Origin of the sequence: Oceanospirillum linum (assembly GCF_001995095.2) — a bacterium.
Taxonomy (GTDB): Bacteria; Pseudomonadota; Gammaproteobacteria; order Pseudomonadales; family Halomonadaceae; genus Oceanospirillum; species Oceanospirillum linum.
Genome location: NZ_MTSD02000001.1, coordinates 1 through 57,671 on the forward strand (window position 1 = coordinate 1; position 57,671 = coordinate 57,671).

The window sequence follows — 57,671 nt, forward strand, 5'->3', positions numbered from 1 at the left end:
AATAGCAAGCTATTCTCTGTTACCGCTCGACTTGCATGTGTTAGGCCTGCCGCCAGCGTTCAATCTGAGCCATGATCAAACTCTTCAGTTTAATAAGGTTGACTGTGTATCGAATCCGAGGATTCAATCACAATCTAAACTTTGCTCAAGACAAAACTGACAAACTTAAACGCAATGTGAACATTCCTATCAAAGCCGAAGCTTAAACACGAACACTCACTGAATTGATTCGAGTATTGTTAGCTTACCTTGATAATCTTGTGACTTTTCCAAGATCATCCCGGCAAGCGCCCACACGAATTATCTGACTGAATTTTTAAAGAGCTTGTTAAGAAAGAAGCGCCCGAAGCGAATCGACTTGCTTAACTGAGGCTGCGTATTATACAGAGGCAATCCTCAATGTCAACACTTTGTTTAAAACTTTTTGCTTTCATTCTAAACTCAACCAACCAGCTTAGCCAGAAAAAGAGCAAATAAAACAAGGAGTTAACCGTTGCTGGGAGACTTGCTCCGTGACAACGAGGGCGAATTATACGCACAAAACGGGACAGCACAACCCCCTTTTGTAAATTAATTACAAATTAATAAAACGGGCTTAAACCCAGAAACTGAAAACCCCGGTTCTGATTCCAGAACCGGGGCTTTCAGCAGCATATAAACAATGCAGCAGCACCGTCTATATAAGGCAGAGAGATATGCTGTTAAAGAATAGCCAGCAACTCTACTTCAAATACCAGCACGGAGTACGGAGGGATTGCACCCGCGCCGCGCTCACCGTAAGCCAGGTTCTGAGGAATCGTCAGACGCCACTTGGAACCAACAGGCATTAGCTGTAGCGCTTCAACCCAACCCGCGATCACACCATTAACCGGGAATTCAGCAGGCTGATCACGAACAACAGAGCTATCAAAAACCTCGCCATTGATCAGCTCACCATGGTAGTGAACACGAACTTTATCTGTCGCAGCAGGCTTCTCGCCCTCACCAACTGTGAGTACTTCATACTGCAGACCCGATTCCGTAATGGTAACGCCTTCTTTCTTAGCGTTATCAGCCAGATAGTTCTCGCCCGCCTCTACTGTTTCTTTATGGGCTTCTTTCTGCTTTTCTGCCAAACGCTGCTGAATAACGTCAAAAGCTTCATGCAGCTCCATATCACTTAACTGACTTTCTTTACCTTCGTAGGCCTCGCGCAAACCCAGAACGACCTGATCCAGCCCTAAACCCTCAATACCACTGCTTGCCAGCTGCTCGCCCATCTGACGACCAATGCCGTAACCTACTTTTGCTTCAACTGTATTCAGTTCGCTCATTTTAAGGCTTACCCTTTGATTTTATTAAAATTCTATTCTACCACCCCTTTCAGCCAGATTCATCCGCCTCTCTGGAGCAGCTCCGGGTTACATTCTCTGTAAACAGACGATTTTTCTGTTTTTATCTTTTCACGCAGCTTAATAAACCAATGAAGTTTACTTTTACGTAAACGTCTCTTATATTCCGATACACATGACATGGCATCACTGATTATAAAAAGCCTGTGTATTGGCTATATTAAAATCAGCAAGCCTGTTTCGTGTGCCTTATCGGGTACCGCACAATCGGGTCACAGGCAACGGCTATTTGCCAGATAAGCCGTTACCGACATAATCGGTGCTGCCTGTACTTCTGACACAATCAGATGACTAATGACAAAAACAATAAAGGAAAGCTTATGGCTAATTTAAAACAGTCCGCCAAGCAGTCCGAGGCTCCGGTGGTTCACAATCCTGTCTTTATCGATGGCAGCGATTTAACAACCCCTACTCTCAAAATCCTTCGTCAGGATGGCTCTGTCTACGAGGGCGCTGAACTGCCAGATATCAACAAAGAGCTGGCACTGAAGATTTACGACACCTTTCAGTTTATCCGGGCTCTTGATGAGCGTATGGTCGCGGCACAGCGCCAAGGCCGCATCAGCTTCTACATGACCGAAATTGGTGAAGAGGCGGCGGATATCGGCAGCACCGCTGCTCTGGCCGATGACGACATGATCATGGCTCAATACCGTGAGCAGGGTGCACTGGCATTCCGCGGCTTCCCCCTCGACCAGTTTATGAACCAGATGTTCAGTAATGAAAAAGATCTTGGCAAAGGCCGCCAGATGCCGATCCACTATGGCTCAAAAGACCTTCATTACATGACCATCTCATCCCCTTTGGGCACCCAGCTGCCCCAAGCCGTTGGTTACGCATACGGTTATAAGCTGGAAGAAAAAGATAACTGTGTTATCTGCTACTTTGGTGAAGGCGCAGCCTCAGAAGGTGACTTCCATGCCGCGATTAATATGGCAGGGGTATTCAAGGTACCTGCGATCTTTTTCTGCCGGAATAACGGCTATGCGATTTCCACACCGTCCAGTGAACAGTTTGCCGGTGATGGTATTGCACCCCGTGCCGTAGCTTATGGTCTTAAAGCGATCCGCGTTGATGGCAATGATGTTCTGGCTGTTTTGAAGGCCACCCAGGAAGCCCGCAAGCTAGCGATTGAGCACAATCAGCCTGTTTTGATTGAAGCGATGACTTATCGCTTAGGCGCCCACTCTACCTCAGATGATCCATCCGGTTACCGCAGCAAAAAAGAGGAAGAAAAGTGGCGTGAGAAGGACCCGGTTCTGCGCTTCAAACACTGGCTGATTCAACAGGGCTGGTGGAGCGAAGAGCAGGATGCCGATATTGCCGATGCCAAACGCAAAGCGGTTATGGCGGCAATGAAGGAAGCGGAAAAAGTAGCCGCCCCTCATCTTGATGATCTGATTACGGATGTCTATGACACCCCACCCAAACATCTTCAGGAACAGCTGGCTGAGCTAAAAGCTCACATCCGACAATACCCAGATGCCTACCCGAAGACTGCAGGGAGAATCGACCATGAGTAATATGAATCTGCTCCAGGCGGTCAATAACGCACTGGATATCGCCATGGAAAAAGAGCCTAAAACCGTCTGCTTTGGCGAAGATGTGGGACACTTTGGTGGTGTTTTCCGTGCTACCAGTCACCTTCAGGAAAAATACGGTAAAAGTCGCTGCTTTAATACGCCGCTGACAGAGCAAGGCATTATTGGTTTTGCTAATGGCTTAGCCGCTGGCGGGCATAAGGCGATCGCTGAGATTCAGTTTGCCGATTATATCTTTCCCGCTTTCGATCAGATCGTGAATGAAGCCGCCAAGTTCCGTTACCGTTCCGGTAATGAGTTTAATGTTGGAGGCCTGACCATTCGCTCCCCTTATGGCGGCGGTATTCACGGAGGTCTGTATCACTCTCAGTCACCGGAAGCCTATTTTACCGGTACGCCGGGGCTGAAAGTGGTTATGCCACGCAACCCCTACCAGGCAAAAGGCCTGTTGCTGGCTTCGATCCGTGATGACAACCCGGTTATATTCTTTGAACCCAAGCGCCTCTATCGCGCCTCTACCGGCGAAGTGCCGGAAGAAGATTATGAGCTGCCCCTGGGCAAAGCCGACATCATGCAGGAGGGTCGCGATATCACAGTTCTGGGCTGGGGAGCTCAGATGGAGGTACTTGAGAAAGCGGTTGCCATGGCGGCAGAGGATGGTATCTCCTGCGAACTGATCGACCTGCGTACGCTGATGCCCTGGGATGTGGAAACCGTCACCCAGTCGGTACAGAAAACCGGCCGTTTACTGATCAGCCACGAAGCCCCTCTGTCCGGTGGCTTTGCCGGTGAGATCGCAGCAACGATTCAGGATACCTGCTTCCTCTCTCTGGAATCTCCAATCGCCCGGGTTACCGGTCTGGATACCCCCTTCCCGCTGGCTCACGATAAAGAGTATATGCCGGATCATCTGAAAAACTACGAAGCGATTAAACGCAGCGTCTCATTCTGATAACCGCAGGAGATCAACATGATTCAGGAATTTATTCTGCCGGATATTGGTGAAGGCATCGTAGAGTGTGAGCTGGTCGAATGGCTGGTAAAAGAAGGTGATATTATCTCGGAAGATCAGCCCGTGGCGGATGTGATGACTGATAAAGCCTTGGTTCAGATTCCGGCTATGCATCACGGCAAAGTGGTGAAGCTGCACTATAAGCAAGGCGAGATCGCCAAAGTACATGCACCTCTGTTTGCGGTGGAGGTTGAAGCTGAAACAGAAGCAACAGGCACCTCAACCGAAGCCGCTAAAACCCAAGGTACGGCGACACCGGATACAGCAACCACAGGCAAGCGCAGTAAAGACTTTATTCTGCCGGATATTGGTGAGGGTATCGTTGAGTGTGAGCTGGTGGAGTGGTTGGTTAAAGAAGGCGACTGGGTAGAGGAAGACCAGCCCGTTGCCGATGTAATGACCGATAAAGCGCTGGTGCAGATCCCCTGCATGGATCAGGGCCGCATCAGCAAGCTCTATTATAAGCAGGGTGAAATCGCCAGAGTACACGCCCCACTGTTTGAGATCGAAATTGAAGATGACGCTCAGCCAGCTGCACCGGCAGCCGTAGCCGCAAACACCGCTGCCGAGACGATTCAGCCAGCACAGGCTACAGGTGCGTCGCCGGTTGCTCAGGGCAAAGCGCTGGCCAGCCCTGCGGTTCGCCGTATCGCGCGGGAGCATAATGTCGATATCAGTCTGGTAAAAGGTTCCGGCAAAGATGGCCGTGTGCTGAAGTCCGATATGCAGGCCTATGTCGATGCCGGTCATCAGAACCCGACAGCAGCTGAACAGACTACAAACTCTGCGCCTCAGACAGCAAACAGCCAAAGCGCTGGCAAGGAAGATCGCGTTGAGCCGATCCGCGGGATTAAAGCTGCCATGGCGAAACAGATGGTCAACTCGGTATCCACCATTCCGCACTTTACCTATGCAGAAGATATGGATATTACCGACCTGATCGCCCTGCGTAAGAAGCTGAAACCGGGTATGGAAGCCAAGGGTGTCAAACTAACCCTGATGCCGTTCTTTATGAAAGCGATGGCCTTAGCGATACAGGAATATCCTGTGCTGAACAGTCGGATTAATGACGACTGTACCGAGCTGACCTATTTGAGCAGCGTGAACATCGGTATGGCGGTGGATACCCCCATTGGTCTTTTGGTACCCAACGTGAAGAATGTTCAGGATCTGAGCATCAAAGAGATCGCACAGGAAGTTTCCCGTCTGACGGAAGCCGCCCGTGCCGGTCGTGTCGGCCAGGACGACCTGAAAGGTGGCACCATCAGCATCTCCAATATCGGAGCCTTGGGTGGCACAGTGGCCACACCGATCATCAATAAGCCGGAAGCGGCCATCGTGGCACTGGGGCGTACTCAGTCTCTGCCACGGTTTGATGCCTCAGGTGCAGTGACTGCAAGGGATATTATGCAGGTCAGCTGGTCCGGAGATCACCGGATTATCGACGGTGGCACCATTGCCCGCTTCTGTAACCTCTGGAAAGCGTACCTGGAAGATCCCACCGCGATGCTGGTCGACCTTCACTGATCGCGTCGCCTGACTAAAGTGCAGATCAGCACATAGGACGCGGAGCAAACAGGCACCTGAAGTAAATTCCGGTGCCTGTTTTGCTTTTATCGTCAGGCACATAAAGAAACACTAAGCCGCTATCATAGAAGAGAAACATTAAGCCACCACTTCAACCAGTAGCAGGGTTGCTTATGCCAGAGAATACCGCAGCAAAGACAAACAACAAGACTGAATACGACTCCCAGCTACAACACTTCTATATCAATGAAGAGCAGTCGATCTACCTGATGAGCCATCAGGATGCCCAGAAAATTAAAGATTGGGTAGACCTCTGTGAAAGCCAGCTGCGCCAACATGGCTTCAGCCAGATCGAGTTTATCGGCAAGGGTGCTTATGGCTTTGTCTTCGGTGGCCTGTCACCGGCAGGTAATCACTACGTCTTTAAATTCTCCCGAATCAATCTGCCCCAGCATATTCAGGATAGACTCGAAGAAGAAGCCTGGATGCAACAACAGCTGGATCATGACAATATTCCGGCGGTTATTGAATACACCCGAATCAAGAAGCAATCCATACTGATTATGGAACGGGCAAAAGGGATGGATCTGGAGCAGTTCAGCCTGAAACATGGCCCCTTACCGCCACGGCTAGTGGTGAGCATTGCCGCTCAACTACGGGATATTCTCTGGGCAATGCGTACCTTTCAGGAACAAAGCCCGGATGGGCAAGGCGATATTAAACCTATCGTTCATGGCGACATCAAACCCTCTAATGTCGTCATCGACCCGGAGACCGAAACTGTAAAACTCATCGACTGGGGCTCCAGCGTCTTTGCACAACTGGATAGCCAAGGACAACCGGTGGGAGATACCGGTATCAACATGATGAGCGCCGACCATCAGCACACCAACGCCAAGCTGGGGGACGTCTACTTTATTGGTGAAGAGCAGCTGAACGGCACCCTCTCCTCTCCCCGATTTGATGAACAGGGCACCGCAGGGACACTGTACGCCATCGCCTCCGGCCAATCCTGCCGCTACGGCCATAAAGCCATACCGGCAACCGCCCTGGGGCTTCCCATCGAGTTCGCCCGCACCCTGCAAACCCTGCTGGATGATGACCCACGAAAGCGCCAGCAGGCCGGAGATTACTTTATCCGCGAGATGCCCAGGATGCGGCATCTGGTTTTTGGCGAAGATCAGTGGCCCAGCCACAAGCCCCTGGTGCCGGTGTGGAGTCACCAGAAGACCGTCGCCATTGACACCGTGGTCTACAACTCCCGCAAAACCTTTCTGCGGGAAGAGCAACAGGATCATTACCTGGCGGATGTGAACGATGTCGAGCTGGAGAAATACTATAAGAACTTTATGCACGGCATGGGCAAAACTGAGCGGGCCTTCCTTGCCAGTATCAGCCGCTTAGGTAAGTACCCACTTGTTGGCGGGCTGGGGATTCACTGGGATGAGAAAGGCGTGCATATCGATTCCAGCCTTAACCTCTATGAACCTGAGCTGCAACCGGCGTTTACCGCAGCGGTAAACAACATGGTACATCTCGCCCGCTCAATTCATCGGGTAGGGATCTTCAAATGCTGTATGTTTAACGCCCGTGTCACCCTGCATATGGAGCAGGACAACCCGGACAAGCCGTTTAAAGCCCCGGACAATGCGGAAATACCCTTTGAGGTCACACCCGCACCACCGGTGGAGGAACCCAGCCGCCTGCACTCCTATTTTGAAGATGGTGAAGACCCGGAAGAACTCCTGGTACTGCCCGACCCGATCCGAAAACAGGTGGAGCGCCTGAACCAGATCCGCCATACCGGCTGTATTATTTTTGAGAGCCTGCCCAGACACCTCAAACTGCACAGTTATTATGTGCTGCTGGATGAGAGCAAAGAGGAAGAGTTTCGGGATGCACTGCGGATTATTCTGGAGAATATTCCCCTGATTGACGGTCAGGGGATTTCAGGGTTTATGAAACTGCCCTATAAAAATACGCGCAGCTTTAGCCATCTGGAATGCCAGCCGGATCATTTCTACCCGAGGAATCCGAAAGAGCAGTTGTGATCAGTGTCTGATAGGAAAAAACCTCTCCGAGCTGGAGAGGTTGCTTTTTTGGGAGCATAACCTACCCAAAACATTGGCTTAGTAAGCAGCCTTTTTTTAAGAAAAACGGCAGCTTTACTAAGCCCACATGTTTTAACTTTTTATATTAAAATACTCTCAGTTAACTTTTATTGTAGCTATTAAATCTTTAGCCACCTGGCGAGCTAACTGAGACCTAACCTCTCTTGAGTTAGTCCATTTTTTCTCACAGCGCCCCGAGCTGATAGATGGCTTTAATAAATCCACACTATATTCAAAGCTAGGGAAATCAACTGACTTTCCAAACCTGTTTTGTCGAGCAATAGAAGTGTTATTATCCGACACGAACCTCCTGATATCCCCCAGATTGGAGACATATTCTCTACTACCCATCTCAACAGATAAATCATGAACACCTGAGCTAAATTCATTAAGCTCGTGCTCACCAATCCAAGTAATCGCCCCAGTTTTCACATAAATCAATTTCGCATTCAGCTGGGATGAAATTACAGCACAGCGAACAATTGAATTCTCATTACTTTCAAAATCACTTTTGATTCCCGGGTTCTTTCTGACAAATTCCCTGACACTACTGATATGACGAAGGTCTTTATATATACTTGTCTTTTTCTCAGTATCAAACAAATTAATTTGAAGTATATAATCCGCCTTAATATCCCCAGATTCTGCAGCCCTAATAACTTCTGATATATCCGTTAATTCTTTATCACCTTCTTGTCTTGTCTTACCCGCTGATGCTGACTGCAGCTTATCTTTAAATAACTTTATCTCATCTGCATATTCTATCGAATTTATTTCCTTATCATCATACTTCCTTTTTAATTCCTCCAGAACAGGCTGAATTTCAGGGGCAACTTGAGAATGAAGGCATCTGAATTCATTCAAATTACAACGTGATTCATCACGAAGGGTTCTAAGCTTAGCTTCAAATTTTGACCTACTCAGAACATCAAAACCTTTCCTTATTAACTCTTTTTCAATTTGCTGCTCTGCTAAATTGAAAAAATCTTTTGTTTTAAAATCTTGATTAATTGCATTACTCTCAGCCTGTTCTTCGAACAATTTCGAAGGGACATTAATTACAATAGAGCTGCCTGAATCAATATTACGGGAAAAGTTCTGTACCACGTTATCGTAAATATCAATTTTATCGTCAAATTTTACATCCACATCAATTAGATCAACCTTATCTTCAGGTATCACTGGCATTGATAATAGAGGCGCATACTTTGGAGCACTGGTACAACCTGCAAGCAGGGCCAACAAAGAAATCATTATTATTTTATATTTTTTCATGTAGTTCTCTCAGATTTATTTTAATATAAAGCCGCTAAGAGCGACCGAGAAATCGCGCAACGAGCTTGAGACCCTGTGATCAAAACCAGATAATTTACCACAATCAAAAGAGATTTTGTGGGGTATCAGAGATACTGATCTGCTCATTCTGTGTACGAGTCATAGTGTGATCCTCTGCAATGTCACCAGTATTTTTAAGTCTAGATCAAATATTTTAGGGACACCCATAATTTAATTCAGCCATGTTAACACGCTAAACCTGTTTTCTGCTTACCTGAAAAGAACCTGTAGCTGCTGACCGGATGAGATCCATGCCAGTCCTCTATCCAGGGCAAACTGCTGCAGCTTTCTGATCAGACGCTGCCGCCAGCCTTCAATGATCTCAGTGGCTTTTTTCCGCTCGGCATTGCTGGAGCATTCATCCTTTTGATAACGCTCAATCAGAACCAGCGCTTTAAACAGCAGCAACCAACGACGGATTACCTCATCCTCAGACCAGGGCTCCGCCTCAGCCTGATTGATGTAAAGCACCAGATGATAGTGGTTGGACATAATGGCGTAAGCGCACACATCTACGGCGAACATCTGATCTAGCGCGGTTAAACGATCCAGAGCCCATTGACGGGCGTGTTCATAGGACTGGCCAGAAAAGGTATCTTCACCACATAAGAACGCCCGCCGAACACAGCGGGCGATGCAGTGGTAATAAGGGGGTCAGCAGTGCTGATCTGCCCATGGCGGGCACGGGGCATGGTGTGATCCTCCGTAATTTCACCAGTGATTTAAGCGTAGATCACGCGGCTGATTTTGGCAGGATCAAATGATGGGTGTCCCGGTTTTTTCCGTTTGCGGTTTTTTTGTTTGAACAAATACCGCTAAGCGAATTACATGTGATAAGTCGCGCTTAGACCCATCGTGCGAGTTTGGCCAACTGATGCACGTACTGAACTTCCTCCATTGATTTGGTAGATTATGTTTTCGTCTGTTAGATTTTTTACATAACCATCGATAGTTAAACTGCCATTAACATACTGTATGCGAGCATCGGCGCGGACGTAATCGCCTGCTTTGTAGTCTTCAGTGTTATCTAGGTCAGAATAGTATTCGCCGACGTATGTTGTATCAGCTCCAAAAGACCAGTATTCACCAATATATTGGGTAAAGCCTAGGCTTAAGTTGATTTCAGGCGCGCTAGGAAGTTCATTCCCTTTAGACGTTTCATCGTTATTAATTTCGCTACGCAGTAAACCGATAGAGCCACGTAATTGAAGGTCATCGGTTGCCCAAGTTGCAGCTTCTACTTCTAAGCCGTAGGTGTGTGCCGAATCAATGTTATTAATACGATCGTTATACATGGCTTGATAATTAGAGTAATCGTTATAGAACAGGGCGGTGTTCAATGTGGTGCCATTCTCGAATTGACTCTTGCTGCTCACTTCGTAAGCAATAATTTCCTCACTGTCATAAATATAAAACTCGCGTGTTGAGTCCCATTGATAAGCTGAGCCGCCTGGGCTGTAGCCTTTGCGAACATTGGCGCCTAATGTGGTGGTGTTGGATATAGCATGTGTTATACCAATTTTTGGTAGGAAATTTGTTTCGCTATCGTCATGATCAACATCGGTGCGGCCATCATTGACAATCAAACGGTCCGCTTCTTCTCTTTCAAGTCGAGCACCACCAATTAGGTTTGTTTTCTCAGTAAGAGCGTAGCTTCCTTCTCCGTAGAGTGCTAGTGTGGTGGTTGACGTATCATTGGCAGTGAACCAATCTCGACCACGATAGGTTATGTCTGTATCTGCGTCTTTTTTCGATGCAAATAAACCAATGACACCCATTAACGCTTTATTTGGTTGATTAAAGATAATGCGGTTTTCTATCGTTGTAGTGTCTTTGGTTATGTCGAGCAGTGTTATTCCAGGGTATTCATCAAAGCTCACTTTGCTTTTGTTGTAAGCAACATACAGGACATTATTGATGCCATTGCCTAAATTGTAATCGATATCTACCGCAACAGAGTCGGTTTTAGAATCTTGTAGGCGTATATTATTACCACTACCCAGAGTCATCAATGATCCAGAAAAATTGTCACCTTCATCATTTGCCCAACTTAGGTACTCACCTTCATACTTGTGGTGTTCGACTGTTAACTTAGCGGTTAAGTTTGGATTGCCTGCAGGCTCCCAAAGTAGCTTTCCGCGCATATTGTAGTTTTCGGCATCATCGACGTCTGGACCTGTGTCGAGTTCATTGCTAGTTTGAGCGTAGTTCATCCAGCCTTCGCCCTTAGTTCCATCGAGTGCAATACGATAGGCTAGCTCATCATCAATCAAAGCGCCTGATGACATGACTCCTAAATTGTATTTTAAATTGCCATTTTCATAGCTTTCCAGTCCAGCACGTATAGAAGATTCATCTGTAAAGGTTGGATCGTTGGTTTTAATTACTAGTGCGCCAGCTATTGAGCTAGTGCCTTGGGTCGTAGATTGTGGGCCACGTAGAACTTCCACTTGCTTGGCATCCCAGACACCGCTTGGCGTGAAGTTATAGCCAGACCAATCTTGGGTGCCACCATCAATTACAGTTGAGACACGTGAGCGTGCGCCAGTGATCAAGGCATAACCACCGGAAGCCGCCCCGTTCCCACTCATGCCTCGAATTGCCACATTACCAAATGAGGAAATGACAACGTTTGGTGCTTGTGTTGCGAGTTCTTTTACACCCTTAGTTTCGCCACTGGTAAGGTCCTCGCCATGAATAATGGTAACTGCCGTCGTCGTCTCCTTAATGTTCTTATCAATTTTCTCCCCTGTCACCACTAATGTTTCTAGTTGAGTCGAGTTTTCAGCAAATGTATTGACTGAAATTAAAGCCGCATTAATGCTGATGACAGCGATGGTCACAGTAGATAAATGACTTGGAGTGCGAGTGGATGAGTTCTTAGAGAGATACATGATATTCCTTGTTTTGCATCAGTTAAGTAAATACCCTGTTAATGCTATTGATAATGATAAAGGTTCGCAATAGCATTTTTTGGAAATATTTAACAATCTCATTTTAATTGCATCAAGGAAGAAGAGTTGTTCGAAAAAAACAGAGCACCATAGATTGCTGAACAGTGCTGGAATGGATCTCCATCAGATCGGTTATCGAGCAGTCTTGTAGTTTTTGTCTGGCAAGATCCCGAGGGAAATGAGCAAGCATCAACTACCGCTAGTGTATTATTCGATGTGGATTCCCTAACGGATCATCATAGTTGGTATCCAAAATGTCTTCAGCCCGAGGTTTCCGGTGCAACAACGGCACAAGGGATCGCATGCACGTTATAGCCGTTAATATCGTACATCTCTTGCCAGAGCTTACGGCCATTGCCGTGATAAACCCAGGCCATATACTCCCCGGCTTCCGGGCCGAAAGGCACAGAGGAAAATACCGATGCCGCCGGAATTTTCCCCACCCAGTAGCCTGGCGAGCCAAAACCGGCACTGACTTTACCGGCAGAAACCGCATCCAAAATTTCAAAAGGGGCGATTAGCTTACCGGGTTCATATTTTTTCACTCTAATGCTGCCACCGGATGTGGTGTTCAGCGTTTCTTCGATATAAGTTGCTGTTGTACCCACGCTGGGCAGCTTAGAATTAAACGCAATTGGCATCTTCAGCATGATTCTCTGCTCTGCCCCATGGGCAGGCAACGCAACAGAGGAGGCAAGACAAACGGCCAACGAAAGGGTTTTAATCGGATGTTTCATTAGGATTAGCTCCGGTTTTTCTTTATATTTATTGGCTAAGCTCTTTATTCTGAGCAAATCAACGAAGTCTAATCGGGCTAAGCCGCATCTGAAAAATGATTAGATTGAATACCGTCATTAGCTTTTTTGATGCCAGGCAGTATCAATACCTGCAAAGGCATCCTCACTCAGTACAGGAAATATGAACAAGGACGCCACCATGACAGAACCGACCACAAGTACGGCATCAGCAATCAGCCAGATGCTTAACAGCAAAACAGTACCGGTCCATTTTTCCGGTAAAAAAATGGAATACCTTAAGCTCTGGCTGATTAACCTGCTACTCAGCATCATAACGCTGGGCATCTACAGTGCCTGGGCTAAAGTCAGGAACACCCAATACCTCTATGGCCATACTCAAATTGATGGTCATCGCTTCTCATTTCTGGCTAAGCCACTGCAAATTCTTATCGGGCGAATTCTGGCCGTCGTCATTTTTGCTGTTTATGCGGTAATCTCGGGCCTGAACCCGTTATTAAGTCTGCTTTGCACCCTACTATTGCTTGCGGCCACCCCCTGGCTGATCAATGCAAGTTTGCGTTTCAGCATGCGAAATACGTCTTACCGGAATGTACGTTTCTCTTTTAAAGGCAGCTACGGCGGAGCTTTTGTGACGTTTCTGCTCTTACCCATTCTGGGAGCCATTACCGCCTGGCTGGCGATGCCCTGGGTTCTGAAAAAAATGCACCAGTATCTCTACCGGAATATCCGTTACGGTGGCCGTCCTGTGCAGCTTTCCACTTCAACCAGCTACTATTACAAGGCATCAATTATCGCTCTGATCATTGCTGCAGTAATCCTTGGCGCAGGCTACCTGTTTATTGAAGCATCGAATCTTATCTATCAGCTCCAGAATGGCCGCTGGTCACTGCCGGCGTTAATGCCAATGTTTCTGGCGTTCTATCTGATCACATTCAACCTGGTTGCCGGGCTTTTTTATGCCCTCATGTTCAATCACCTGACCAATGCCATGAAAATTGATCAGATCGCTTCCCTGAGAGCCAGACTGAGTATTCCGGCGTATTGCTGGCTCAATCTGAGTAACAGCCTTCTGTTGATTTTTACCATCGGGTTGGCCTTTCCTATTACCCAGATACGTAAAAATGCACTACTGGCCAATGCAACGGAGGTAACACTTCAGCCCGGCATCGAACAGCTGATTAATACTGAGCAAGATGATGGCAAAGCCTTTGGTGAAGAGGCTGCGGGCGTATTTGATATTGACCTGTCGCTGACCTGATGAATAAACGAAACACAGCAGGTGGATTATGACGCTGCCCACGGAGTCAAACCCATTGGTCGATGCCTCATGCCCGGCGACAGAAAGTATTCAGGGAATCCTGCAGGAAGCTGGCCGTGCCTCAGCACAGCCGGCTTTTATCCATGCAAGCGTCAGTGGCGATGTGAAGATCTTCAATATGGCCCAACAGAAGATCGCTGAGTATGGTGCCGGTGAACTCAGTTACAGCCCCATCATACCCGGCCTGCCTGTTGAGTTGCACCTGCCCAATGGAGCACGTTTTATTCCTGATGATGCCAGCTACCGTTGGTCAGGACTAAAATCTGAAGCCCATATTCTCAACTGGCTGGAAACCCGCTGGATTGTGGCTCTTGTCGCTGTGATCGCACTTCCGCTGTTTATATGGTTAGTTACCTTCAGATTAATTCCGGCGGCTGCTGGTATCGGGGTCGCTTTCCTGCCACCAAGTGTTGCCGAAGAGTCTGGTCAGCAAACACTGGCGATTCTTGACCGCATCTATATGAAGCCCAGTCAGATTCCTGAAGCGCAACAAGCCGCAATCCGCGAGCAGTGGCATAACACACTGGAAGCCCTCAGCATTCCAAAAGCGAATTACCAGCTGCATTTTCGCAGCGGGCCAATGGGCCCCAACGCCATGGCACTGCCTAACGGCGATGTGATTCTGACGGATGATATTGTTGAACTGATGGGCAACAGCCCCAGGCAGCTAACGGCTGTGATGCTGCACGAAATAGGTCATGTCGAGCACCAACATGGCTTGAAGATGATGGCCCAAACAGCGGCAACCTCTATGCTGTTTGCCCTGATATTAGGTGATATTGAAGGTGCTGGTGAGATGGTCATTGGCGCCGGAGCCAGCCTGACCCATAATGCTTTTTCAAGGGATATGGAGCGTGAAGCGGATCTCTTTGCTTACAAAAAGCTGCATCAACTGGGACATTCACCAAAAGATTTTGCCGAGGCGATGAATCGCTTAATGCAGAGTCAAACAGCGTCAGCCTCTGCAGATGACAACAGTGCTCTCAATAAGTATCTGAGTTCTCATCCCGCTATCAAAGAAAGAATCGAGGCGGCCAGAAACTGGTCACCGGCGCACTAGCCCCTCAGGTCACATAAGCTTATATTTCAAATTCTCCGCTATTTGTTTAACATGTTAACAAATAAATTACGGAGTTATCCATGAGCATCAAACTGTCTGTTGTTGACCAAAGCCCCGTTCACGGCTCCCATTCCAGGAAGGAGGCTCCTTCTCTTTCCGTTGAACTGGCGCAGTTATGTGATCAGCTCGGTTACCACAGGTACTGGGTTGCCGAGCACCATGACAGCCTGCATTTTGCCAACCCTTGCCCGGAAATCCTGGTCGCCCATATTGCCAGCATCACCAAAAACATCAAAGTTGGCAGCGGTGGCGTTATGCTTTCTCACTACAGTCCGTTAAAAGTGGCTGAAACCTTCTCTATGATGGCTAATCTTTTCCCTGGCCGCATCGATCTTGGTATTGGCCGTGCTCCGGGCGGAACAGGCCTGACCTCCAGCGCACTGGCTTTTCCCAACGCCCCTCTCCAGGGTGAGTATTATGCGGACCAGGCGGCTCTGCTGGCGGGGTTTATCAATCAGTCACTGGATCACGAGCACCCGTATCGTAATATCCATATTCTGCCCGACAGCAGTGAAAAACCAGAACTCTGGATGCTGGGTTCCAGCGGAGGCAGTGCAGCACTGGCCGGTGAACTGGGTTACAACATCGCATTGGCGCGCTTTATTGACCCGGACAATTGCCGTCCGGAAATTTTTGCCGCCCACCAGAACGCCTGGCAAAAATCCGGTCATCAGCACCCGCCAAGCCGCATGCTGGCCATCGCCTGTATCTGTGCCGAAACAGAAGAACAAGCCTATTTAAGAGCAGGTACTGCCGTCTATCGTAAGCATTCAGCTCAAATAGGACAGCGTGAAGACTTTCTGAAACCGGAAGAGGTAAAAGACCGCTACCGCCATATGTCAGCGTCCCACAAAGCCATGTTTGATCAAATCGCGGCGGGGTATACCATAGGTACGCCGGAGCAGTGCTGGGATGAAATCAGACAACTGTCGGATCAGTTCGGCACAGAAGAGATTGCCACGGTAACGGTCACTTATGGCCAGGACGAACGCATTGACAGCTATACAAGATTAGCGCAGTTTTTGTAGGGCAGTTTAAACAGCCGAAAGCGTGGCGGAGCCTGGTCAGGTCATGGCGAAGAAGGTGCCGTGCCACACAGATAGTCACAAACTAACTGATCAAGCTTGCCTTCTGCTTCCAGATTCGCGAGCGCCCGATTGAAGGGATCAAGTAAAGGTTTCAGCTCTCTGTGCAACCGAAAAGACACTGAGTTACTGGCATAAGGCAGTGAAATCCTGTAACTCAGTTTCTCACTGGTCTGGTAATAGAGCGCGACCGCCTCCGTCATCAGACCAATGTCATTCCAGCCACGGTGTACCCGCTGAGCTATTTGCCATTGATTGGAAAAATCTTCCCGAATCAAACCATTGGGTACCGGGCTTCCCCTCACCGTAGCCACTCGACGCCCCTTCAGATCCGGTAGAATAAAGAGCGGAAAAGAGAGTTCCGGCTGGTAAATAATCACATTATTCACCACACCGTAAGGTCGGGTAAAAAGAGACAGTTCTGCCAGCCGGATACTGGGGTCTGCCCCCGGGTCAGGCTGAACAGGCACAACGCCGGCTTCCACATTAATATCTCCGGCTTCAAACTGCCGCAACAGCCGGGCCTGGGACAGTGGGATAAATTCAAGTTTAACCGACCGCTCCAGATCCAATGCTATACGCGATGCGACCAAACGCAGGGTATCCGCATAAATACCGCGAAAGTCCCCTTGCCGGTCCTGCCAAAAAAAAGGCACAACCCCCGGCTGAGGCATCCCTACCTTTAAGATGATCGCTTCCGGCGTTTCAGTGGCCGTTGAGACATTAGCATCAACCGCCCCCGGGTCTGAATCCGAAGCAGAAAGCGGCCCGGCAAGGCAGACAAATAGCATGAAAGCCAAAAAAGCCATGGGATTTATGGCACGGAAGGAATAATCAATCAAAGCTCTGTGATACCCTTAAAGCGAAACAACATTCAAAATCAACCAGCGCATTATCACTCATTTTATGCCAACTGCCACAGCTTCCAGTAAACTTCTTGAGCCAATTCTGCAACTGGCAAGGCACTATACTGCCCTGCCCGAATCCGGTATGCCAGACACCGACATACCCACACAGACACAAACCGGCATACCCACGCAGACACAAAATGCCTCCCCCTCCCCTGGCTCACTCCGGCAACAGCTTATGGATGACGTTGGTTTAAACCAGGACGATTTTACCCGACCGGATACCCGCTTTCCTGCCAATAAATTTTCCCGGGTTCTTTCCCGGTTGGCCAAAGCCAGTAGCAACCCTTATATCAGCCTGAGACTGGCCGAAGCGACCCAGCCCAGAATGCTGGGCTCAACGGGCTTTCTTATTTCAACGGCAGATACACTGGGGGACGCTCTGGAAGTGCTGGAAGAGTATCTGCCCATTTTATTTGAGAGCGCCACATTAAAGCTTACGCAGGACAAGCAGTTTACCCGTTTGACACTCGTCATCGAAGACGAAACCCGCAACGTAGCTGAGTTTTTTCTTGCCTGCCTGCTGAACTGGCCTCGCTGGCTAACGGGCCAGCAGATTCCGGTACAACAGGTCGATCTGGCTTACCCTGAGCCTCCAAGCGGCCATCGCTACCACCAGCTATTCGCCGCTGAGGTGAACTTTGGGGCCAGGAATAACAGCATACTTCTGGCCAATCAGTACCTTTCTCTCCCCTGCACCGACGCCAACCGCGAGATGCACCAGCTGCACAGAGAGTTTGCGGATGCCTTATTAGGTGCCAGCCATAAAAAACTGGCACTGACCGCACAGATTCGTCATCTGATCCGGGAGCAGATACTGTCACAGGGGGATGTTATCCGACGGGAAGAGGTTGCCCGGCAACTGGGACTGAGCTTGCGTACGCTACAGCGCAAGCTGGGGGAGTTAAACACGAACTTCCAGACCCTTTACGACCAGACGCGAAAAGAGCTTTGTCTGCAGATGATCCGAAAGGGTGAACTCAGCTTTGGGGAGATCGCTTTCCAGCTGGGCTTCTCTAATCAGTCTGCATTTCAGAAGGCCTTCAAACGTTGGACAGGAATGCCACCCAGCCGCTACCGCCAGCAGCTTAATGATCAACGGCACAGCACAGCGACTTTACCCGAAGAGCGGTCCGTTGAGCCTACCGCCGCGTTGGTGCCTTCTCTGCCTTTTTCACCGGCTTCCCTTGAAGCATCCTTATTGCCGGGTGAGGATACGGCCCAGCTGCACGCAAACGTTACGGCCAGTAATATAAGCAATCTGTTGCCGGAAAAACTGCAAAAACTGAATCCTTTTGGCCTCAAGCACCTGAGGCGTGCAGCGATCTTCGGTGAGACGTTTAGCCTGAACCATCTGGCGGCCATTAGCTCCGACCCGGAAGCCCGGTTAATCATCCACTTATGGCCTGCGCAGCAGGAAGGTCTTATCGAGCCGGTCTCAGAGCAGGAAGAAGCACTGGAGTTCCGTTTCAGCCAACCGGCTATACGTGAGCAGCTGTTGCAAAATATTTCGGTGGCAGAGCAACAGGAGCTACACCGGAAATTTGGCCTGTCGTTAGCTAAAGCGCTGGTTAAAAGCCTGCCTATCCCGGAAACAAACCGCCAGGAAGATATCAATGAGGATATTGGGCTCACCCCAGACGCTCAGCAACAGCTGACAGAAACGCTTTATCATCTGAACAGAATCCGGCACCCCCGGGAAACCGAAGCACCAGAACTCGACCCGCTGTTTATTGCCCGGCTAAACCAGCTTGCGGCCAGAAACATTCTGCAGCAGGCGGATACGCACCAAGCCCTCGACTATATCACTCAGGCCGGGCAGCATCTGAGTCAGTGCCTGCCAAAACCGGATGGTGCAGCACTGTCTCCGACACAGAAGCTGACCTCCCCCCGGGCAAACCCGCTACTAGCGGAGCTATTAGCACAACAGGCGCGACTCTGCTTAAAAATAAACCACCTGAAAACAGCGCTTTCAGCCGCAGATCAGGCCATACTCCTGCACGATACTAAAGCAGGAGTCCCAGGAGGACAGAGCTATGACCTCTTTCTGCTTAAGGCGCAAATTCTGCAACGACTGGGACAGCCCCAGGAGGCTCTGGGTCTTCTGCTTGCGCATCTGCAACCGGAGATTCCACAGGGAGACCAGGACCGATTGCTTTATTTGCTGCAAACACTGGAAAGGATTCAGGCTTTGCGAAAAGCGCCGCCGAAGAAAAAAGCGCCAGCAGAGAAAACGGAGCACTCTGTTGCAGATACCATCAGCAAGCTCTCGCTTCTGGAGCCGGTCAGTCAATTGGCCCGCCAGCAGTCTGAACCACTATTGGCCGCCTGTGCGCTCAGTTCGATGACAGAGCACTGCCTGAGGTTTCCGCAGTTCGTCAGCATCACACAGGAGTCCTCCGATAACCGTCGCAACCCTGATATTGATACACTCCGGGCCCTGGCCCGCTATGCATTTGTTGGCTATGCATGGGTCGCCAGCTGGTTCTGTGGTGACTACAAACTCTGTTCTGAGATTCTGCATCAGGGTTTAAGCCTAGAAGCTGCGCACAAGCCGCTGACCCCACACTCACCGACCAGTATCACCGCCCATCAGACCCGCTATAGGGCTACATCAGAGGCCACCGAACTCTGGTATTGCAGCCAGATTCAGCACTGGCTGGAGCCGGTCAGTCAGGTTATGCATACGCTGCGTAAACTGGGGGATAGTGTCCGCCGGAAAAGCGACCCGCTGCTTAGTTATGAGCAACGCCTTACCTGGTACCAGTTAAATACTCTTAATGGCGAATCCTCGCTTAACCGAATTCGCCAGCGCTGCCAGCAGGACATACAGTCACTGCCATCATCGAACCCGATCTTTAGCCAAACACTGCGCACAGCGGGCACCCTGCTGGCGGACTATCTTCAGGACAAAGCCCTGCTTCCGGCAGTGCCTGAGTACCATCATCCGCTACAGGCCGCAAATCTCATTCGCGCGGCGCTACTGCTGAATAAGCAACAGATCTGGCCTCAATTGTATCACTGGCAGGCACAACTTGAGAAAGATCTTCCGGGGCACCTGATGATAAGTGAAACCCTGTTTTGCCTCGGCCTGATGCGCCTGATGCAATCCCAACAGGAGCAGCAACTCAGCCCAAGACGACTTAGAATCATCGAGCAGACCGAACCCCGTTTTGAGCTATGGAGCAGCCATTGTCCGGAAAACTTTTCCGGGCAGTATTTACTGCTTCAGGCAGAAAAAAACCGACTGACCCGGAAAAGCTCCGGTGCCTGTGCGCCTTTGTATGAGCAGGCCATTCAAGCTTTTAGCGACAGTAAAATGCAATGCCACCGGGCCATTGCCTTTGAACGCTATGCTGATCTGTTATCAGAGACAGGCCAGAGAGTGCTGGCAGAATTTTGCCTGAATAAAGCGCGTCAGCTTTTCCAGCGCTGGGGAGCAAGCTCCAAGGTTAAGCAGATTGAGCAGCAGAAAGTTAAAATAAATTCAGACGGATCGTTATCCCTCGGTTGATACGTAAAACTACAGCTAAAATAGTCATTTACTGGCACAATATGCCACCTTTTCACACAGATATGATACCGGCCTATGATTCCCTGGAAAATACTGATTGTTGATGATGAAGAAGGCATTCACGGCATCACCCGGATGATTTTTCGTGATTACGAGTTTGAACAGCGACCGATAGAGCTGATCAGTGCCATGAGTAGTCTCGAAGCCAAAACTCAGCTGGCACAACACCCTGATATCGCTCTGATTTTGCTCGATGTTGTGATGGAAACAGAAAGCGCCGGACTGCAACTGGTAAAACACATTCGCGAAACACTGAACAAACCTGATGTCCGTATTATTCTGCGCACCGGCCATCCGGGTTATGCACCGGAAGCACAGGTCATCATTGATTACGATATCAACGATTACCTCAGTAAAGCGGAGCTGTCGGCATCCCGATTGCTCACATCGGTTATTGTCGCGTTGCGCTCCTACCGGGATATAAAATTTGCCAGAGAGCAGATCCCCTCCACAAATGACGGCATTAGAGTGCATGACGTGGCCTCCCCTCAACCCGAAGCAAACCCATCCTCAGAAGCCTTACCAGAAATCGCAGGTACACTGCTGCAACATGTTGCACCGGCGCTGAAGCAAAGTAAGCGTCTGAGCAAGCTGGAGCTGAATCCTGTTGCCAATGAGCTTGCCCGGGATCTGTATGCCCACCAGCAAAGGCTCCACTATGCCCTTTCGCTCTGCCTGAATGATGAACGACCAGGCACAGAACTTCAGGCCGCCTCCATTGCAGAGACGATAAACGCCACACTGCTGAACTATCTGCCTCAAAGCCGTCAGGATGGCTGGGTTCTGGACTATCATCTGGCCCCTGAATTACCCGAGGTGGTGACATGGGATACGGCACGATTTCAGCTTATGCTCACTGCGGCCATTGAGCTGGCGTTGCTTCAGGCACAGGGCCATGACCTGAAAATCCGGATTCAGAAGGGTGAGAAAGCTCAGGAGTTACTCTTAAAGGTGGAACAGAGCGAAGGACAACCCGTGTTTAATCATTCTCACTGGGCTGAACAGCTGCGCCGGAGCCTGCAGCAAATTTGTCAGCAACTGCAGGGAAGGTTTACTGAAATAGATGAAGATGGCCAGCTCTGCTGCCGCATCGCTGTTCAGGGGATGTAAATTTTAGCGCCAGAGGCCTTATAGCAAAAAAACCTGTAACCAGTAAAACGGCGTAACACACATCAGCCCGATGTAAGCGCGCCACTTGGCATCTTTCATCGGGCTGACGTATGTTAAATCTGTACTTAATGCCGGGTTAGGGCATACCAGGTTTAGTTGCGTATCAGCATCACAGAACAGTGAGAACGCTCTGCCACACGGGCGGAAACTGAACCCAGCAAAAACTCATCCAGACGGGATCTGTGGTGAGCCGCCAGTAGCACCAGATCAATATCATGATGCTTGATATGGGAAAGAATATGTTCAGCCGGTGAGCCTTCATAGACTTTCATCACCGGATGTAAATTCTCCGGCAGTTTGTCATGGGCAAACTGCTGCAGCTGTTCAGCAATACGATGAACCGCTTTGTCATGCTCATCTTCGCTAAAATATCCGGCAACAATCGGGTTACTATACCCGGGAACAACGGTAATCAGGTGCAATTCAGCCTGGTTATCCCGTATTTCCCGTAAAGCCAGATCAACAGCTTTTTGGCAAAAATCCGGTTCTCCCAGATCCACTGGCACCAATACTTTCTTAAACATTCGCTTCTTCTCCTGACAACCTTTTATAGCGCCCTGAGCTAGAAGACAAAGGGCGCTTGAATATGGAGCCGTAACCAGCCACTCTGACGGTAACTTAATAATTAAGACTAACTAATATTAAAAGTTAAGCCACAGTGACTGCAATCCCTGTTATCGATATTAAGAGCAGATATTAAGCAGCCTGCTGTTGCAGTGCCGGATGCCGCCGACGCTGCAGCCAGATAATCAGGAACAAAAGCCCCAACGTTGGAATATAGATCAACTCACGGGGTGGCTGTGCCACAGGAAGCTGAACCCCTGTAACCTGTTGATCAAAAGCCAAACCTGCTTTCTCAGCAACACTGTCAAACCCAACGTAGTCGACAATCAGGCGATCACCATCCTGCAGCAACTCAAGTCCGGTATCCGCCAAGCGATCAAAACCTGTGTCACCATGACCCAGAGGCATTATCGTCACAAAGGAGCGGGGATTACCAACCGCATCAAAGCCATCGATCCAGAAGCGTAACTCCGTACCCGGGTCAACCTCAGCCATCGTGGCAACGACGGCGTCAGGCTGCACCATCGCATACGGTTCCACGATCCGATCCATCCAGAATCCAGGACGGAACAGGGAAAATGCAATGACCAGAAGGAGTGCCGACTCATACCAGCGGCTTCGGCTAAAGAAATAACCCTGTGTCGCAGCGGTGAACACCAGCATCGCAATCGTCGAAACGATAAAGATCTGAACCCCTTCAACCCAGGTCACATCAATCAGCAGCAGATCCGTATTAAAAATAAACAGGAAAGGAAGCGCTGCAGTACGCAAGCTATAGGCGAAAGCAACAAAGCCGGTACGAATCGGATCGCCACCGGATACAGCCGCTGCTGCGAAGGAAGCCAAACCAACAGGCGGTGTTACATCGGCCATAATACCGAAGTAGAACACAAACAGATGCACCGCAATCAGAGGTACAATCAGCCCCGCTTCCTGCCCCAGAGTAATCACCACAGGCGCAAGCAGAGAGGAAACGACAATATAGTTTGCGGTCGTTGGCAGACCCATACCCAAAATCAGGCTCAATACAGCAATCAGCAGCAGCATCAGTAAAAGATTACCCATAGAGAGCACTTCCACCAGATCTGCCAATACCGAACCGACACCTGTCTGGGATACGGCACCAACAATAATACCTGCAGTGGCGGTCGCAATACCGATACCAATCATATTGCGGGCACCGGTAATAAGACCGTCAATCAGTTCATCAAACCCCTGACGAATCTTAACATTAAGACCTGTCTCACCTCGGAAGAAGGCGATCAACGGACGCTGAGTCAATAAAATGGCAATCATCAGAACCGTTGCCCAGAACGCTGACAAGCCGGGGGACAGACGCTCAACCATCAGGCACCAGACCAGAACCACCACCGGTAATAAAAAGTGCAGACCGGATTTAACCGTCGGTGCAACTTCCGGTAACTGAACCATAGGTTCGTTAGGGTCATCCAGTTTAAGATCCGGTACTTTCGCAGCAATACGAACCAAAGTGACGTAGACACCAATCAACAGAACGGCAATAACCGGAGAAGCAAAATCCCCCAGAGCAGGTTTCATCCAGCCGATACCGTAATACACAATGGCCGCTGTACCACATGTCAACAGGAAGCCTGTCAACATCCCGATCAGGCGCAGGTGCCAGGCTTTAATTTCTGCCCGGCGGGGTAATCCCTGCATATTCTGTTTCAGTGCTTCGAGATGCACGATATAGATCAGCGCGATATAGGAGATCAGGGCTGGCAGGAAAGCATGGGTGATCACCTGAACATAGGAGATACCCACATACTCAACCATCAGAAAAGCCGCAGCCCCCATGACGGGAGGCATAATCTGACCATTAACAGAGGAAGCTACCTCAACAGCACCGGCTTTTTCAGAGGTAAAACCTACCCGCTTCATCATCGGGATGGTTTGGAATGGGTGTTTCCGCCGCAAAGGTACCTGTTGTTACCACATTGGCAATGGACGAACCTGAGATCAGGCCGGTCAGGCCGGAAGAAACCACTGCCGCCTTTGCGGGGCCCCCTCGCATATGACCCAGCAGAGAGAAGGCAACCTGAATAAAATAGTTACCGGCTCCCGCCTTATCCAGCAAAGCGCCAAAAAGCACAAACAGGAAAACAAAGCTGGAAGAAACCCCCAGAGCAATACCAAATACACCTTCTGTCGTCAGCCATTGGTGATTAATCAGAGGTTCAAGATCAATCCCTTTATGGGCGATGATATCCGGCATATAAGCCCCGGCCAGCGAGTATGCCAGAAAGACCATAGCCACGATCATCAGTGGCGGCCCCAAAGTACGACGTGTCGCTTCCAGCAGCAGAACCAAACCCGCTACTGCCACGGCAACATCCTGTGTATTTGGTAACCCGGGCCGACTGAGCAGCTGGTCGTAAAACACAAAAATATAGGAGGCTGCGAATGCAGCTAAGAGCGACAACACCATATCCCCAACCGGAATCCTATGACGGGAGGATCGGGCGAATGCCGGATAGGCCGTAAAAGCCAGGAAAGTAGCAAATGCCAGGTGAATGGCGCGGACTTCCGTGTCATTAAAAATGCCGAAACTGCCGATAACCGGCCAGTCATAAAACGGCAATGGCGAAGCTATCCATAGCTGAAACAGAGACCAAAGCAGCGCGACACCTAATAGAACGCTTCCTTGCCAGCCATGGGGAATACGCGCCCCGGTATCATTGGCTGACACCATCTCCTGCAGCTCCTGCTCACTTGCGGCTTGGCTGTCAGGCAGAGGAAGATCATTCGGTCTGTTGTCATGATTTGACATATCAGCTCCTTAAAAAAGATCAGGCTCAGGACAGAAAAAGCCCTCTCCCGTCAGACATGGCACGCAGTAGTCTGACGGCAGAGGGTTTAAAAAAGGTGAACCTTTAAAAACAGTGCTCAACGGCCTGCCACTCAGGCAGGCCGTTGAGTTGCGCAAGTGAACGGATTACATCCAGCCACGCTCTTTGTAGTAACGGATCGCACCTTCATGAAGAGGCGCAGACAGACCGTCGGAGATCATAGTCTTAGGATCAAGGTTTGCAAATGCAGGGTGCAGACGCTTGAAGCGCTCAAAGTTGTCAAAAACAGCTTTTACAACCTGATAAACAGAGTCTGCATCAACGTCAGCAGACGCTACCATTGTTGCCGTATTACCAAAGGTTTTTACATCGTTATCCGTACCTTTGTACATACCACCCTTGATGCTGGCCTCAGCATAGAAAGAGTTGTTGTTGATCAGCTTATCGATCACAGGACCGGTTACCGGGATCACTTTAGCATCACAGGATGTGGTCGCTTCTTTGATAGCGCCGGATGGGTGACCCACGTTGTACAACATCACATCAATTTTGTTGTCGCACAGCGCCTGAGCCTGCTCAGATGCTTTTAACTCAGCAGCCAGTTTGAAGGTATCTTTTGTCCAGCCTTTCTCGTCCATGATCAGTTCCATCGTACCTCGGGTACCGGAACCTGGGTTCTGCAGGTTAACGCGCTTGCCTACCAGATCATCAAAATGTTTAACACCGGAATCAGCACGAGCTACAACGGTGAATGGCTCGCCGTGAATAGAGAAGAGTGCACGCAGTTTTTTGTATGAACCCTGCTTAATGAAAGATTCATGTTTCTCACCTTTCATAGCGTAGTATTGCCAGTCAGACTGAGCAACACCCATATCCTGCTGACCCTGACGAATCGCATTGATGTTAACCACGGAGCCACCAGTAGATGGAGCCGTACATTTAACACCATGATCACTGGTGCCACGGTTTACCAAACGGCAGATCGACTGACCTACAACGTAATAAACACCTGTTTGACCACCGGTACCAATATTAACGAATGTCTGTGCACTCGCCGTTACCGGAGTCAGAGATGCTGCCATACCTACTGCTGAGAACAGCGCAGTAGCAGCCAGTTTAGTTTTGAGAGACTTCAATTTCAGTGACATAGCAACCCTTCTTATCATTATCAACCAGCCGTAGCCGGGAATCGGTTTCATTCGCTATCGAACAATGTAGCCAAGTTACCCTCACGAAGCTTGGTTACATCATTCCTCTTGTTCAGACCCGACATACAAAGTCGGCTATAACAGGAGGCCATCCAAAGGTACTTTAAAGTCAGGCACGCCATGACCGTATTTCACGCCAACTAAACCTCCTTGTGTGCCAAGCGATGCATAAATATTCCACTTTAAGAAAAAAAAACCGACAATAGGGCAAGCAATCCATCAAGCAAACAAGTATCCGGTGGCAATATACAGCGCAAACCTATGGCTCAATCCAGCGTCAGCCCATGGCCAAAACAGCGCCGGTCACAGCACTATGCTTTTACAACGCAAAACGTCTCCTTATTCCGCCCTGAAAGGTTATCCGGATGCAGCGAATAAAAACCTTTTATCATCACAACCCTCTGGGTGTGCGCCTGCTGGCAGCCATTCTGATTTACAGCTCTTTAATCACTCTTTTTGCCACAGGTTTTCAGCTCTGGAGTGACTACCGCTACGAACGCTCCGATATTGATAAGCGCCTGTATCAGATAGAAACCAGCTCCATCCGTAGCCTCTCTAACAGCCTGTGGGAGATTAATCCTGCTCAGGTTCAAATTCAGCTGGACGGTCTGCTACAGCTACCGGATGTCCGTTACCTGGAGATTACGACGCCCTATGGCGAAGCTTTTTTCGCCGGAAGTAAGCCGGAAAGCGGTCAGCTACTACAGCATAATTACACGCTGACCCATCAGGATCACAATGATAAAAGCCATACCGTTGGAAAGCTGACCCTGATTGTCAGCCTTGAAGATATCTATCAGCGCCTTGCCGATAAGGTGCTGCTTATTTTAGCGACACAAGGCGTTAAAACCTTCCTGGTTTCTGTATTTATTCTGACCCTGTTCCACCACCTGATCACCCGACACCTCAGCACCATGGCGCTATTTGCACGGCGTTTAAAGCTCGATCACCTGGATCAGACTCTGGAACTGAAGCGCGGGCCACACAACGATGAACTGAACGATGTTGTCTCCGCTTTCAACAGTATGCGTCGCACCATGCTGGATGATATAAAAAAGCGCCAACAGGCTGAGCGCGCACTGGAAAGTGCCAACGAAGCACTGGCCGATCTGAACAAACAACTGGAACAGCGGGTTGCAAAACGCACTGAACAACTTGAAGACCGAAACCGGGAACTGCAGCAAACCCTGAACCAGCTACAAAACACACAAAAGCAGCTGGTAGAGTCAGAAAAGATGGCCGCACTGGGTGAACTGGTTGCCGGTGTCGCCCATGAAATCAACACCCCCATCGGCATCGGCTTCACAGCAGCAACGTTTCTGGCGGATGAAGCGAAACGAATTGAAGCACGATCTGACGCTGAAAAGAGTGATCCTGACTCAAAAAAACTTCTTGCGTTAACACTGGAAAGCAGCGATCTGATCTGCAGAAATCTGGAGCGGGCTGCCCAGCTTATCCGTGCCTTTAAGCAAGTATCAGTGGATCAGTCCAGTGAGCAAAGACGCCGCTTTGACCTGATCAGCTATCTGCATGAGATACTAGTGTCCCTTCAGCCAAGGCTTAAAAATTGCCGACCGAAAATCCAGATTACAGGGCCGAATCAACTGATCATCGACAGCTACCCCGGCAGCTATTATCAGATTTTTAATAACCTGATAATAAACTCCGTGATCCACGGCTTTGAGCAGCAACCCGGAGGGGAAATAAATATTAGTATTATCCTGCTCACAGAAACGAAGCAAAGGGTTGAAGCGGTGCAGCAAGCTGATTTCATACAGATCGACTATACCGACAATGGCGTCGGTGTGCAGGAAGGTTGGCACCAGAAGTTATTTGAACCTTTTGTCACCAGCAAACGTCACCAGGACTGTAGCGGTCTAGGCATGCACATCAGCTACAATATTGTTCATCAATTGCTGCGGGGACAGATTAAGAGCCTGCCGGTTCAACGTGATAACCCCGGTGCCCACTTCAGGCTCACCCTGCCGGTTAAGCTGCAACCGGATAAGAGCTGAACCTTCAGTTCAGCCAACCTTTCTCGCGGAAATAGCGCTCAGCGCCGGGGTGCATCGGCGCAGCCAGGGGAATCTGCACCATAGCTTCAGCATTTAATGGTTTAAAAGCAGGGTGTAGCTGCCTGAAGTGATCAAACTGCTCAAACAGGGACTGTACAATAGCGTAGGCAGCGGTATCGGAGAGGTCGCTCCGGGTAAACAGAGTCGCATTGACCCCCGCCGTCCGTACATCTGGCTGAGAAGGCGAGTAGAGGGAGCCAGGCAGGGTCAGTGCCTGATAATGAGGACTATAAGCAACCAGAGCTTCAATATCTCTTTTTTCAAGACCAATTAAAAGACTGTCACAGTCACGTATCGCCTCTTTAATGGCTCCGTTAGGATGCCCCACGACATATAACGTCGCATCAATCCGGTTATCACACAGTGCTTTAGCCTGCTCCACGGGGGCCAGCTCTTCAAGCACAGAAAAGTCTTCACGTTGCCATCCTCTGGCTTGCAGAAGAATATCCAGAGTAACCCGTTGACTGCTGCCCTTTTTGCCCAGGTTAAAACGCTTACCTTTCAGGTCTGCAAAGCGTTTAATACCGGAGTCTCGGCGAACCAGAATGGAAATATGCTCAGGATAAAGCCCCACCAGAGTTCTCAGATCCGATCCGGCTGAACCAAAATCCCCACTGGTGCGATAACTGTTTTCAAGCTGCCCTGCTTCAGAGACGCCCAGATCGAGGTGACCTGCAATGACCTGCTGAAGATTCTCCACCGATCCCAGGGTGCTGCGTAGCGCACAACGAATACCATGTTGCTGCCGGCTCAGATTCACCAATCGACAGATCGCACCACCGGCAGGGTAATACAGCCCGGTCACGCCACCAGTACCCAGCGTCAGAACCCGGTTATCCGCATAGCCCAGAGAAGCAAAAAGAAAAGCCAGCCCGCCCACCAGTCCACCCAGGAGCCCCCCTCCTTTTCCCGCCAGTGCAGATCTCATCAAATATGCCGCCTTTTTCATCAGGATAATATCAATGTTCCAGGTGAATACGCCGGAATTATAACCGCTTAACCAAAGCTTTCACTGCAGTATATCAGCCTCTTCATACGGGGACAGTGTCTGTTCAATGAAGGGCTTATGCGTGTGGTCGGAAGATATCAGCTTAAATGGCTTCCCGGCTCTAATACGAACAAGAAAAATTCGCATCAACCCTTGCAAATGATAAACACTATCACTAATATTCTTCGTATAGACGTAAGACTGGGGTATAGATCATGTATGTATGCGTTTGCGCCGGAGTGACCGATGTGCAGATTCGTGAAGCCATCGCTGCCGGAGATCATTCATTAAAGGCACTGCGTGATAGCTTAGGCATCGCTCATAACTGCGGTATGTGTGTTAAAGACACACGGCAAATTATGGATGAAACTCTTCGCATAAATGCGGCTGCCTATCTGGCGACAGAGCTGGTTGCGACCCACGCCGCCCCTCAGCAACAAGCCGCCTAGTTGCACATCAGGTAAGCGGTATAGCGGCTCGCCAAACAACAGCATAACGGTGCACTAAAACTAAACCGGCACTCAGTCTCAATAGGGTGTAATACGTCAATACTCCCATAAAAAAACCGGAGCAATCTGAATCTCAGATCGGCTCCGGTTATATATTCTAAAGATCAGAACGACCTCAAAGAGCTGCGTAGGCTACCATCTCCACCAGCATCTCATCACGAGCAAGACCAGCGACCACCAGGGCGGCACGATTCGGGTAAGGCTCTTGCATATACTCAGCATAAACTTTGTTTACTACTGGCAGATAACTTTTATCTGTCACGTAGATCAGCACCTGGGTCAGGTTCTGCATACCAGCGCCAGCTTTTTCCAGGGTATGTTTCAGGTTATCCAGCGTCTGGCGAGCCTGAGCCTCAACCCCACCTTCAACCACCCGCCCCTTATCATCAATAGGGATCTGAGCGGTAAACAGAATGCCATTCCCAATGGTTGCCCACTCCAGAGGAGACGATGAAGCGTAGAGGTCTGTTTGTACAGTGTGGATCATGATTAATTTCCTGTGTAAATATTAAATAAGTCAAGACTTAAATTATCAGTTTCTCTGTGTGGAGCCGGCCAGTATGTGTCAAATCTCAGCTCCGGCCAGATTCCTTTCCACGGAGCTGACTGCCAGAAAACCCAGCTTTCGGAAGGGTTCAGGCGGCATCCACCCTGCTTTACCAAATAAGGCAGAGATGTCGGCAACAGGCCGCCCACAGATCAGATCTGCCAGCGCCTGCCCCAAAAACCATCCCTTCACAATGCCAACACCGTTACAACCAACAGAGGCAAACAACCCCGGCTGCAATTCACCCCAAACCGGCGCTCCATTACTGGTCAGAGATGTTGCGCCACCCCACCAGTGCTCTAGGGTCTGGGCTCCGGATAAACTGGGGTAACGCTTGCTGAGACTAGCCTGCAGCACCTCCGCAACCTCATTTCCTCCCTCCTGCTCGTAGCTATACATACCCCGGACCAAAAGACGGCCATCCTCAGTAGTACGGAAGGTTGATCCCAAGCGATGAGCTGGCAACAGCCCCCACGGTCCAGAACCCATCACCTGCCGGCGTTCCTGATCCGCCAGTGGAGAGGTCACTCCGGCATAGGTATAAATCGTGACACTACGGGACGCCGCCAGTCCAAGCCCCTTAATAAAAGCGTTATTGGCCAGCACCACTTTGGCCGCCGAAACAGAACCCTCCGCCGTCTGCAGCTGCCATCCAGAAGCACAGCGCTCAAGAGCGGTCACAGGGCTGTGTTCAAACAGCGCGATATTATCCGGCAGCTGCTTTACCAGCGCCCGGACCAACTGTCGCGGATTAACCAGTGTATTACCGGACAGCTGCAAGCCCGCCCGGTAGTAACCGCTGCCAGTCACCTGTTCCAGGCGGGCCGCATCCAACCACTGCTCCGGCTGCCCGTTGCGTTGCAGAAAGCGCTGCATCATCCGCAGCGCCTTTTCGCCACGGGTACTGGCCGCTGCTTTGAAAATACAGGCCCGGGGCTCATCGCTGGCAAAACCGGCTTCTGCCGCCAGCAGCTCCAGCTGACACTGCGCCTTACGGTAGTATGCAGCCAACAGGCCGACCGCCTGATCACTGACCGCCTTCAGCGGTGTCTGCAAAACAAATCCAGAGTTCCGGCCGGGAGAGCCCCCCCAACCTGGTCGGCCTCCAACAACAGGATGCTGTCCTGCGGGCGCAGCTGTGCCAGCTGACGGGCAGCACTAATACCGGTATAACCGGCACCCACCACCACCACATCACACTGGTGATGACCGGTTAACCGCGGCCGGGAAGCCGGACTTTCTGCCGGCTCACCCCAGCCGCACAGCCGCTGATAATGCGGAAAAGAAACGTATGTCATGCAAGCATCCTCACACAGGGTACCCGGAACCTTTATTCCTCCGGATCACCATAAAGCCTTTGCTGGATCCGCGCAGTCTGATGCCACAACCCGTCACACAAGGCTCGGTAATGACTGTCGTTCATCTTGCTGCGCCTGAGACTGCAACTGATAGCTGCCACCGACTGACCGGAAGGGTCAAGCACCGGACTGGCAACCCCCGTAAACTCCGGAGGTGCGCGACCCTCCACACCTCCGGTAATACCCAGACGACGGCACATCGCCACCGCCTGTTCAATTTCCGGCCAACTGATACCCTGATTGCGTTGCAGAGCAGTCAGATTGCGGCTCAGAATCTGCTCATACTCACCCGGGGGCAGATGACTGAGAATCGCCAACGAAGCCTGCCCGACCCCGTGGCGTATGCGACTGCCGATACCGGTGGCATAACTGCGGCAAGGATCACTGCCATCCTGAATATCCAGACAGAGCACCTGATAACCATCGGGGACAAACAGAAAAAAACTGTCATCAAAACACTCAACCAGCTCACGCAATGCTTCTCTGGCCGCTCGTTTGATGTAATGCCCCTGAGCTGCGGCATTCCCCCAGACAATCAGCTGATGCCCCAGCAGAAATGGCCCCCGGTTACGTACCTGACGTAACAGCCCCAGAGTTCTCAGCGCCTGAGTCATGCGGTAAACCGCAGCAATAGAAAAACCACTACTGGCTTCTAGTTCAGCTGCCGTCATGCCGTTTTCACCGGCAGAGGCCACCAGTTCAACCAGCAGCATGCTGCGGTCCAGAGTCTGAATACCGCTGCTGGGCAGCTCCCCACCACAACGCACCGGGCGGGCGTAATCAGCAGCAGTCATCACAACTCCTCCCAGAAAGTGCATACACTATAAAAGAAGCCCTGTGACACTGGCTTACCGGACAGTGATAACTTTGGCCAATATCGATCAATATATTCATATTTAAAAATCTATTTCACTAGTAAAATAAAAAAGACAAAACAGGGTTTTTTTAGCGCAATTTTTATGTTTATATGACATCAAGTTTAAATTTTCGAGTTAAATTATGAAAAAACAGCCATCACTTAACGACTGGCAAGGACGGAACGATCAGGATGACCCCGCTCACGCACAACGCTGGCACAACCGGGTTGTGACCGATACCGGCTCTGAAGACGCCATGGGTATTCTGGGTTTCAGCTGTGATATCGGCGTACGCCGCAACCATGGCCGTCCCGGTGCTGCTGAAGGTCCGGCAGCATTGCGTAAACAACTGGCTAACCTGCCCTGGCATGCCGGGGACGGTGCTGCGGATCAGGGCCAGTGCACCCGACTGCTGGATCTGGGTGACGTGGTGGCTGAAGGTGATGATCTGGAAAGCGCTCAGGCAGAGCTGGCGGACAGTATCTGTCAGGGGCTGAAACAGGTGAAACGCCTGCTTGTGATCGGTGGCGGCCATGAAACTGCTTACGGCAGCTTTTGCGGACTGTATAAAGCACTGGGTGCAAAGGCCAAAATCGGCATTATCAATCTGGATGCCCATTTTGACCTGCGTAAACCGGAAAGTGCAGGCCCGTCATCCGGCACCCCCTTTTATCAGATCCGGGAACTGACTGGCTCGGATAACTTCCACTACTGCTGCCTAGGCGTGGCACAGGAGTCCAATACCGACACTCTGTTCAACCGGGCTCAACAGTGGGGCGTGCAGTTTCGCACCGATAAACAGATGACAACAGCTGATCTGCCGGAGATTGCTCTGCAACTGGAAGAGTTTTCCCGTCCAATGGATGCCTTATACCTGACAATAGATATTGATGTCCTGCCTCATTATCAGGCACCGGGGGTCAGCGCCCCTGCAGCCAGAGGCGTTAACCTTGAGGTTATCGAAGCGGTGACCGAGTTGGTAATACTGAATGCCCGGCGCTGCAAATTTGGCTTGCCACTAGCAGACCTGACCGAACTGAACCCATCCTGTGACAGTCAGGGTGTTACTGCACGAACAGCGGCTTTTATTGCCAATGCTTTGCTAAGTGACACCTGAACTATAGCAGGAGGCTACTGCAGGCCATCTGAACCGGCGCTGCAGCTTTATAACTCAGTACAACATAAGACCTGTAACATACTAGACTTCAAACAGAGGATATAAAAATGAAAAAATCGTTGAAGAGACTACTGGTATCAGCCGCTCTCACCACCGGCCTGGCTGCAAGCGCAGCTCAGGCACAGGAACGGGTGTTTTTTGGTATCGCCACCGGAGGTACAGGAGGAACGTATTATCCTCTTGGCGGAATGTTGGCCCAAGTCATTTCCAATAACAGCCAACTGGCAGATAAAAAACTGTCGGCTACCGCTGAAACCGGTAATGCTTCAGTAGCCAATGCAGGTCTGCTGGGGCGCGGCTCTATTGAATCAGCATTTGTTGCAGCAGATGTACTTGATGCCGCCTACAAAGGCAAAAATCAGTTCAAGAACAAACCCATTACCAACTTGCGGGCTTTGGGTGCCCTGTACCCTGAAACTGTTCAGCTGGTAGCTCAGCCAGATATTGGTAAGTTTGAAGACCTGAAAGGTTTATCCGTAAGTTCAGGCTCTCCAGGTTCTGGTCAGTGGCAGCTGTTGGGCGGTCTGCTGTCCTCCTATGGCATGACCCGAGATGATATCAGTGAAGATTATTCATCTTTCTCTCAATCAGCGGACAAAATTAAGGATGGTAACCTGGATGCGTCTCTGATTACTGCCGGTTCTCCGACTGCGTCCCTTGTGGAACTGTCCAACGGGCACGATATCAGCATTGTGCCTCTGAACGGCCCTGCTGTAGACAAACTGCTGAAAAAACAACCGTACTACGCCAAAACCGTACTGCCAGCAGGTACATACAAAGGCATGGATAAAGACGTGGAAACCATCGCCGTACGTGCGATCTGGGCAACCCACGCAGACCTGTCTGACGATGTGGCTTACGCGGTAACCAAAGCGCTGTATGAAAACACGGATACTCTGGCCAAGGTGCACGTCAAAGGTAAAGAGATCAGCCTGGAAACAGCGCTGGAGTCCGTATCTATCCCACTTCACCCGGGTGCAGAGCGTTACTACCGTGAAAAAGGTCTTATCAAATAAGACAGGTATCGTTCTGCTGGCAGCCGCTGTACTGCAGCTGGCTGCCTGTTCAGCCCTGGGTTCTGCAACCGGAACCCCGGCTGAACTGCCGGAGCCATCCCTGCATATCAGAGATGCCCGCAACGGACAGCATTTTGCCTGCGTCCCGGTGACCGAAAGAAGGTTTGAACTGAGTTTTATCCATTCGGTTTCCCTGACACCGGTACGGGATCTTTATCAGATCGAAAACTCCACTGCAGACGCCGGATCTGAAAACAGAGCTCGGGCATTGGTTATCCTGCAGACCGCCGAGCACTTTATCGCTCATGGTCAGGGGCTGCCTTCCATGGCAGGCGAACCGGATGCCACTGCATTTGAACATAAAAACGGCGAATTTATTCTGCAGCTGCAGCGTCCGATTCCTGATCTGATCGTGCGCACGGATCACAGATTCAAAAACCGGCTTCATACCGGATACACAACGGTTAATCTGAACCAGTGGCCCAATACCGGCCTGCGTATTGAACCGGTTCACCACTGTGAATAAGAACTGAGAAAAACACCATGAATACAGAGCGACTAACCGGTGCTAAGCCACCGACCGGCCAGGTGAATGAGATGCACCAGGCGGACCTGGACAATCTGATCAAGGAATACGATAACGAAAGCAACTTCCGTGATCTGCGCGGCGGTCTGAAACACTTTGTCACCCTGGTGTGTGTGACACTGAGTCTGTTTCATATCTATACCGCAGGTTTTGGCCTGCTGAACGAAGTGACACACCGTACCGTGCACATGACCTTTATTATGGGCCTGCTGTTTCTGGTATTCCCGCGCAAGGCTGCCAAAAAACAGTCCACAGGTATTGTGCTGGGACTGATGTATGGTGCCTTTTATCTGCTGATTGCCCATCAGCTGGTCAGTGCCTTGAGCCAGGACCTGCCTCCGATGATGGCAGCCGGAGTTTATTTTTTTGCCGGCATGATGGCTCTGTCTGCTCTGCCTCTGTCCGCCCTGGGTGGCCGGGGTAACAAGCCAGGCTGGCTGGACTGGCCACTGGCGATTCTGGGTACTGGGTTTTCACTCTATCTGGTCTATTTCTTTGATGAGATTTTTATCATCAATGTTGGCTTCCCCCAGACACTGGACTACCTGATGGGTGGTGTTGCCATTCTGCTGGTGATTGAAGGTGCACGCCGAACCATGGGCGAATCCTTGTCGATCATAGGTGTACTGGCGCTGCTGTATGCGATGTTCGGCCCTTATCTGCCAGGTGTTCTCGCACATCGGGGTTATGACATTATCCGCTTGGTAGAGCATCTCTATTTAGGCACGGAAGGTATCTACGGCATAGCCATCGGCGTAGTAGCCACTTACGTTTTTCATTTTGTACTCTTTGGTGTGCTGGCGCAGGCCTCCGGTCTGGGGCAACTATTTATTGAGTTAGCAACCCTGTTAGCAGGCCGTTATTCCGGTGGTCCGGCGAAAGTATCCGTGGTTTCTTCCGGTTTCTTTGGCATGATTTCAGGCTCTCCGGTAGCCAACACAGTAACCACAGGTGCTTTCACCATCCCTATGATGCAACGTTACGGTTTCAGCGGTCGTTTTGCCGCCGCCACAGAAGCTGCAGCGTCCTGTGGCGGACAAATCACCCCTCCTATCATGGGAGCATCGGCCTTTGTTATGGCTGAAATGCTGGGCATCCCCTATAATGAGCTGATTCTGGTGGCAGTCATTCCCGCAGCCTTCCACTATCTAGCCACACTGTGTATGGTACACTTTGAGGCCCGTCGCCTAGGGTTAGAAGGCGTTCCTGCTGAAGATATCCCCCGTTTCCGTGATGTCATGGCACGTCACTGGCACCAGACCATTCCGCTGATTGTAATGGTGACCTTGCTGCTGATGCAGTTCACACCGTTCCTGGCAGCATTCTGGGGCATTATCCTGACGGTTGTCTGCTCTTATCTGCCATTGTTGCTGAAGCCATTAGGTTTCGACAAACTGGATCACGAAAGTGTGCTGACCCCATCTCGTCTGGTGTTCAGTCTGGAAGAGGGTGCCAAGCAGTCCATCGCCATTACCGCCGCCTGTGCCTGTGTCGGCTTCCTGCTGGGCGTCACTACGTTGACCGGACTCGGATTTAAGTTCTCCGGCGCCATTGTAGGTCTGGCTACCGATTTCGGCACTTGGCTAAGCATGATTGTGCCTTTTGATCTGCTGACGCCAGATTCCACTGTACTATTTGTGGCTCTGCTGCTGGTGGCTGTGGCCTGCATCCTGATGGGCGCCGGCATCCCGACCACACCGACTTACATCATCCTCGCATCAATTGTGGCTCCGGCACTGGATGAGTTTGGTATCGCGCTTTTGGCATCGCATTTCTTTATTTTCTACTACGGTGTTCTAGCTGATGTAACGCCTCCGGTTGCTCTGGCGGCGTATGCCGGTGCCGGTATTTCTGGCTCAGATCCAATGCGTACCGGGACCACCGCCTTCCGGCTATCAATGGGTAAAGCTCTGGTGCCCTTTATGTTTGTTTTTGCGCCGAGCCTGCTGTTTTTGAACTTCAACTGGAGTGAATTCATTCTGGCGATGATCAGCGGTATTCTGTGTATTTTCGCCCTGTCCACGGCATATATCGGTTATTTCCGTACCACGCTGCATAAACCGGAAAAAATAATGCTCAGCATTGCCGGTCTGGCCTTGGTAGGTTCCCAGCTGTGGCTGGTGGCGATTGCGGGCTCTGTGGTGGTGGCCATTCTGCTACGCAATCACCTACAGAGCAAAGAGCGGCCCGGTGCCCATCCGGCGTAAAACCCTCCCTGTCAGCCTTATGCAGATACGCCGCATCTGCGCAGGATGAAGGTACAAAGAAGCACCGCCAGGCGGTGCTTCTTTGTATTGGTCTGCAGCAGGTGTACAGTCTTATTCCCACGTATAACAGGCGACAGCTCAAGCCAGTACCAGTAAAATCAATAGCTTAAACTACTGCTAGAATGGAATATCTGCCGATGTCGACAAGTGAAAATAACTACATAGTTCCTGCGCTGCAGAAAGGCCTTCAGATTCTGGAATTGTTTGACAGCCATCATCGCCTACTCAGCCAGACAGAGATGGCCGAGGCTCTAGGTGTCTCTAACAGCTCTATCTACCGGATAGTCCAGACTCTTATTGCTATGGGTTACCTAAACAAAGCCGGTGGTGGCAACTACTCCCTAGGTTCTCAGGTAGTCTCCCGAGGTTTCAGTTATCTGGCAAGCCGGGAGATTGTTGAGATCGCGGCACCTTTTATTACTCAGCTGCGGGATAGCACATCACTGTCGAGCCATTTAGCTATTCGGGAGGGCAGCGAAACACTCTATCTGTTTCGGGCTTTGGCCCTACAGCGAGTATCTGTCAATGTTATGGTCGGCACCAGATTTCCCTGTCATATCACTGCAATGGGCAGAGCCCTGCTTCAGGGTTTAGCACCAGATCAACTGGAGAGTCTATATCAAGGGCAGCGTATTGACGGCTACCCTGAGCCTGCACCACAGACATTACCGGATCTAATCGCAATGTGTGAAAAAGAACGAGCACAGGGCTGGAGTATGCATTATTCCGATTATTCAACAGCAATTGCCGTACCAATACGAAATTTCACAGGCGAAGTTGTTGCTGCAATCAACGCATCTGGGCCTGATGTTGTAATGCAAAAAGAAGGCGTTACTGAGCGCCTTGTGCACGCCCTGAAAAAAACAGCCGATGGAATTATGAAAGAGCTCGGAGGTATTACAACAAGACGCTAAAAAACCAGACTAACCTGACTTAGCAACATCAGGCCATTCTGGTTTTATACTTTCTGGCCAGCAAGTCTTTCAACACGAGCCTGGCACTATAATTACATTGAATGGATCAGGCCATCTGTTTCTGGATATAGTTCTCAACACCAACCATATCAATCAGTCTCAGCTGCTGCTCAAGCCAATGGGCGTGATCCCTTTCGGTATCATCCAATAATTGAAGCAACATTTTACGTGTAATGTAATCCTGAGCCTGCTCACAAACAGCAATCGCCTCTTTCAGGGCACGGGCCACATCATATTCTACCTGCAGGTCGTTGCGGAACATGCTGGCAACATCATGCCCCACATTCGCTTGCTCCTGACCGTTCATATCCGGTTCAGCTTCCAGAAACAGCATACGCTCCATAATCGCTTCAGCGTGTTCTGTTTCTTCTTCCATCTCATGATGCAGTCGCTCGTGGAGCTTATCCAGCCCCCAGTCTTTAAACTGGTTAGCATGGGCCATATACTGATCACGGGCCATCAGTTCATTATTAAGCAGACGTTGAAGATGCTCGAGAACCGTAGGATTGCCTTGCATAGTACTTCTCCTTAATCTTCCATCTGCGCAGCCAGATAATTCTGGATACCCGCGTTCTCAATCTGCCACTGCTGAGTTTCGATCCAGTCGATCTGCTCTTCCGTCTCTTCCAGGATTTCGGTCAGCAGGTCACGGGATACGTAATCCTGTGCTTTTTCCATCACGTCAATCGCAGTCAGCAGCTGATCACGAACCTCCGTATGCACCTTCACATCACCGGAGAGCATTTCCGGAATATTTTCACCAATATGGAGGCGATTCAATGCCTGCATACCCGGTAAAGCTTCCAGAAATAAAATACGCTCAATCAGGTCATCGGCCAGCTTCATTGATTTAATAGAAGCCTTGTACTCATGGCTGTTGAGCTCTTCCAGTCCCCAGTTTTTCGCCATACGGGCGTGAAGAAATGTCTGGTTAATCACGGTGAGCTGCCCTTTCAAAGCAGAGTTTAGCTCCGAGACAACACCTGCATCAGCTTTCATCGATCTACCCTCGTCTATTGTCGAGTACTTTAACTATTGTGTGCTTTAGCTATTAAGCACTTTATACATCGGCCACAGCCTGTGTGGCCAAATGCCAGTCTTGCACTACTTATAGTCAATACCATGACAAATTACGAGTATATTTCAGCTGATATTTCAAATTTATCCTAATTAAATCAATCACTTTGGATGAACAAGAAGTGTTTCCATTCTTAAACATAAACCCTTATCAGAAGAGTGTTATTCTCTTTTGAGAAAGAACTTTATTTCGCTTAGAGCCACATCAACACTCAACCTCAAACCGGCAGCTGTAAACCGGTTTTGACCTCTCTCAGGGCAAGGCTGGAGCGGATCGCTGTAATTCCCGGCAAAACACGTAACCGGTTACGGACAAAATCGCCATAATCCTCCAGGTCACTCGCCACGATTTGCAGAATATAGTCGCAGTCTCCTGAGACATTATGACAACTCAGGATCTCCGGCATCTGCGCCATTTTCTGCTCAAACTCCAGCGGTGCCTGACCGGAGTGATCACCAAAGGTCACCTGAGCAAAACCCACCACCCCCAGACCCAATTTTTGGCGATTTAATCTGGCCTGATAACCTTCGATATAACCTTCGGCTTCCAGCCGCTTCAATCTGCGCCAGCAGGGGGTTTCACTCAGATTTAACCGTTCAGCCAGCTTGGCATTACTTAACCGGCCATCTTTTTGCAACAGAGCAAGAATACGCCGATCCGTATCATCCAGCCCCGATGTTTTAGAATCACGGGGTCTGGAACTATCAGACCCCACCACACCCTTAGAAAGACTCATTTCAAAATACACCCATAAAAGAAATATTCTTTCACCATAACAGCAAATAAAGGCAGAGATAACAATTCTATTTCCCCTCAGTTAGGGATAATAACGTCTCCAGAACAGAGATACCGGAGCAACCCAGATGTTAAGTCTTACTGAACTCTCAGTTTATGTTTTTACCTTAGGAGCAGCCTATCTTTTGCCGGGCCCGGATATGGCTCTGGTAATGACATCGGTATCAGATAAGGGGATAAAACAGGCATTGATGACATCACTGGGATTATCCGCCGCCAGAGGGTTGCACGTGCTGCTCGCCGCCCTGGGCCTGGCAGCACTGCTGGCGGCTCATCCGGGGCTGCTTCGGGTTGTCCAGTGGATAGGGGCCGCTTATCTGCTCTTTCTCGCCTGGAAGATTCTGTCTGCACGCACCCTCACGCAAAAAAAGGCCCCAGCTGGAAACCCGCAACGCCTGCAGGCGATCCGCCGAGGATTTCTGACCAGCCTGTTAAACCCGAAAGCACTGATGTTCTGCTCTCTTCTGCTGCCGCAGTTTATCAGTCAGCAAAGCCATAGCGCTTCAGTATTGACTCAATACCTCTACCTTGGGGTCGTTCTGGTGGTAACAGGTATTCTCTTTGACCTGCTGATCGCCGCCAGCATCTGCACCGTCAACCGCAGAATGAAGATCACTGAGACCGGACAGAACATTCAGAAATGGCTCTTTTCCAGTGTTTTTATCGCCGGAGCGATTCGGTTAAGTGTGAGTGAGTTATAAAACGGCACCCTGCAATTTTGTTCAATACTCAGATTCCAGTAACCATCAGACTACCTCCATCTAATCAATCCACCACGTTATCGGAGGCTCCATGTCTGACATCTCTTTCTTTCATGCATTAACCGGTACAGGCTCCATCGAGCTATCTGTACTCTCATCCATGACCATTTTTGCTTTGGTGGCCTCGATCACACCGGGGCCGGTAAACCTGGTAGGACTGAGTAGCGGCGCTCGCTATAAGCTACCGGTAGGCCTGATTTTTACCACAGGGGCGACAAGAGTATAAAGACTGCCAAGCACGGCAGACTAATCTCAGGCAAAAACTGAATTTTCAAGAAAATTCAGCCGTAAAAATACACCTTTTATAAAGCTATAACCCTATCATCAACTCCGGTAGACTAATGCACTTTCGATGACTGACCGTCATAAGTAAGCAACACGATCATCAATAGCCATTACAACGAGTTATGTAGGATTATGTGTTTTAAACGCGCTAACCGCTCCAGCACGCCTCACCTGATATTATCGTTACTCTCCGTCTTTACTCTCGCGGGCTGCGCCCTGGATTCTGACAAGCCAATGTTACAGGCGATACAGTCACTGGACGCACGCCTTGAACAACGCATCAATAATCTTGAAGAGCAAAACCAGACACAAAGCACCCAACTGGATCAGCTGCAACAGCAGCTCAAACAGGGCGACCAGGCTATATCTCAACTCAAAGCCAACCAAACAAAACTATTGGCATTGGTTGAAGAGAAGAACAAAGATCTGCCTCGTCAGCCTGAAACCCCTGATACGGATACCGATCAGAGTAGCAACAGTCCGGACAAAGTTGTACTGGGAAGCAAAGAGTGGGTTTGGCTGGATGCCGCACAGGCTAATTTTAAAGCCCGTATAGATTCTGGTGCGACAACATCATCTATACACGCCGCTGATCCTGTGTTTTTTGAACGCAACGGCGAGGAATGGGTACGGTTCAATCTATTGGCGGATGAGTCCAAAGAGAGTCTGCCGGTGGATCAGTCAACAGAGAGCCCACCGGTGGATGAGCCAACAGAGAGCCTGCCGGAAGATAAAGCAAAAGAGAGTAAAGGCAAACAGATTGAAGCACCTGTCGTCCGCTGGGTTCGCATTATCCAGGCTTCAGCCAAAACCCCGGAACGTCGCCCGGTCATTCAGGCCTGGGTACAGGTGGGTGGATTAAGGGAACGAGCCGAGTTTACCCTTGCCGATCGTAGCAAAATGACATTCCAGATTCTTTTAGGTCGCGAATTTTTTAAGGATATTGCTTTAATTGATGTCGGTAAATCTTATATTCACCCGAAGCAAAAACCCTGATCTGAATCGGTCAACTTTCTCTGATACACCCACGCGGATGTTACACAGCCATGATCAATCGCCTGCCTTTTTATCTGCTGATTACTGCCCTGGTTCTGATCGGTACAGCCTTCAGCCTCTATCGCCATGCGGTCTATGGTGTACCCTGGCTTCCTGGCGAACAACGTCAGCAGTGGGAGGTAGAAGCCCGTATCGAGTTTATTGCTAATGGTGATCCGGCAAAGGTCACCATGGCAATACCCGGAGATCAAAGCAACTTTATCCTGACCGATGAAAGCAGCTCCTCACAAGGCTATGGTGTTGCCTTGCTCGATGACGGCCATCAGCGCCGCGCAGAGTGGTCAACACGCAGTGCAAAGGATCAGCAGCTGATCTATTACAAAGCACGGTTTCTGGTTGATGCCAGTGCCCAACATAAGGTTCTTGCTCCTACAGAGCCTACACCACAGTTTTTTGAAGATGTCAGACAAACTGCCGCGCTTTCTATTCTGGAAGATGCACTGGAACGCTCAGCCGATAACCCGACACTCGCCCGGGAGCTGGTGCGCCAGCTGAATGATCCTCAGAACCAGAATGCCGCACTACTGCTGAACAGTATGAACCGCGAAGAAGCTCTGGTCAGCTTGCTTTCCATGGAGAAAATACCAGCCCGTACCGTTGCAACGCTGACACTGGAGGATGGCCGTCGCCGCCAGAGCGTTCAACCCTGGGTACAGGTGTGGGATGATCATAAAGAGCGCTGGCAGCTATTTAATCCGCAAACAGGCACAGAAGGTAAACCTGACAATCTCCTGATCTGGAGTTATGAATATCAAAGCCTGCTGGATGTGATTGGCGGCCGACAGTCCGATGTCAGTTTTTCTATGATTGCTCAGGATATTTCACCGGAAACAGCAACCCGGGAGAAAATCACGGCAGAGGACCTGCTTAATTTCTCTATTCACAGCCTGCCGGTTGAGGAGCAGGCGATGTTTAAAACCATTATGCTGATTCCGGTTGGTGCACTGCTGGTGGTCTTCCTGCGTATTATTGTCGGCCTTAAAACCTCAGGTACTTTTATGCCTGTACTTATTGCCGTCGCCTTTGTGCAGACAGAACTGGCCCCCGGTATTATCGGCTTTCTGCTGATTGTTGGCACCGGGCTAATGATCCGCAGCTATCTGTCCCATCTGAACCTGTTACTGGTGGCACGTATCTCCGCCGTCATTATCGCCGTGATTATGATCATCTCAGTATTCACTGTTATCGCTTATCGCGTGGGACTTCTGGAGGGTCTGAGTATCACCTTTTTCCCGATGATCATCCTCTCCTGGACCATTGAACGTATGTCCATTCTCTGGGAAGAAGAAGGTGCAAAAGAGGTCTTCGTACAGGGGGGAGGCTCTCTCTTTACCGCTGTGCTTGTCTACCTGGCGATGACCTCCGAATTGATCCGCCACCTGACCTTTAACTTTGTCGGGCTGCAGCTGATCATTCTGGCCCTGATTCTGCTACTGGGTAACTACACAGGTTACCGCCTGAGCGAGCTGCGCCGCTTCCGCCATCTGGCTAAGCCGTCACAGGACTGATCCATGAGAATACGCCAACACATCAGCCAGACGCTATCTTGCGTAACAGACTGGCTGCAACTGCCTAAACAGTTGCGCCAGCAGGGCATTCTTGGCATGAATCAGCGTAACCATAGCTTTATCAGTCGCTATAACGACCGGGCAAAATATCCCTTAGTGGATGACAAGCTGAAAACCAAGCTGATCGCTGAGCAAGCCGGGGCAACGGTGCCTGAGCTGATTGGCGTTATCGAAAGCCAGGTCCATGTTCGCAAGATTCATCAGATGGTCGAAAACTGGCCGGGATTTGTTATCAAACCTGCTCAAGGCTCCGGTGGCAAAGGCATTCTGGTGGTCACATCCCATAAAGAAGGCTGTTACACCAAACCTTCCGGTGCGGTAGTCAGTCGCCAGGATGTCGAGCGGCATATTACCAACACTCTGGCCGGGCTCTTCTCACTGGGGGGCAAGAATGATGTCGCCGTCGTGGAAAACCTGATTGAGTTTGACGAAAGCTATGCTGACTTCAGTTACGAAGGCGTTCCGGACATTCGCGTTATCGTATTTCACGGTTATCCGGTGATGGCGATGATGCGCTGCTCCACTGCAAGCTCTGATGGTAAGGCCAACCTGCACCAGGGGGCCGTGGGTGTCGGACTGGATATTGCAACCGGAAGGGCTGTTCGGGCCGTACAGTTTGATCACCCCATCACCCAACACCCGGACACTCTGTGCCCTCTCGATCAATTGGAGATCCCGGACTGGGAACAACTGTTAGTTCTGGCAGCCAGCGCCTGGGAGATGACAGGCCTGGGCTATATCGGCACCGATATGGTCATCGACAAAAGCCGTGGCCCCATGGTGCTGGAACTCAACGCCCGTCCCGGACTTGCGATTCAGACCGCCAATGGCGCTGGCCTGCTTCCTCGACTGCAAACGATAGAAGCTCTCAGGCAACAAGGTGCCATTCATCACTCGCCGGAAGAGCGGGTTGCACTATGCCGGGAGCTTTTTGCCAACTAAGGGTGATCCGGCAGGCAAGACTCCGCAGATTAATCCGCTTTCTGAAACTTATGAGAACCTGCTACATGCGTCATCAGGTATTCCGGCTCACCAGTATGAGGGTCTGTTTGCCGACGCTCAATTTCAAAACCCTGAGCAACATAGAAGTCGATGGCACGCTGATTAGCTTTATAAACGGTCAACGACAAACGCGTCCGGTTGAAAGCTATCGCATGATGTAACAACGCCTTACCCTGCCCTCTGCCCTGAAAATCAGGATGGACAAAAAGCGCCGCCAGCGAATTATCATACAAAGCAGAAAATCCGGTAATCTGCCCGGTGTCATCATCAGTACAGACAAAAACCTTAGATGCCGGCAGATAGACCTCAGCCATTTCCGGCAACTGATCCTGCCAGAAAGCTTCAGAGATAAAGCTATGTGCTTTAACCGATGCGGTCAACCAGATATCCAGTACCGCCTGCATATCATCCGGCCGACCTGCGCGAATCGTATTCATATAATCTGTTGCGCCCATTAAACGCCCCATAAAAAAGACTTCATAATGACCATATCAGCACCACACTGACACGACTTTATCTGAAACAAACAGGCCACCGGGACAGCAGTGTTCCATCCGCACCTGAACAAGAGCGCGCAAGTTTATACGCCAAGAAACTCTGAAACAAATCTTTCACGGTTCTCACCCACATAATCCAAAAATGCCTGCATCGCGGGTGTCGGGTGCTTCGCCTGAGGGTGTACCACGCAAAAGTCACGCCTCAATGGGAACCCCTCAAGAGCCACCTCTTGCAACCGCCCTAATTCAAGCTCTGCCGGAATACTCAGTCTTGGCAACACCCCAACCCCCAGACCCGCAATTACACCGTGTTTAACCGAGTCATTTGACCCCAGTTCCATACCCGGCTTAAACCTCAAGCGCTTCTGCTGACAATGCTGCTCCAAAGCCAGACGGCTACCTGAGCCGGGCTCCCGGACCAGAAGATGACTATCCAGAAATCGCTGGGGGGAAACCCGATCCAGTGACAACAGGGGATGCCCTTCAGGTACAACAGGAACCAGCTCATTATCAAGAAATGGCAACGACACCAGAGCCCGGTCAACAGGCACCATACCCATAATGATCAGATCATCAGTATTCTCATGTAGTCGCTGCAGTGCTGTTGCCCGGTTCACCACCTTTACACTGACATTGATCTTGGGGTGAAGATTCAGAAACCCCTTCAGCAGATAGGGCACCATATATTGCGCCGTACTCACCGCCACCAGCCGCAGCTCCCCGGCAACATTTCCTTTTAACGCCCCCAGATCAGTCTGAAGATTGGAAAGCTCAATAAAAATATGATTAATGCTGTCGGCTAAACGCTCCGCCGCAGCCGTACTGAAAAGCCTGCGGCCCACATATTCAAACAGAGGCTGATCCACCGCTTGTTCCAGCTGACGCACCTGACTGCTCACCGCAGGCTGCGTCAGGCCAAGCAACTCTCCCGCCTTACTGTAACTGCGCTGCTCATAAACAGCTTTAAAGACCTGCAACTGACGGAATATCAGCCTTCCCGTCAGCTTGTGTACCGATAACGGCATGCTTCACCCTTAAACGACCATATGTAAACAACCAAGTATAAACAAAAGCTTATAGGTAAACGAAAAAATATCAATTTTACCTTATCTGTAAAGCACTCTAATCTTGCACCACTTCTGGAGACAGATCATGCCCTTGTCTGACGGCACGGATCGGTTTTCAGTAATAGCACAATCGGCCAGAGTTTAAGGCACGTTTCGGAGCAGGGTTTAGCGACTTTCTGAAATAAGCCTTTTACTCAGGCCTTTTTTTTATCGAGACCCTGCCCATGTTTTTTTCAGTCATCGGCAAGCACTCCGCTGCTGATATTTACGATTCAGACAACTCAGAGCCGACTCCGCTTGCATGCTATCCCATTTGGGGCCTGCTCACGTATTAGCGCCGTTGATGTTTAAGGGAGGGGGATTGAAGGGCTACAGAGTTTTAAGCCGTAGCCAAAGAGTTTTTCTTTACAAGAAATGAAGCGATAAGCCAGTTATTGGCCGATACGTGACCGGCGCACACCTCGGGTGTACTTTTCTTTTTCGAGAATAGAACCCGCATCAACGGTACCCAGCGGCGTGTTTTCATCACGCTCTAACTGACCATCCGCAATCAGTGATAGGTAGCGAGAACAACAAACACGTAAAAACGATGTAAAGTTGCCAATATCATGCTCAGCATCCAGAGATTCCAGGTACAGCTTGCTGATCATTTGTCCCACCGTCATGCTATCGCGATGTACCACCTCCTCAAGTATTTCCCAGAAAAACTCTTCCAAACGAATGGAAGTCACCACGCCATCAATACGTAATGATTTAGTTCGACTGGACCACAGATGACTATCTGCATTAATGAAGAGCTGGCACATACGCAACACCTTTTAGTTAAAACAAAGCAACAAACTGCCTTAGCATAGCAGGATGTGCCGGCCATGCCGGTGCTGTGACAAGCTTACCATCCGTGACAGCACCATCCATCGGCAGCTCAACATAGGTTGCTCCGGCCATGTTAACTTCTGGCTCACAGGCAGGATAAGCAGAGACCTGCTTACCTTCGATCACATTGGCCGCCGTTAATAACTGTGCACCATGGCAGATCGCAGCAACCGGCTTATCTGCCTCAAAAAACTGCCGGATCAGCCGGATAACAGCTGGATTGAGTCTTAGGTACTCAGGGGCTCGTCCGCCAGGTAAGTATAAGGCATCGTAATCACTCATTTTAACGCTTTCAAAATCAGCATTTAAAACAAAGTTATGCCCGCGCTTCTCGGTATAAGTCTGATCGCCTTCAAAGTCATGGATAGAGGTTGAAATTGTATCGCCAGCTTTCTTGTCCGGGCAGACCGCGCTGACATCATGCCCCATTGCAATTAAGGCCTGGAAGGGCACCATGTTTTCATAATCTTCAACAAAGTCACCGGTAATCATCAGTACTTTAGCCATGTTTATTCTCCTTATTAAAATAGATTATGGCGGCTCTAGTGAATCATAATCAGCCCTACAAGGTGTAATAAGGGAATACTACGCCGTAATCTTCACCTGCCCACAACCCAACCGTACTGATATAAACTCAGCTCTGCATATGGTCATCCTTCACAAACCAAGGTGACCTGACAGGCGGCAGGCTCAAAACAAAACCCGATTGAGAGAACCGGAAGACTCCTTCAAATCTATCTGCTCACGGCCCGGCTGTTTAATATAGTCGAGAAAGGCACTGGCCACTGGAGATAGCGGTTTATCCTTCAACCAGGCCAGATACCAGTGGGTTACGATCGGCAGCTGCTCCACATTAAGCACCGCCAACCCCTGCTGCTCACCAAATGCCAGGGTATGCTCTGACAGCACAGAAACCCCCAGACCTGACATCACGGAGTGTTTGATCGCTTCATTACTCTCAATGGTCATACGTATATTAGGTGCCATACCTAAGCGGCTCAGGTGAACCTCAATGGCATGGCGGGTTCCCGAGCCTTCCTCACGCATCAAAAATGGGGCCCGACAAAAAGCCTCCAACGAAACCAGCTGCTCAGGCGCACCAGCTGCCAGAGGATGATCCAGGGGTGAAATCGCCTGCAACCTGTTAGGCAGAAGAGCCATCATATCCAGCTTGTCACTATCCGGTGGATGACTGAACACATAGAAGTCATCTTCCCCGGAGCGGAGCCGTTGAATAATCTGTTGCCGATTCCCCACATGGAAACGGCCATCAATCTGAGGAAATTTTCGGCTAAAATCACCGATCAGATGGGGAATAAAGTATTTTGCCGTGGTCACAATAGCCAGGCTCAAAGTACCTGCCATCAGCCCTTTCAGGCCTGCCAGCTGCATATCAAGGCGTTCAAAACAGCCCAGCACCTCAATGGCCGTTTTAACCGCTGCCTCCCCTGCCTCTGTCAGATTCAGCTTTCGCCCAACCTGATAATAGAGCGGCATCGACATTCCCTCTGACAGCTTCCTGAGCTGCATAGAAACCGTTGGCTGCGTCAGGTGCAGTTTTTTAGCTGCACCACTAATACTGCCTGAATGATAAACCGCCAATAAAATCTCTAACTGGCGCAAAGTCCCTACCCTGGCCTGAGTTCTGGACTCTTTCACAACCCTCTCCTCTAACAGATCCAGGCAACAACAGCTGCTTCCGGACGATAAAAACGCTCAAACCACATGTTAGATAAATATCTATACAATAACTAGATAATATCTATTTTTATCTATCCTCTGCCTAATAGACAATGTCACCACAAATTACAGATTGCACTTTTCCGCTTCAGTCAATGCGGTAAAGACTAAGCTAAATGAAGAAACGGCACCTGAGCGACAGGCCGGTGCTGCCCTCGAATAAGATAATAACAACCCCTGGAGATGGCTCAGCGTGGATAAAATTGTTAAGGGCGTGCTAAATTTCCGCCAAAATGTGTACCCCGAGCATAAAGATCTGTTTGGTACTTTGGCTTCCGGCCAAAGCCCGGACGTTCTTTTTATTACCTGCTCTGATTCCCGTATCGACCCAAACCTGATGACGGGAACGGTCCCCGGCGACCTTTTTATCTGTCGTAACGCCGGCAATATTATCCCGCCGCACAGCAATGAGACGGGGGGCATGACCGCTTCTGTAGAATACGCCGTTGCTGTTTTAGGGGTTCGCCACATCATCATCTGTGGCCATACCGACTGCGGTGCCATCAAAGGTGCTCTGAATATGAACGCCCTGGACGGCCTGCCCCATGTTAAAGAGTGGCTTGGCCACTGCCGGTCTGCCATGGAGATTGTGCGCGAACGCCACGATATCGGCCACAGCGAATGTATCGGACACGAGCACCTGGACGAAGCCATTGAGCAAAACGTGCTGCAGCAAGTTCAGCATATCCGTACTCACCCGGCTGTCGCCGCCAAGCTGGCGACAGGCAAGATTGATATCCATGGCTGGATCTACAATATCAAAACCGGTGGCGTACGCTGCTGCAACCATAACGATGCTGAATTCCACGAGTTCGAACAACAGTACGCCACTGTGATTGAGCGGATTCAGGACTGACCTGATATCGCTGAACCCCATCGGGAACAGGACAGCGCCTGTTCCCGCTTTAACCTGCAAACAGAATAATTTTTATCTCTTCCCGAATTAAGGCATAATAGTGCGCCTCTTTTTCGCTGAACCAGCCACACTGTCAGGGTATCTTAAAACCTGCCAGACGACAGGCCGCCCACTAGGGCCGGTTGGTTATGACAAACAGCTTTATTTTCAGCCCGTACTTTATGTCAGCGACCTTATCCAAGATGGATCAGGTCTTGCTGCTATTGTTTTTAAAGTTTCTTAACTCTTAAAAAAAGAGTTCTGAATAAAGAGACTTAAGAACGGGTTGCTGGTCGGGCTGCACTATAAAAACGGAGAGCTACCGTAATGAAATTTGCTAAAGTCACCATCGTAATGGGTTCTCAGTCCGACTGGGCCACCATGCAGGAAGCCATCAAACCGCTTGAAGCACTGGGTGTTGAATATGTTGCAGGTGTTGTTTCTGCCCACCGAACCCCACAGCGACTGGTTGAGTTTGCAACCCGTGCCCACGAAGAAGGTACCGAAGTTATTATCGCCGGTGCCGGTGGTGCAGCTCACCTGCCGGGCATGATCGCCGCTGAAACTCACTTGCCGGTTGTGGCCGTGCCTGTTGCCAGCCGACATCTTAAAGGTATGGATAGCCTCCTCTCTATCGTACAGATGCCACGGGGTGTTGCCGTGTGCACTCAGGCGATTGGTGAAGCGGGTGCTTATAATGCAGGCCTGATGGCTGCTCAGATGCTGGCGATGAAAGACGAGGCTCTGCGTGAGCGCCTGATCGCCTTCCGTAAAAAGCAGACAGACGGCGTGGCCTTTGAACTGGTCACCGATTGATTTTCTGCAGCGGGCGCCCCGGCACCCGCCTGTGGCTAAGGTCTGATAAAACAGGCCCCTGGCCACCATGATTAAGGTTTTAGAATGCAAAGCATGAGTCATCATGCAAGTTTGAGGATTAACGTATGAAAGTTGCCGTTGTCGGTAGCGGCCAATTGGCCCGCATGATGGCGTTGTCAGCCTGGCCTATGGGCATCCGGTTCAGCTATCTGGTGCAGCAGGGGGATTCTCTTGATCCGATTACAAGCCTTGGCGATGTGATCTACGATGAAGCCTTCCCGGAAGCAGAAGCCCTGTATAAAGCACTGGGTGAGCCAGACGTGATCACCGTTGAGAAAGAAGCGGTTGATACGGATCGTCTGAAAGCACTGCAGGCGTTCTGCCCGGTTTATCCTGATCCGAAAATGCTGGAAACCTGCCGTCACCGCGGTCTGGAAAAGAGCTGGGTAAATGAGCAGGGCGTTGATGTTGCGCCATACCGTCGCACCGGCAACCGTCAGGAGATTCTGGCGGCACTGGACGCCATCGGCTATCCAGCCATTCTGAAAACCTGCACCGGCGGCTACGATGGTTATGGTCAGTGGCGCATCAAAAGTGCAGAAGACGCTGTTGCCCTGGAAGAAGAGGTGTGTAATCTGGACTGCGTACTGGAAGGTTTTGTTAACTTCAAGCGTGAAGTGTCCATGATCGCCGTCCGCAACGCAGAAGGTGAAAGCCGCTTCTACCCATTGACAGAAAACCTGCACCGCGACGGCACCTTGCTGACTTCAAAAGCACCGGCTCCGAACCTGACTGCTGAACTACAGCAACAGGCTGAAGAGATCGCCAACAAACTGCTGGCGGCATCAAACTACGTGGGTATTCTGGCCATTGAGTTCTTCGTGACCGAAACCGCGGATGGCGGAGAACATCTGGTTGTTAACGAGATGGCACCGCGTGTACACAACTCCGGCCACTGGACACAGCTGGGTTGTATCAGCAGCCAGTTCAACAACCACATTCGCGCCATCACCGGACTGCCCCTGGGCAACACTCAGGCGATGAAGATCACCGGCATGGTGAACCTGCTGGGTGTCGAGATGGACAACAGCGTTCTGGTCAACAGCGACCAGCAGCTGCACGGCTACGGAAAGAGCCTGCGTCCGGGCCGTAAGATGGGCCATATCAATCTGGTCGCCGACAGCTACGAAGAGCTGGACGCCCAGATTAACGCCACTCTGGCAAAGGTTTATCCTGAAGGTTAAGTCTTACGTGCCAAAGCGTTAAACAAAAAAAACCGAACTCAATGAGTTCGGTTTTTTTATGGTTAACCAGATTAATCATTGCTGAAGTTGAAAAAACTGATTTTCAACTTCCAACAAGATATATGTAATTGCTACTTGAAATAAAATATAACCTATTAACTCTTCATGACTAAAATCAGGCAAGTCTGACCAATCATCTTCTATATGTTGCTCAAAAACTCCAAAGCCACAATTTAAAACCAGACTAACACACCGAGCCAGGCGTTCCATATTGGCACTAAGATCCACATTATCGTCAAGCTTTACATAACTGAATTTAAGTTTATTTTTTTGCTCAGTTAAACTACGAGCTATGCTCTCAAATCCAATTTGACACTTGATAAATTCGTCATAATAGAGTCTCAGAAAGCCATACCGACTCCAACCATCCGAAATAAACTTACGAAGATCATCTGTTGAAGTTCGATATTTTAGCTGATAGATACTGAACCGGAATGCCTCAGATAACTCAATACTTTCATCACGCTTTGGTTCCCCAAAAATAGACTCATAGCCTAGGTAGCAACCATCTGCACGCTCTAAAAGACTGTAGTATTCTTTTAGGTTCAGATCTCCAAAGTCTCCATTTAGGACATCAATCAAGTAATCAAAATAGTAAGAGTCGCTTCGACCTCGTGCCATTGAATGCTTAGCCAACATTTCTGCAGCATTTGATAACACATGTCTTAGCGGGCGTGGATCTTCGCCCGCATGTTCAGAGTTTTTATCATCGAATAAATCAAACTTTCTAGTCCAGTACTCTCTAATATCCCGCCCCAAATTGAACAACCTTGAGGTCATCAGTTCAAAGTCAGAGAACGACTCAAAGAAAACATCCTTTGCCTCTTCATGCTCACTGGCAATTAATGATTTTTCCGCAATATTCTTTGATTCTTTTGCCACTTGGTACGCTTTAAAAGTAGCAAAAGCTGCAAAGCAGGTTGCTAATGCAGAGAATCCCGCCGGGATTAAGTTAATAATATCTGTTGAATCCAACGCTAAGTCCCTTTAAGTGAATGGGGTTATTCTGTATTTTCAGCCTGATCTACTTCCGTCTCAGCCTCCAGCCCCGGCAAATAAAAGTCAAAATCGTAGAAGTGCTGATCACCAGCTTCAATACGGATCTTCATGCAACCCTTTAAGCCTTCCAGCTGACCAGTGGCGGAATCCGGCACCACTTCCAGAATCAGTTTATCGTAACCGCGATCCATCAACCCGAAATGCTGCAGAACAAAGCTGCCGGTTTTCCCCTGCAACGTACCAGTCACCTGCTCAATCGCCACATAACCCGCAGAGCCACGGGTTGGTGTCAATGCACTCAACATTTCGCCTTTACTGACGGCATTCAGCTCACCAAAAAACTGTTTATCAACGGACATACGCCCCAGCGCCATACCGTCCGCACTTTCTGACGTAATATCCAGAGGGTTGAGGGCAACATTAAATTTTCCAGTGATCTGCATAACACTATCCTTAATCATTTAGCCTGACGCTCAGGGCGGATCAATAGCGGTGATAAAATGAGACAACAGAATTATCCAAAGCACATATAAGTGCAAGAAAACTCCTCACTAAAGCTGAGCCTTATGGCCAGATTTCACCTCATGCCGAGTATTTCACGCCCCGCCCACTGATAGACTGACGACTCGATTCATGTCATGCACAATAATCAAAAAATTCTCCCTGTTAAGTTACATGTAGATAAAAGTCAGATTTTGTTTGATTTCACCACCAACAAACTCTTGCGTTAGTAAAGTCCATCAGAGTACATTCTGTGTAAAGTTTTATTAAGTTAGGCAATATTTAATGACATAGCTGCAAAATCCGGGAGCGCTAGGAGCTGTATATGAAAATCAATGGACGGGAAATCGCTCCGGAGCATCCACCCTATCTCATCGCAGAAATGTCAAACAACCATACTTTGGATCTGGAAAAAGCGTTTGAGATGATTCGGCAGGCAAAGCACTGTGGTGCTGATGCCGTAAAGATTCAGACCTATACCGCAGACGCCCTAACCATTGACTGTCACAAGCCGGACTTTCTGATCCCTGATCCTCTATGGCAAGGCAAAAGCTACTACGATCTCTACAGCGAGATCACAATGCCACCATCCTGGAATAAACTGCTGTTTGAAAAAGCAGAAGAGATCGGTATCACTCTGTTCAGCTCTCCTTTTGACGAAGCCTCTGTCAATCTTCTGGAAGACCTTAACTGCCCAGCCTACAAGATTGCTTCTTTTGAAGCGAAAGACCACTATTTTTTGAAGCAGGTCGCAGCAACCGGCAAACCCATTATTATCTCAACCGGTATCTCCAGCCTTCAGGATGTTGAAGAGTCTCTGACCATACTCCGTGATGCCGGGGCCCGGGATATTGCCGTACTGCACTGTATCAGCAGCTACCCCAGTCAAGCGGAAGATATGAATGTTTCGGTTATTGGTGAGCTGGCAAAACTGGGTGTACCCGTTGGATTATCTGATCACTCTCTGGAGCAGATCGCCCCGGTACTGTCTGTTGCCTATGGCGCATCGGTTATTGAAAAACACTTTACATTGCGACGCTCTGACGGCGGCCCCGATGCTGCTTTCTCCATTGAGCCCGATGAACTGAAAGCGCTGCGCCGACAAACAGAACTGGCCTGGAAAGCGGTCGGCAACCCCAAAGCTCTGAACGAAAAACGCCCCGGAAGCCACCATGGCCGCTCTGTTTATGTGGTACAGGATATCCGTAAGGGGGAAATACTCTCCCCTGATAATGTCCGGGTTATCCGCCCAGCCTTCGGACTGGAGCCCCGGCACTATGAAGAGGTACTGGGCGCAACCGCGAACAAAGACCTTGAACGTGGTACACCTTTAACATTAGAGGACCTGATGTGACCCCTCTTAAAGCTTTATTCCTTTACCTTTTCAGATCCGTCACCGGGTTCAGAAAAAACAAGTTTCATCCACTGGTCTGGATAAGTGGCGAACCTGAATTTGGCAGCAATGTTTACATCTCAGGTTTCTCTGAGGTTTACGCCAAAGGAGCCCGTGTCTCCATCGGAGATAACTGTGATATTGCCTCTTTTGTAGTGATCAATTGCGCGGATTCCCACCGAAAAGCCATTGGCCTTTCAGATACTATATCCCGCAAAGATATCACGATAGAACATAGTGTTTTTATCGGCTCCCATGTGATGGTTAAAGGCGGAGCCCATATCAGCCACCACAGTGTCATTGCGGCCGGAACCATGGTTGATGCGGGGTATATTCCCCCTTACTCACTGGTTTGTGGCAACCCTATGGTTGTTAAAGCAGGCTACTATGCTTCAGATTGCGCATAATCGCCCAACACTGGGCGAAGCAGAGGCGGAGGCAGCCGGTAAGGTTATCGCGTCTGGCTGGGTCGCCCAGGGCCGGCAAACAGCAGAGTTTGAACGCCAGCTGGCGGCATATCACGGCCTGCCTGCGGAACACGTCGTCGCGGTATCTTCAGGCAGCGCAGCTCTATTTGGCGCGCTGACCGTTCTGCAGGCCGAAGGGCGCAGAGTTGCTTTGCCGGCATACGCCTGCAGCAGCCTGGAAAACGCTGTGCAGCTTGCCGGTGCGACCCCGGTTTATCTGGATGTTCACCCGGGAACGACCGAGCTTAACTTTGACAATGCAGAAGCATTTGACCTGCTGATCCACCCCCGTCTTTTTGGTCTGCCAACCCGGATACCGGATCGGTACAAAGATATCACAATTGAAGACTGCGCCCAGGCCCTGGGAGCAACCTTGGATGACCGCCCTGTAGGCCGACAGACTCCGGTATCTATATTCTCATTTTATGCCACAAAGCTGATCACCAGCGGTGGCCAGGGTGGCGCAATCATGTTTGCCGACCGCTTGATGGCAGACAAGCTGAGGGACTTTATCGATTTCGACACCAGGTCGGATGCACAGCTGCGTTTTAACTTTCAGATGACCGACCTGCAGGCCGTGGTTGGACGGGTGCAGCTGAAACGCTTTTTCAGCGAATTTATCGGTCAGCGGGAACATATTTTCACCCACTACAAACAGTTGGGGCTGCCGCTTCTGGAGCCAAGGGAGGCCTGCTTAAAGGCCGTTCGGTTCCGCGCCATTATCACCCCGGATACCCCTGAAACTGTCACAGCACTGCAACGCCACCTTCATCGGCATAACGTAGCCTCGATTATTCCGATAGAAACCCGGGAAGTGCTTGGCAGACACACGAAGAAAGCATTCCCGGGCGCTGACTACAACACCAAACACATGCTGTCCATTCCTTGTTATCCATCAATGAGTGCAGCTGAACTCGATGCTGTCTGCCGCGCGCTAAAGGTCTTTGAACAATGATCGTCTCGATTAATCAGCCGGCATATTTACCCTGGTTGGGTTACTTTGAAAGAATCCTGCTATCCGATATGCATATTATTCTGGATGATGTGCAGTTTGAAAAAAACAGCATGACAAACCGCAATAAGGTATTAATGAACGGACAGGTGGTCACTCTGACCATACCGGTAAAAACCAGCGGTCGTTTCGGTAACCTGCCAATTAAAGATGTGGAAATAGACTACAGTCGCAACTGGGTTAAAAAGCACCGCAACACCATCAGCCAGGCTTATGCGAAGACTCCTTTTTATGCTGAGTTTATGCCGATTCTGGATAGTTTTTTCAGCACAGCCGATCAGTTTAAGTTTCTGGGTGAATTCATTCGGAAAAACACAGAGACCCTGCTCGATTACTTAGAAATCAGCAGGAGCATTACTTATGCTTCCGGAATTCACTACCAAGGTAAAAAAAGTGACCTGATCCTGGATCTGTGCCAGAAGTTTAACGCCGATACCTATATTTCAGGTCCATTTGGCAGAGATTACCTCGATATAAACAGCTTCAGGGAAAACAATATCGATGTGCTGTTTCATGATTACCAGCACCCTGAATATCCGCAAAAATCGACTCATTTTGTCTCGCATTTATCCATTCTGGATCTGATTTTTAACTGCGGTAAAGGCGCTGGCCGCTATCTGACCAAAAAAGATACTTCAGCGGCAAACCAACTGACAAACCAACTGACAAACCAACTGACAAACCAAAAGGAATAATAATGGGATTTTCTACTGAGTGGGAACAACAATACGCATCAAGTAATCACCTGAGTCGCTGGCCCTGGTCCGATCTTGTCTCCTATGTCATGCGACATGCCCGTCCAACCGGCAGTGGCTTTAAGGTGCT

At 49.9% G+C, this 57,671-nt stretch carries 51 protein-coding genes, 1 rRNA gene and 2 pseudogenes (1 of these 54 running past the window's edge); 29 read left to right on the top strand and 25 right to left on the bottom strand.

All coding sequences use genetic code 11. The features are described 5' to 3' along the window. Window positions 1-91, bottom strand: a 16S ribosomal RNA gene (locus BTA35_RS00005); the annotation flags it as partial. A 610-nt stretch (window positions 92-701) separates the two neighbouring features. Then, window positions 702-1,313 carry a BamJ family beta-barrel-assembly machinery protein gene (bamJ, locus tag BTA35_RS00010; protein WP_077242395.1) on the bottom strand — a complete coding sequence of 204 codons (612 nt, stop codon included), beginning with the start codon at window positions 1,311-1,313 and terminating at the stop codon, window positions 702-704. Between the two features lie 398 nt (window positions 1,314-1,711). Here bamJ and BTA35_RS00015 point away from each other — a divergent pair, with 398 nt between their 5' ends. The 4 genes from BTA35_RS00015 (at window position 1,712) to BTA35_RS00030 (ending at window position 7,522) form a co-directional block, all read left to right on the top strand. Further along, entirely contained in the window at window positions 1,712-2,914 is a 1,203-nt protein-coding gene (locus tag BTA35_RS00015) for a thiamine pyrophosphate-dependent dehydrogenase E1 component subunit alpha (protein ID WP_077242396.1), read from the top strand. Then, window positions 2,907-3,884, top strand: coding sequence for an alpha-ketoacid dehydrogenase subunit beta (locus tag BTA35_RS00020; protein ID WP_077242397.1), 978 nt, complete (start codon window positions 2,907-2,909; stop codon window positions 3,882-3,884). Before BTA35_RS00015 ends, BTA35_RS00020 begins: the two co-directional genes overlap by 8 nt. 18 nt (window positions 3,885-3,902) lie before the next feature. After that, a complete protein-coding gene (locus BTA35_RS00025; RefSeq protein ID WP_077242398.1) occupies window positions 3,903-5,471 on the top strand; it encodes a dihydrolipoyllysine-residue acetyltransferase in 1,569 nt (522 codons plus the stop codon). Between the two features lie 173 nt (window positions 5,472-5,644). Further along, on the top strand, window positions 5,645-7,522 hold the full coding sequence (locus BTA35_RS00030; protein ID WP_077242399.1) for a protein kinase domain-containing protein: 1,878 nt from the start codon (window positions 5,645-5,647) through the stop codon (window positions 7,520-7,522). Window positions 7,523-7,678: 156 nt separating this feature from the next. Here BTA35_RS00030 and BTA35_RS00035 read toward each other — a convergent pair whose 3' ends face one another. The 5 genes from BTA35_RS00035 to BTA35_RS00050 all read right to left on the bottom strand — a co-directional run bounded on the left by BTA35_RS00035 (window position 7,679) and on the right by BTA35_RS00050 (window position 12,608). Continuing rightward, window positions 7,679-8,857, bottom strand: coding sequence for a hypothetical protein (locus BTA35_RS00035; RefSeq protein WP_077242400.1), 1,179 nt, complete (start codon window positions 8,855-8,857; stop codon window positions 7,679-7,681). Window positions 8,858-9,127: 270 nt separating this feature from the next. Continuing rightward, on the bottom strand, window positions 9,128-9,442 hold the full coding sequence (locus BTA35_RS00040) for a hypothetical protein (protein WP_139363597.1): 315 nt from the start codon (window positions 9,440-9,442) through the stop codon (window positions 9,128-9,130). A 14-nt stretch (window positions 9,443-9,456) separates the two neighbouring features. Beyond that, window positions 9,457-9,609, bottom strand: a complete 153-nt coding sequence (locus tag BTA35_RS17855) for a hypothetical protein (RefSeq protein WP_160054824.1) — start codon at window positions 9,607-9,609, stop codon at window positions 9,457-9,459. Window positions 9,610-9,741: 132 nt separating this feature from the next. Then, window positions 9,742-11,811, bottom strand: coding sequence for a TonB-dependent receptor (locus BTA35_RS00045; RefSeq protein WP_077242402.1), 2,070 nt, complete (start codon window positions 11,809-11,811; stop codon window positions 9,742-9,744). Window positions 11,812-12,131: 320 nt separating this feature from the next. Next, window positions 12,132-12,608, bottom strand: a complete 477-nt coding sequence (locus tag BTA35_RS00050; protein ID WP_077242403.1) for a type 2 periplasmic-binding domain-containing protein — start codon at window positions 12,606-12,608, stop codon at window positions 12,132-12,134. Window positions 12,609-12,807: 199 nt separating this feature from the next. On the opposite strand from BTA35_RS00050, the gene BTA35_RS00055 reads away from it, so the two are divergent. The 3 genes from BTA35_RS00055 (at window position 12,808) to BTA35_RS00065 (ending at window position 16,095) form a co-directional block, all read left to right on the top strand. Continuing rightward, a complete protein-coding gene (locus tag BTA35_RS00055; RefSeq protein ID WP_160054835.1) occupies window positions 12,808-13,887 on the top strand; it encodes a YjgN family protein in 1,080 nt (359 codons plus the stop codon). 28 nt (window positions 13,888-13,915) lie between these two features. After that, window positions 13,916-15,007: a M48 family metallopeptidase gene (locus BTA35_RS00060; protein WP_077242405.1), complete on the top strand. Its 1,092-nt coding sequence runs from the start codon at window positions 13,916-13,918 to the stop codon at window positions 15,005-15,007. Between the two features lie 80 nt (window positions 15,008-15,087). Further along, entirely contained in the window at window positions 15,088-16,095 is a 1,008-nt protein-coding gene (locus BTA35_RS00065) for an MsnO8 family LLM class oxidoreductase (RefSeq protein ID WP_077242406.1), read from the top strand. A gap of 41 nt (window positions 16,096-16,136) precedes the next feature. On the opposite strand, the gene BTA35_RS00070 is transcribed toward BTA35_RS00065, so the two are convergent. Further along, window positions 16,137-16,994 carry a substrate-binding periplasmic protein gene (locus tag BTA35_RS00070; RefSeq protein ID WP_238377447.1) on the bottom strand — a complete coding sequence of 286 codons (858 nt, stop codon included), beginning with the start codon at window positions 16,992-16,994 and terminating at the stop codon, window positions 16,137-16,139. A gap of 64 nt (window positions 16,995-17,058) precedes the next feature. Here BTA35_RS00070 and BTA35_RS00075 point away from each other — a divergent pair, with 64 nt between their 5' ends. Both BTA35_RS00075 and BTA35_RS00080 read left to right on the top strand, forming a co-directional pair. After that, window positions 17,059-20,574 (top strand): AraC family transcriptional regulator ligand-binding domain-containing protein, encoded by a 3,516-nt coding sequence (locus BTA35_RS00075; RefSeq protein ID WP_077242407.1) that lies wholly within the window; start codon window positions 17,059-17,061, stop codon window positions 20,572-20,574. Between the two features lie 75 nt (window positions 20,575-20,649). After that, entirely contained in the window at window positions 20,650-21,744 is a 1,095-nt protein-coding gene (locus BTA35_RS00080; RefSeq protein ID WP_077242408.1) for a response regulator, read from the top strand. 152 nt (window positions 21,745-21,896) lie between these two features. On the opposite strand, the gene BTA35_RS00085 is transcribed toward BTA35_RS00080, so the two are convergent. The 3 genes and pseudogenes from BTA35_RS00085 to BTA35_RS00095 form a co-directional block, all read right to left on the bottom strand. Beyond that, a complete protein-coding gene (locus BTA35_RS00085; protein ID WP_077242409.1) occupies window positions 21,897-22,328 on the bottom strand; it encodes a universal stress protein in 432 nt (143 codons plus the stop codon). A gap of 172 nt (window positions 22,329-22,500) precedes the next feature. Then, window positions 22,501-25,156 (bottom strand): annotated as a pseudogene (locus BTA35_RS00090) (TRAP transporter permease). Window positions 25,157-25,321: 165 nt separating this feature from the next. After that, window positions 25,322-26,323: a TAXI family TRAP transporter solute-binding subunit gene (locus BTA35_RS00095; RefSeq protein WP_077242410.1), complete on the bottom strand. Its 1,002-nt coding sequence runs from the start codon at window positions 26,321-26,323 to the stop codon at window positions 25,322-25,324. Window positions 26,324-26,748: 425 nt separating this feature from the next. Here BTA35_RS00095 and BTA35_RS00100 point away from each other — a divergent pair, with 425 nt between their 5' ends. After that, window positions 26,749-28,398 carry a sensor histidine kinase gene (locus BTA35_RS00100; protein ID WP_077242411.1) on the top strand — a complete coding sequence of 550 codons (1,650 nt, stop codon included), beginning with the start codon at window positions 26,749-26,751 and terminating at the stop codon, window positions 28,396-28,398. Window positions 28,399-28,402: 4 nt separating this feature from the next. On the opposite strand, the gene BTA35_RS00105 is transcribed toward BTA35_RS00100, so the two are convergent. Next, the gene (locus BTA35_RS00105) at window positions 28,403-29,386 is read right to left on the bottom strand and encodes a TAXI family TRAP transporter solute-binding subunit (RefSeq protein WP_238377489.1); all 984 of its coding nucleotides are present in this window, start codon (window positions 29,384-29,386) and stop codon (window positions 28,403-28,405) included. A gap of 275 nt (window positions 29,387-29,661) precedes the next feature. Here BTA35_RS00105 and BTA35_RS00110 point away from each other — a divergent pair, with 275 nt between their 5' ends. Then, window positions 29,662-29,895: a (2Fe-2S)-binding protein gene (locus tag BTA35_RS00110; protein ID WP_077242413.1), complete on the top strand. Its 234-nt coding sequence runs from the start codon at window positions 29,662-29,664 to the stop codon at window positions 29,893-29,895. 175 nt (window positions 29,896-30,070) lie between these two features. Here BTA35_RS00110 and BTA35_RS00115 read toward each other — a convergent pair whose 3' ends face one another. The 3 genes and pseudogenes from BTA35_RS00115 to BTA35_RS00130 all read right to left on the bottom strand — a co-directional run bounded on the left by BTA35_RS00115 (window position 30,071) and on the right by BTA35_RS00130 (window position 32,654). Beyond that, a complete protein-coding gene (locus BTA35_RS00115) occupies window positions 30,071-30,442 on the bottom strand; it encodes a RidA family protein (RefSeq protein WP_077242414.1) in 372 nt (123 codons plus the stop codon). A 78-nt stretch (window positions 30,443-30,520) separates the two neighbouring features. Further along, window positions 30,521-31,800, bottom strand: a pseudogene (locus tag BTA35_RS00120) (NAD(P)/FAD-dependent oxidoreductase). A 32-nt stretch (window positions 31,801-31,832) separates the two neighbouring features. Then, window positions 31,833-32,654, bottom strand: a complete 822-nt coding sequence (locus BTA35_RS00130; RefSeq protein WP_160054841.1) for an IclR family transcriptional regulator — start codon at window positions 32,652-32,654, stop codon at window positions 31,833-31,835. A gap of 205 nt (window positions 32,655-32,859) precedes the next feature. On the opposite strand from BTA35_RS00130, the gene hutG reads away from it, so the two are divergent. The 5 genes from hutG to BTA35_RS00155 all read left to right on the top strand — a co-directional run bounded on the left by hutG (window position 32,860) and on the right by BTA35_RS00155 (window position 38,677). Next, window positions 32,860-33,834, top strand: a complete 975-nt coding sequence (hutG, locus tag BTA35_RS00135; RefSeq protein ID WP_103989624.1) for a formimidoylglutamase — start codon at window positions 32,860-32,862, stop codon at window positions 33,832-33,834. Between the two features lie 107 nt (window positions 33,835-33,941). Further along, window positions 33,942-34,910: a TAXI family TRAP transporter solute-binding subunit gene (locus tag BTA35_RS00140; RefSeq protein ID WP_077242419.1), complete on the top strand. Its 969-nt coding sequence runs from the start codon at window positions 33,942-33,944 to the stop codon at window positions 34,908-34,910. Continuing rightward, the gene (locus BTA35_RS00145) at window positions 34,888-35,436 is read left to right on the top strand and encodes a DUF1850 domain-containing protein (protein WP_160054846.1); all 549 of its coding nucleotides are present in this window, start codon (window positions 34,888-34,890) and stop codon (window positions 35,434-35,436) included. Before BTA35_RS00140 ends, BTA35_RS00145 begins: the two co-directional genes overlap by 23 nt. Before the next feature lie 17 nt (window positions 35,437-35,453). Continuing rightward, window positions 35,454-37,703, top strand: coding sequence for a TRAP transporter permease (locus tag BTA35_RS00150; RefSeq protein WP_077242421.1), 2,250 nt, complete (start codon window positions 35,454-35,456; stop codon window positions 37,701-37,703). A 197-nt stretch (window positions 37,704-37,900) separates the two neighbouring features. Next, a complete protein-coding gene (locus BTA35_RS00155) occupies window positions 37,901-38,677 on the top strand; it encodes an IclR family transcriptional regulator (RefSeq protein WP_103989625.1) in 777 nt (258 codons plus the stop codon). A 106-nt stretch (window positions 38,678-38,783) separates the two neighbouring features. Here the strand turns inward: BTA35_RS00155 and bfr (BTA35_RS00160) are convergent, their stop codons facing one another. The 3 genes from bfr (BTA35_RS00160) to BTA35_RS00170 all read right to left on the bottom strand — a co-directional run bounded on the left by bfr (BTA35_RS00160) (window position 38,784) and on the right by BTA35_RS00170 (window position 40,551). Next, window positions 38,784-39,254: a bacterioferritin gene (gene bfr / locus BTA35_RS00160; RefSeq protein ID WP_077242423.1), complete on the bottom strand. Its 471-nt coding sequence runs from the start codon at window positions 39,252-39,254 to the stop codon at window positions 38,784-38,786. A gap of 11 nt (window positions 39,255-39,265) precedes the next feature. Continuing rightward, window positions 39,266-39,736 carry a bacterioferritin gene (gene bfr / locus BTA35_RS00165; protein WP_077242424.1) on the bottom strand — a complete coding sequence of 157 codons (471 nt, stop codon included), beginning with the start codon at window positions 39,734-39,736 and terminating at the stop codon, window positions 39,266-39,268. 296 nt (window positions 39,737-40,032) lie between these two features. Next, window positions 40,033-40,551, bottom strand: a complete 519-nt coding sequence (locus tag BTA35_RS00170) for an Lrp/AsnC family transcriptional regulator (RefSeq protein WP_077242425.1) — start codon at window positions 40,549-40,551, stop codon at window positions 40,033-40,035. A 127-nt stretch (window positions 40,552-40,678) separates the two neighbouring features. On the opposite strand from BTA35_RS00170, the gene BTA35_RS00175 reads away from it, so the two are divergent. The 5 genes from BTA35_RS00175 (at window position 40,679) to BTA35_RS00195 (ending at window position 45,222) form a co-directional block, all read left to right on the top strand. Continuing rightward, window positions 40,679-41,311, top strand: coding sequence for a LysE family translocator (locus BTA35_RS00175; RefSeq protein ID WP_077242426.1), 633 nt, complete (start codon window positions 40,679-40,681; stop codon window positions 41,309-41,311). Window positions 41,312-41,402: 91 nt separating this feature from the next. Then, complete coding sequence (locus BTA35_RS00180; protein WP_077242427.1) at window positions 41,403-41,597, top strand: hypothetical protein; 195 nt, start codon at window positions 41,403-41,405, stop codon at window positions 41,595-41,597. 191 nt (window positions 41,598-41,788) lie between these two features. Then, the gene (locus tag BTA35_RS00185; RefSeq protein ID WP_202931140.1) at window positions 41,789-42,652 is read left to right on the top strand and encodes an ATP-dependent zinc protease family protein; all 864 of its coding nucleotides are present in this window, start codon (window positions 41,789-41,791) and stop codon (window positions 42,650-42,652) included. A gap of 53 nt (window positions 42,653-42,705) precedes the next feature. Continuing rightward, window positions 42,706-44,220: an inactive transglutaminase family protein gene (locus BTA35_RS00190; RefSeq protein WP_238377490.1), complete on the top strand. Its 1,515-nt coding sequence runs from the start codon at window positions 42,706-42,708 to the stop codon at window positions 44,218-44,220. A 3-nt stretch (window positions 44,221-44,223) separates the two neighbouring features. After that, entirely contained in the window at window positions 44,224-45,222 is a 999-nt protein-coding gene (locus BTA35_RS00195; RefSeq protein WP_077242429.1) for an alpha-L-glutamate ligase-like protein, read from the top strand. 29 nt (window positions 45,223-45,251) lie between these two features. Here the strand turns inward: BTA35_RS00195 and BTA35_RS00200 are convergent, their stop codons facing one another. The 5 genes from BTA35_RS00200 to BTA35_RS00220 form a co-directional block, all read right to left on the bottom strand. Continuing rightward, complete coding sequence (locus BTA35_RS00200) at window positions 45,252-45,737, bottom strand: GNAT family N-acetyltransferase (protein WP_238377448.1); 486 nt, start codon at window positions 45,735-45,737, stop codon at window positions 45,252-45,254. A 125-nt stretch (window positions 45,738-45,862) separates the two neighbouring features. Then, window positions 45,863-46,804, bottom strand: coding sequence for a LysR family transcriptional regulator (locus BTA35_RS00205; protein ID WP_077242430.1), 942 nt, complete (start codon window positions 46,802-46,804; stop codon window positions 45,863-45,865). 473 nt (window positions 46,805-47,277) lie between these two features. Continuing rightward, window positions 47,278-47,652, bottom strand: coding sequence for a ribbon-helix-helix domain-containing protein (locus BTA35_RS00210; protein ID WP_077242431.1), 375 nt, complete (start codon window positions 47,650-47,652; stop codon window positions 47,278-47,280). A 16-nt stretch (window positions 47,653-47,668) separates the two neighbouring features. Next, window positions 47,669-48,226, bottom strand: coding sequence for a DJ-1/PfpI family protein (locus BTA35_RS00215; protein ID WP_077242432.1), 558 nt, complete (start codon window positions 48,224-48,226; stop codon window positions 47,669-47,671). A 183-nt stretch (window positions 48,227-48,409) separates the two neighbouring features. Then, complete coding sequence (locus tag BTA35_RS00220; protein WP_077242433.1) at window positions 48,410-49,378, bottom strand: LysR family transcriptional regulator; 969 nt, start codon at window positions 49,376-49,378, stop codon at window positions 48,410-48,412. Window positions 49,379-49,652: 274 nt separating this feature from the next. Here BTA35_RS00220 and BTA35_RS00225 point away from each other — a divergent pair, with 274 nt between their 5' ends. The 3 genes from BTA35_RS00225 to BTA35_RS00240 all read left to right on the top strand — a co-directional run bounded on the left by BTA35_RS00225 (window position 49,653) and on the right by BTA35_RS00240 (window position 52,414). Continuing rightward, entirely contained in the window at window positions 49,653-50,315 is a 663-nt protein-coding gene (locus tag BTA35_RS00225; protein WP_077242434.1) for a carbonic anhydrase, read from the top strand. A 366-nt stretch (window positions 50,316-50,681) separates the two neighbouring features. Beyond that, on the top strand, window positions 50,682-51,170 hold the full coding sequence (gene purE, locus BTA35_RS00235; protein WP_077242436.1) for a 5-(carboxyamino)imidazole ribonucleotide mutase: 489 nt from the start codon (window positions 50,682-50,684) through the stop codon (window positions 51,168-51,170). A 125-nt stretch (window positions 51,171-51,295) separates the two neighbouring features. Continuing rightward, window positions 51,296-52,414 carry a 5-(carboxyamino)imidazole ribonucleotide synthase gene (locus tag BTA35_RS00240; protein ID WP_077242437.1) on the top strand — a complete coding sequence of 373 codons (1,119 nt, stop codon included), beginning with the start codon at window positions 51,296-51,298 and terminating at the stop codon, window positions 52,412-52,414. 75 nt (window positions 52,415-52,489) lie between these two features. Here the strand turns inward: BTA35_RS00240 and BTA35_RS00245 are convergent, their stop codons facing one another. Further along, window positions 52,490-53,449 (bottom strand): hypothetical protein, encoded by a 960-nt coding sequence (locus tag BTA35_RS00245; RefSeq protein WP_077242438.1) that lies wholly within the window; start codon window positions 53,447-53,449, stop codon window positions 52,490-52,492. Window positions 53,450-53,475: 26 nt separating this feature from the next. Then, a complete protein-coding gene (locus tag BTA35_RS00250) occupies window positions 53,476-53,916 on the bottom strand; it encodes a DUF3224 domain-containing protein (RefSeq protein ID WP_077242439.1) in 441 nt (146 codons plus the stop codon). A gap of 383 nt (window positions 53,917-54,299) precedes the next feature. Between BTA35_RS00250 and pseI the strand changes: the two genes are divergently transcribed. The 5 genes in view from pseI to BTA35_RS00275 are tightly spaced (at most 2 nt apart) and all read left to right on the top strand, a layout consistent with a single transcriptional unit that may run on beyond the window. Then, window positions 54,300-55,328, top strand: coding sequence for a pseudaminic acid synthase (gene pseI / locus BTA35_RS00255; RefSeq protein ID WP_077242440.1), 1,029 nt, complete (start codon window positions 54,300-54,302; stop codon window positions 55,326-55,328). Next, window positions 55,325-55,774 carry an acyltransferase gene (locus tag BTA35_RS00260; RefSeq protein ID WP_077242441.1) on the top strand — a complete coding sequence of 150 codons (450 nt, stop codon included), beginning with the start codon at window positions 55,325-55,327 and terminating at the stop codon, window positions 55,772-55,774. The genes pseI and BTA35_RS00260 overlap by 4 nt, the downstream gene beginning before the upstream one ends. Beyond that, on the top strand, window positions 55,755-56,789 hold the full coding sequence (locus BTA35_RS00265) for a DegT/DnrJ/EryC1/StrS family aminotransferase (protein ID WP_160054849.1): 1,035 nt from the start codon (window positions 55,755-55,757) through the stop codon (window positions 56,787-56,789). Before BTA35_RS00260 ends, BTA35_RS00265 begins: the two co-directional genes overlap by 20 nt. Continuing rightward, window positions 56,786-57,541 carry a WbqC family protein gene (locus tag BTA35_RS00270; protein ID WP_077242443.1) on the top strand — a complete coding sequence of 252 codons (756 nt, stop codon included), beginning with the start codon at window positions 56,786-56,788 and terminating at the stop codon, window positions 57,539-57,541. Before BTA35_RS00265 ends, BTA35_RS00270 begins: the two co-directional genes overlap by 4 nt. 2 nt (window positions 57,542-57,543) lie before the next feature. Continuing rightward, a protein-coding gene (locus BTA35_RS00275) for a class I SAM-dependent methyltransferase (RefSeq protein WP_077242444.1) crosses the window boundary here: on the top strand, window positions 57,544-57,671 show its 5' end (the start). 538 nt of this gene lie beyond the right edge of the window; the window shows 128 of its 666 coding nt (coding positions 1-128); the start codon lies at window positions 57,544-57,546; the stop codon falls past the right edge of the window.

Bases quoted from the DNA above. Each gene is read 5' to 3' on its own strand.
- BTA35_RS00055 (WP_160054835.1), top strand. From the start codon at position 12,808: ATGACAGAACCGACCACAAGTACGGCATCAGCAATCAGCCAGATGCTT.
- BTA35_RS00185 (WP_202931140.1), top strand. From the start codon at position 41,789: ATGTGTTTTAAACGCGCTAACCGCTCCAGCACGCCTCACCTGATATTA.
- BTA35_RS00020 (WP_077242397.1), top strand. From the start codon at position 2,907: ATGAGTAATATGAATCTGCTCCAGGCGGTCAATAACGCACTGGATATC.
- BTA35_RS00085 (WP_077242409.1), bottom strand. From the start codon at position 22,328: ATGTTTAAGAAAGTATTGGTGCCAGTGGATCTGGGAGAACCGGATTTT.
- BTA35_RS00200 (WP_238377448.1), bottom strand. From the start codon at position 45,737: ATGGGCGCAACAGATTATATGAATACGATTCGCGCAGGTCGGCCGGAT.
- BTA35_RS00155 (WP_103989625.1), top strand. From the start codon at position 37,901: ATGTCGACAAGTGAAAATAACTACATAGTTCCTGCGCTGCAGAAAGGC.
- BTA35_RS00045 (WP_077242402.1), bottom strand. From the start codon at position 11,811: ATGTATCTCTCTAAGAACTCATCCACTCGCACTCCAAGTCATTTATCT.
- BTA35_RS00180 (WP_077242427.1), top strand. From the start codon at position 41,403: ATGTCTGACATCTCTTTCTTTCATGCATTAACCGGTACAGGCTCCATC.
- BTA35_RS00175 (WP_077242426.1), top strand. From the start codon at position 40,679: ATGTTAAGTCTTACTGAACTCTCAGTTTATGTTTTTACCTTAGGAGCA.
- BTA35_RS00150 (WP_077242421.1), top strand. From the start codon at position 35,454: ATGAATACAGAGCGACTAACCGGTGCTAAGCCACCGACCGGCCAGGTG.
- BTA35_RS00095 (WP_077242410.1), bottom strand. From the start codon at position 26,323: ATGTCACTGAAATTGAAGTCTCTCAAAACTAAACTGGCTGCTACTGCG.
- BTA35_RS00240 (WP_077242437.1), top strand. From the start codon at position 51,296: ATGAAAGTTGCCGTTGTCGGTAGCGGCCAATTGGCCCGCATGATGGCG.
- BTA35_RS00075 (WP_077242407.1), top strand. From the start codon at position 17,059: ATGCCAACTGCCACAGCTTCCAGTAAACTTCTTGAGCCAATTCTGCAA.
- BTA35_RS00040 (WP_139363597.1), bottom strand. From the start codon at position 9,442: ATGTTCGCCGTAGATGTGTGCGCTTACGCCATTATGTCCAACCACTAT.
- BTA35_RS17855 (WP_160054824.1), bottom strand. From the start codon at position 9,609: ATGCCCCGTGCCCGCCATGGGCAGATCAGCACTGCTGACCCCCTTATT.
- BTA35_RS00205 (WP_077242430.1), bottom strand. From the start codon at position 46,804: ATGCCGTTATCGGTACACAAGCTGACGGGAAGGCTGATATTCCGTCAG.
- BTA35_RS00050 (WP_077242403.1), bottom strand. From the start codon at position 12,608: ATGAAACATCCGATTAAAACCCTTTCGTTGGCCGTTTGTCTTGCCTCC.
- BTA35_RS00270 (WP_077242443.1), top strand. From the start codon at position 56,786: ATGATCGTCTCGATTAATCAGCCGGCATATTTACCCTGGTTGGGTTAC.
- bamJ (WP_077242395.1), bottom strand. From the start codon at position 1,313: ATGAGCGAACTGAATACAGTTGAAGCAAAAGTAGGTTACGGCATTGGT.
- BTA35_RS00105 (WP_238377489.1), bottom strand. From the start codon at position 29,386: ATGAGATCTGCACTGGCGGGAAAAGGAGGGGGGCTCCTGGGTGGACTG.
- BTA35_RS00115 (WP_077242414.1), bottom strand. From the start codon at position 30,442: ATGATCCACACTGTACAAACAGACCTCTACGCTTCATCGTCTCCTCTG.
- BTA35_RS00250 (WP_077242439.1), bottom strand. From the start codon at position 53,916: ATGCAGATCACTGGAAAATTTAATGTTGCCCTCAACCCTCTGGATATT.
- BTA35_RS00265 (WP_160054849.1), top strand. From the start codon at position 55,755: ATGCTTCAGATTGCGCATAATCGCCCAACACTGGGCGAAGCAGAGGCG.
- BTA35_RS00100 (WP_077242411.1), top strand. From the start codon at position 26,749: ATGCAGCGAATAAAAACCTTTTATCATCACAACCCTCTGGGTGTGCGC.
- BTA35_RS00170 (WP_077242425.1), bottom strand. From the start codon at position 40,551: ATGAGTCTTTCTAAGGGTGTGGTGGGGTCTGATAGTTCCAGACCCCGT.
- BTA35_RS00195 (WP_077242429.1), top strand. From the start codon at position 44,224: ATGAGAATACGCCAACACATCAGCCAGACGCTATCTTGCGTAACAGAC.
- bfr (WP_077242423.1), bottom strand. From the start codon at position 39,254: ATGCAAGGCAATCCTACGGTTCTCGAGCATCTTCAACGTCTGCTTAAT.
- purE (WP_077242436.1), top strand. From the start codon at position 50,682: ATGAAATTTGCTAAAGTCACCATCGTAATGGGTTCTCAGTCCGACTGG.
- BTA35_RS00065 (WP_077242406.1), top strand. From the start codon at position 15,088: ATGAGCATCAAACTGTCTGTTGTTGACCAAAGCCCCGTTCACGGCTCC.
- BTA35_RS00025 (WP_077242398.1), top strand. From the start codon at position 3,903: ATGATTCAGGAATTTATTCTGCCGGATATTGGTGAAGGCATCGTAGAG.
- BTA35_RS00035 (WP_077242400.1), bottom strand. From the start codon at position 8,857: ATGAAAAAATATAAAATAATAATGATTTCTTTGTTGGCCCTGCTTGCA.
- hutG (WP_103989624.1), top strand. From the start codon at position 32,860: ATGAAAAAACAGCCATCACTTAACGACTGGCAAGGACGGAACGATCAG.
- BTA35_RS00030 (WP_077242399.1), top strand. From the start codon at position 5,645: ATGCCAGAGAATACCGCAGCAAAGACAAACAACAAGACTGAATACGAC.
- BTA35_RS00110 (WP_077242413.1), top strand. From the start codon at position 29,662: ATGTATGTATGCGTTTGCGCCGGAGTGACCGATGTGCAGATTCGTGAA.
- BTA35_RS00210 (WP_077242431.1), bottom strand. From the start codon at position 47,652: ATGTGCCAGCTCTTCATTAATGCAGATAGTCATCTGTGGTCCAGTCGA.
- BTA35_RS00060 (WP_077242405.1), top strand. From the start codon at position 13,916: ATGACGCTGCCCACGGAGTCAAACCCATTGGTCGATGCCTCATGCCCG.
- BTA35_RS00130 (WP_160054841.1), bottom strand. From the start codon at position 32,654: ATGACTGCTGCTGATTACGCCCGCCCGGTGCGTTGTGGTGGGGAGCTG.
- pseI (WP_077242440.1), top strand. From the start codon at position 54,300: ATGAAAATCAATGGACGGGAAATCGCTCCGGAGCATCCACCCTATCTC.
- bfr (WP_077242424.1), bottom strand. From the start codon at position 39,736: ATGAAAGCTGATGCAGGTGTTGTCTCGGAGCTAAACTCTGCTTTGAAA.
- BTA35_RS00215 (WP_077242432.1), bottom strand. From the start codon at position 48,226: ATGGCTAAAGTACTGATGATTACCGGTGACTTTGTTGAAGATTATGAA.
- BTA35_RS00015 (WP_077242396.1), top strand. From the start codon at position 1,712: ATGGCTAATTTAAAACAGTCCGCCAAGCAGTCCGAGGCTCCGGTGGTT.
- BTA35_RS00140 (WP_077242419.1), top strand. From the start codon at position 33,942: ATGAAAAAATCGTTGAAGAGACTACTGGTATCAGCCGCTCTCACCACC.
- BTA35_RS00080 (WP_077242408.1), top strand. From the start codon at position 20,650: ATGATTCCCTGGAAAATACTGATTGTTGATGATGAAGAAGGCATTCAC.